At 57.9% G+C, this 42,046-nt stretch carries 33 protein-coding genes and 1 pseudogene; 23 read left to right on the forward strand and 11 right to left on the reverse strand.

The genetic code is table 11. From position 1 onward, the window contains the following. Positions 1-156 precede the first annotated feature (156 nt). Positions 157-2,097: an exoribonuclease II gene (locus M8006_RS14295; protein ID WP_250083389.1), complete on the reverse strand. Its 1,941-nt coding sequence runs from the start codon at positions 2,095-2,097 to the stop codon at positions 157-159. Positions 2,098-2,351: 254 nt separating this feature from the next. Between M8006_RS14295 and M8006_RS14300 the strand changes: the two genes are divergently transcribed. The 6 genes from M8006_RS14300 (at position 2,352) to M8006_RS14325 (ending at position 10,265) form a co-directional block, all read left to right on the forward strand. Then, positions 2,352-3,086 (forward strand): GntR family transcriptional regulator, encoded by a 735-nt coding sequence (locus M8006_RS14300; RefSeq protein WP_250083333.1) that lies wholly within the window; start codon positions 2,352-2,354, stop codon positions 3,084-3,086. 8 nt (positions 3,087-3,094) lie between these two features. Further along, positions 3,095-4,219, forward strand: a complete 1,125-nt coding sequence (gene nagA, locus M8006_RS14305; RefSeq protein WP_250083335.1) for an N-acetylglucosamine-6-phosphate deacetylase — start codon at positions 3,095-3,097, stop codon at positions 4,217-4,219. After that, positions 4,210-5,229, forward strand: coding sequence for an SIS domain-containing protein (locus tag M8006_RS14310; protein WP_250083338.1), 1,020 nt, complete (start codon positions 4,210-4,212; stop codon positions 5,227-5,229). The genes nagA and M8006_RS14310 overlap by 10 nt, the downstream gene beginning before the upstream one ends. A 29-nt stretch (positions 5,230-5,258) precedes the next feature. Next, positions 5,259-7,844: a phosphoenolpyruvate--protein phosphotransferase gene (ptsP, locus tag M8006_RS14315; RefSeq protein WP_250083340.1), complete on the forward strand. Its 2,586-nt coding sequence runs from the start codon at positions 5,259-5,261 to the stop codon at positions 7,842-7,844. A gap of 1 nt (position 7,845) precedes the next feature. Next, on the forward strand, positions 7,846-9,573 hold the full coding sequence (gene nagE / locus M8006_RS14320) for an N-acetylglucosamine-specific PTS transporter subunit IIBC (protein ID WP_250083342.1): 1,728 nt from the start codon (positions 7,846-7,848) through the stop codon (positions 9,571-9,573). A gap of 305 nt (positions 9,574-9,878) precedes the next feature. Beyond that, positions 9,879-10,265 carry a hypothetical protein gene (locus tag M8006_RS14325; RefSeq protein ID WP_250083345.1) on the forward strand — a complete coding sequence of 129 codons (387 nt, stop codon included), beginning with the start codon at positions 9,879-9,881 and terminating at the stop codon, positions 10,263-10,265. Here M8006_RS14325 and M8006_RS14330 read toward each other — a convergent pair. Continuing rightward, on the reverse strand, positions 10,205-10,504 hold the full coding sequence (locus tag M8006_RS14330; protein WP_250083346.1) for a PIN-like domain-containing protein: 300 nt from the start codon (positions 10,502-10,504) through the stop codon (positions 10,205-10,207). The two genes, M8006_RS14325 and M8006_RS14330, sit on opposite strands and share 61 nt — an antisense overlap. Positions 10,505-10,610: 106 nt before the next feature. Continuing rightward, entirely contained in the window at positions 10,611-11,291 is a 681-nt protein-coding gene (locus tag M8006_RS14335; protein ID WP_250083348.1) for a helix-turn-helix domain-containing protein, read from the reverse strand. A gap of 427 nt (positions 11,292-11,718) precedes the next feature. Between M8006_RS14335 and M8006_RS14340 the strand changes: the two genes are divergently transcribed. From M8006_RS14340 to M8006_RS14400, 13 genes are all read left to right on the forward strand, one after another. Further along, complete coding sequence (locus M8006_RS14340; protein ID WP_250083349.1) at positions 11,719-11,874, forward strand: chitobiase/beta-hexosaminidase C-terminal domain-containing protein; 156 nt, start codon at positions 11,719-11,721, stop codon at positions 11,872-11,874. A gap of 133 nt (positions 11,875-12,007) precedes the next feature. Continuing rightward, a complete protein-coding gene (locus tag M8006_RS14345; protein ID WP_250083351.1) occupies positions 12,008-12,805 on the forward strand; it encodes an HAD family hydrolase in 798 nt (265 codons plus the stop codon). A gap of 109 nt (positions 12,806-12,914) precedes the next feature. Beyond that, positions 12,915-13,640 carry a response regulator gene (locus M8006_RS14350; RefSeq protein WP_250083354.1) on the forward strand — a complete coding sequence of 242 codons (726 nt, stop codon included), beginning with the start codon at positions 12,915-12,917 and terminating at the stop codon, positions 13,638-13,640. A 95-nt stretch (positions 13,641-13,735) separates the two neighbouring features. Then, a complete protein-coding gene (locus M8006_RS14355) occupies positions 13,736-15,148 on the forward strand; it encodes an ATP-binding protein (protein WP_250083391.1) in 1,413 nt (470 codons plus the stop codon). A 111-nt stretch (positions 15,149-15,259) separates the two neighbouring features. Further along, on the forward strand, positions 15,260-16,519 hold the full coding sequence (locus M8006_RS14360; protein WP_250083357.1) for an ABC transporter substrate-binding protein: 1,260 nt from the start codon (positions 15,260-15,262) through the stop codon (positions 16,517-16,519). A gap of 80 nt (positions 16,520-16,599) precedes the next feature. Beyond that, positions 16,600-17,514 (forward strand): carbohydrate ABC transporter permease, encoded by a 915-nt coding sequence (locus M8006_RS14365; protein ID WP_250083360.1) that lies wholly within the window; start codon positions 16,600-16,602, stop codon positions 17,512-17,514. Next, entirely contained in the window at positions 17,507-18,385 is an 879-nt protein-coding gene (locus M8006_RS14370) for a carbohydrate ABC transporter permease (protein ID WP_250083362.1), read from the forward strand. Before M8006_RS14365 ends, M8006_RS14370 begins: the two co-directional genes overlap by 8 nt. Positions 18,386-18,411: 26 nt before the next feature. Next, a complete protein-coding gene (locus M8006_RS14375) occupies positions 18,412-19,533 on the forward strand; it encodes an ABC transporter ATP-binding protein (RefSeq protein ID WP_250083363.1) in 1,122 nt (373 codons plus the stop codon). A gap of 425 nt (positions 19,534-19,958) precedes the next feature. After that, positions 19,959-26,057: a type I polyketide synthase gene (locus M8006_RS14380; RefSeq protein WP_250083365.1), complete on the forward strand. Its 6,099-nt coding sequence runs from the start codon at positions 19,959-19,961 to the stop codon at positions 26,055-26,057. Positions 26,058-26,059: 2 nt separating this feature from the next. After that, entirely contained in the window at positions 26,060-27,373 is a 1,314-nt protein-coding gene (locus M8006_RS14385; protein WP_250083366.1) for an aminotransferase class I/II-fold pyridoxal phosphate-dependent enzyme, read from the forward strand. Then, complete coding sequence (locus M8006_RS14390; protein ID WP_250083368.1) at positions 27,370-29,730, forward strand: efflux RND transporter permease subunit; 2,361 nt, start codon at positions 27,370-27,372, stop codon at positions 29,728-29,730. The genes M8006_RS14385 and M8006_RS14390 overlap by 4 nt, the downstream gene beginning before the upstream one ends. Further along, positions 29,708-30,580 carry an outer membrane lipoprotein-sorting protein gene (locus tag M8006_RS14395; RefSeq protein WP_250083370.1) on the forward strand — a complete coding sequence of 291 codons (873 nt, stop codon included), beginning with the start codon at positions 29,708-29,710 and terminating at the stop codon, positions 30,578-30,580. The genes M8006_RS14390 and M8006_RS14395 overlap by 23 nt, the downstream gene beginning before the upstream one ends. A 9-nt stretch (positions 30,581-30,589) precedes the next feature. Continuing rightward, on the forward strand, positions 30,590-31,792 hold the full coding sequence (locus M8006_RS14400) for a hypothetical protein (protein ID WP_250083372.1): 1,203 nt from the start codon (positions 30,590-30,592) through the stop codon (positions 31,790-31,792). On the opposite strand, the gene M8006_RS14405 is transcribed toward M8006_RS14400, so the two are convergent. The 7 genes from M8006_RS14405 to M8006_RS14430 form a co-directional block, all read right to left on the reverse strand. Then, positions 31,776-32,702, reverse strand: a complete 927-nt coding sequence (locus M8006_RS14405; protein ID WP_250083375.1) for a LysR family transcriptional regulator — start codon at positions 32,700-32,702, stop codon at positions 31,776-31,778. The genes M8006_RS14400 and M8006_RS14405 overlap by 17 nt on opposite strands. 212 nt (positions 32,703-32,914) lie before the next feature. Beyond that, positions 32,915-33,643, reverse strand: a complete 729-nt coding sequence (locus tag M8006_RS14410) for an ISAs1 family transposase (protein ID WP_284047070.1) — start codon at positions 33,641-33,643, stop codon at positions 32,915-32,917. A 22-nt stretch (positions 33,644-33,665) separates the two neighbouring features. Then, positions 33,666-33,995, reverse strand: a complete 330-nt coding sequence (locus M8006_RS18170) for an ISAs1 family transposase (protein WP_284047071.1) — start codon at positions 33,993-33,995, stop codon at positions 33,666-33,668. Between the two features lie 337 nt (positions 33,996-34,332). Beyond that, positions 34,333-35,373, reverse strand: a complete 1,041-nt coding sequence (locus M8006_RS14415) for a YcjF family protein (protein WP_250083376.1) — start codon at positions 35,371-35,373, stop codon at positions 34,333-34,335. Further along, a complete protein-coding gene (locus M8006_RS14420; protein WP_250083378.1) occupies positions 35,370-36,773 on the reverse strand; it encodes a YcjX family GTP-binding protein in 1,404 nt (467 codons plus the stop codon). Before M8006_RS14420 ends, M8006_RS14415 begins: the two co-directional genes overlap by 4 nt. A gap of 27 nt (positions 36,774-36,800) precedes the next feature. Further along, on the reverse strand, positions 36,801-37,001 hold the full coding sequence (locus tag M8006_RS14425) for a hypothetical protein (protein ID WP_250083379.1): 201 nt from the start codon (positions 36,999-37,001) through the stop codon (positions 36,801-36,803). A 133-nt stretch (positions 37,002-37,134) separates the two neighbouring features. Further along, positions 37,135-38,004 carry a D-hexose-6-phosphate mutarotase gene (locus M8006_RS14430; RefSeq protein WP_250083381.1) on the reverse strand — a complete coding sequence of 290 codons (870 nt, stop codon included), beginning with the start codon at positions 38,002-38,004 and terminating at the stop codon, positions 37,135-37,137. A 131-nt stretch (positions 38,005-38,135) separates the two neighbouring features. Here M8006_RS14430 and M8006_RS14435 point away from each other — a divergent pair, with 131 nt between their 5' ends. From M8006_RS14435 to M8006_RS14450, 4 genes and pseudogenes are all read left to right on the forward strand, one after another. After that, a complete protein-coding gene (locus M8006_RS14435; protein ID WP_250083383.1) occupies positions 38,136-38,381 on the forward strand; it encodes a GlsB/YeaQ/YmgE family stress response membrane protein in 246 nt (81 codons plus the stop codon). 141 nt (positions 38,382-38,522) lie between these two features. Then, entirely contained in the window at positions 38,523-40,985 is a 2,463-nt protein-coding gene (locus M8006_RS14440) for a DUF1266 domain-containing protein (RefSeq protein ID WP_250083385.1), read from the forward strand. A gap of 159 nt (positions 40,986-41,144) precedes the next feature. Then, the gene (locus M8006_RS14445) at positions 41,145-41,708 is read left to right on the forward strand and encodes a C40 family peptidase (protein WP_430886835.1); all 564 of its coding nucleotides are present in this window, start codon (positions 41,145-41,147) and stop codon (positions 41,706-41,708) included. Positions 41,709-41,747: 39 nt separating this feature from the next. Further along, positions 41,748-41,924: pseudogene (locus tag M8006_RS14450) on the forward strand (MFS transporter); the annotation flags it as partial. Here the strand turns inward: M8006_RS14450 and M8006_RS14455 are convergent. Beyond that, the coding region (locus tag M8006_RS14455; protein WP_250083393.1) for a hypothetical protein at positions 41,867-42,046 on the reverse strand (180 nt) is incomplete at its 5' end. The pseudogene M8006_RS14450 and the gene M8006_RS14455 overlap by 58 nt on opposite strands.

The raw sequence follows: 42,046 nt of genomic DNA on the forward strand, positions 1-42,046 counted from the left end.
CAAGGCAAGGATCGTACATCGGAATGTCTTTCAGTGAAGCTGATGATTGAGGAGCCGGGTGCGTCAATCGCGCATGCCCGGATCTGTGGGGGGGCGGAACGAGCAATCGTCCGGTCTACCCGACCGTTTTTTGTTGCTATGGTGTAACCAACTGATTTACTCAGCGGGTTTTGCCACCAGCGAGCGAGTCTCTTCGCGGGCTTCGGTCAGCACTACACGTAGCGGATCGCCAAGCTTATAACGCTCTTCGCCTTCGATCTGAATACGCCCCTCTTTGTCATCGATGACCACTTTGCTGCGGTCGCTGTGCATCAAGGGGGCCGGGACAAAGGCCGTTGCACCATTGTCTAGCAGCCGAACGCGCATACCACCACGGTTGATAGCCATGATTTCGGCCTCAAAGGTGTCCTGATTCTGCGCGGCAGGTGTTAGATAACGCACGTAGAGCCAGTCTTTGACGTCGCGCTCGGCCATGCGATTGAGGCGGCGGCGCTCGGTGAGCTGCTCGGTGAGCTGCTGGCTAGCTTCGGCCGGTGCCTGTTCGCCTTTCAGTACGCGTTTGATCAAGCGGTGGTTAACCATATCGCCGTATTTACGAATCGGTGAGGTCCAAGTCGCATAGGCGGAAAGGCCTAAGCCAAAGTGCGGCCCTGGCTGCGCGGACATGTTGGTGAAGCCTTGGAAGCGGCGCAGGCGGGCATCGAGCCAGGCGTCGTCGCGGCTTTCCAGTTCGCGCTTGAGTTCTTTATAGCGCGGAAGCTCGGTGAGGGCTTCGCGTTCCACGTTAATTTCTTGCCCAGCGAGGAACTCTTGGGCCGCTTCCGCCTTTTCTGGCTCAAACGCACGGTGAACGTTGAAGATGCCGTGGCCGATATGCTGGGCTAAGAAGTCAGCGCAGCAGGCGTTGGCGGCAATCATCGATTCTTCGATCATGCGGTTGGCAATGCGCCGCTCTTCGGTGCGTACGTTGAGTACGTTGCCGGCCTCATCCAGATCGAATACATAGTCGGGGCGGTCTTTAAACACCAACGCATGCTCTTCGCGCCACTGAGTGCGGGCGAGGGTTAAATCACGCAGCGCTTTAAGCTGTTCACCAACCTCACTTTCAGGCGCCCAATCCCCCTGGCCGTCAAGCCAGTCCGAGACATGGTCGTAGGCCAGTTTGGCGTGGGACTTCACCGTGGCGGCAAAGAAGCGGTAGTCGCCCAGGCTGCCGTCGGCGTTGATATCGAGTGTGCACGCCAATGTCGGGCGATCTTGGTCTTCCCACAGCGAGCAAAGGTCATCGGCCAGCTGCTCAGGCAGCATCGTGACGTTTTGCCCGGGTAGGTACACGGTGAAAGCGCGCGTGCGTGCTTCCAGGTCCGCTGCGTGGCCTTCCTCAACGTAAGCCGTGGGGTCAGCAATGGCAACGCTCATACGCCAGCCACCTTCTTCGCGCGGCATAACGTGCAAGGCGTCATCCATGTCACGGGTTTTTTCATTGTCGATGGTGAAAAACGCCTCGGCGGTTAGGTCTTCACGCACTAGGCCTTCATCGTGCATCGGCCAGTCGCTGCCGGCGTCGGGGCACTCTTGCTCCAGCGCATGGCGAGCAAGCGTGACGCGCCACGGCACGGCCGGGTCGTCTGATTTCGCCACCAACTCATCTATCTGGCTAAAGAAGCCGCGATCATTCTCTTTGAGCGGGTGACGCACTAAGCGTGCGACGACCCAGTCGCCGTCAGCGATGGTAGCTTCGTCCAGGCTGTTTTTGATGCGCGCCTTGAGCACATTGCGAATCGAAGGGTGGTCGGGAACGACGGCCAAGCGGCCCTCGCGCTTTTGCACCCGCGCGATAAAACGCTCCAGCCCTTGCTCGATAAGTTTTTCAGGCTCGACGGATTTCTTATCGCCGTTTTCATGGATAACGGCTTCGACGCGGTCGCCGTGGAGCACCTGCTTCATGGCGGGGGGCGGCACGAAATAGGATTCACCGTCGTCGGTTTCAAGAAAGCCAAAGCCTTTTTCGGTAGCTTTGATCACCCCTTCGGCACGTGGGGTGGTGTCTCGAATCTGTTGCTTGAGTGAAGCAAGCACGGAATTGTTTTGCAGCATGAGGTCAATCAATTGGCGAAGGTAGATGGTCACTATACGGATTCCCAAAGGCTGAGCCAATCTTGGCAACCACGAAGTTGGTGCTAATCAACACTATCAATGACCTGCGTGCCGTTCTATCGGAGTAGGTGCGCCTGATCAAGCGAAAAGGGCGTCTCCATTCCACTATAGTTGTATTTAAATGGTGTTTGATTGGTATTTGATTGGGTCTATAGTGGTTATTAATTGGTATGATTGCTATTCGGGAGAAACCCATGGATTCACGCTTTACTCAGCTACACCTTGACCCTCAAGGCGCAACGCCGCTTTACCAGCAGCTGGCGCGCCAACTGGAACAGGCAATCGATACAGGTGGTTGGCAACCCGGCGACGCATTGCCATCCGAGCGTAACTTGGCTGAGAGCCTGGCGGTTTCGCGCATTACGGCGCGCAAAGCATTGGATCAGCTAGTTGAGCTGGGGCTTATTCGTCGTAGCCAAGGGTCTGGAACTTTTATTACCCCGCGCCTTAATCAATCCCTGTCGCGGCTATCCAGTTTTACCGAGCTGCTGACCCAACGTGGCTTTACGCCTAGCTCTCATTGGCTGGCGCGCAAGCTGGCCAATCCCAGCGCGGAAGAAAGTATGCGCCTGGGACTGGGTGCTGATGCTCAGGTCGCCCGCCTTAAACGTCTGCGTTTAGCCGATGAGGTGGTGATGGCGGTGGAAGAAAGTTGCCTGCCCATCTCGGTGCTGCCTGATCCACTGGCGGTCGAGACGTCTCTGTATGCAACGCTGGAAGCCAGTGGAAAAGGGATTGCGCGCGCCTTGCAGCACGTCACCGCCATCAATGCCAGCGCAGAGTTAGCCATGCTGGCTGAGGTGCCTGAAGGTCAGGCGCTGCTTAAAGTCACGCGACTCGGGTATCTCGCCGACGGCACGCAAGCTGAACTCACCATCACCTACTGCCGTACCGACTACTACGACTTTATGGTCGAGCTGACCCGCTAGGAGGTTATATGTTTTTTGGCAATATCCTTACCTCCGAGGGCTGGCGCCTGGGGGAAATTCATTGGGACAAAGGTCGTGTCACGCACCTTCCATGCGAGCCTGTCGACCCGGATAGCAACGGCCACCCGCGAATTATTCCAGGCTTTGTGGACTTGCACGTACATGGCGGGGGTGGCGCTGACATCATGGAAGGGGGTGAGGCGCCCGCCATTCTGGCGCGGACCCATGTACGTTTTGGCACCACCCGCCTGCTGGCGACCACCATGACGGCGCCGGATAACCAGATTCGTCAAGTGCTGAGTGATATCGCCGTTTATATGCAGGCGCAAGATCGGGATGCCGCCCAAGTGATGGGCGTTCATTTGGAAGGCCCCTATATTAACCCCGGCAAGCTGGGAGCTCAGCCCGCCCATGCGCGCAGTGGGATGATTGAGGAGGTGGACGGACTCTGCGCGTTAGCCCCCATCCGCTTGCTGACCCTGGCGCCTGAATTAGCGGGGCACTGTGCCTTGATTCGCCACCTCAGCGAGCGGGGCGTGCGGGTTCAGCTAGGGCATACGCTGGGCAGCTATGAAGAAGGTGTAGAAGCAATGGCCCATGGGGCCTGTGGGTTTACTCACCTGTTTAATGCCATGACCGGTCTGCATCACCGCAAGCCTGGCATGGTCGGCGCTGCGCTAGCTCACGCGCAGTACGCCGAACTGATTCCTGACCTGCTGCACGTACACCCTGGCGCCATCCGTACGGCCTTGCGCTGCATTCCTAATCTTTATGCCGTGACCGACTCAACGGCTGCCGCGGGCATGCCCGATGGCGATTACCGCTTGGGTGAGCAGACGGTGACCAAGTGCCTGGGCGGTGTGCGTTTGGCTGATGGCACCTTGGCAGGCAGCACCCTGACCATGGATCAGGCGCTGCGCAACTTCGTCAGCCTCGGCCTCACCCTGGAGGATGCGTCGAACCGCCTATCGCGCTTTCCTGCCGATTTTCTGGGTATCGACGATATTGGCCGCCTTCAGGAGGGCGCATTGGCTGATCTGGTCGTCCTTGACCCCCAACTTCAACTCCAAGCGGTCTATGTCGAGGGCCGTCATGTCTGTGGAAACGTCCAAGGAGTCTCTCTATGTCGTTGATGCTTGAAGAAACCCGCAACGCTCCCGAGCGTATTCGCGGTCAGTTGCAGCGCAATGCGCCGCTGCTCGCGGCTCTCGGTGAGCGTTTACGTCTTGCCGAACCGTCGGCAGCCGTCACCGTCGCCCGAGGCAGTTCGGATCATGCTGCCAGCTACTTTGCCTACCTGTGCATGAAGCGAAAAGGCATTCCGGTGGCGTCGCTGCCGCCCTCGCTGACCACGCTGGCCAAAGCTCCCTGGCGGTTAACGGGGCATCTGGCCCTGGCGGTTTCCCAGTCAGGACAAAGTCCGGATCTCGTCGCGACCCAGCAGGCACTGGCCGCTGCTGGCGCGCGCACAGTCGCTCTGGTGAATACGCCGCAGTCGCCTCTGGGTGCGGCCAGCGATAGTGAAATCCCTCTTTATGCTGGCGAAGAGAAGAGCGTCGCCGCGACTAAAAGCTACCTGGTGACGCTCTCTGCCATGGCGCAGTTAATCGGCCATTGGCAGGAAGACCGGCTGTTGCTTGATGCATTGGACAAGTTGCCAGAACGGCTTACCCAGGCGCTGAAGATGGACTGGTCGGCAGCGGTCGATGCCTTGGTTAACGTCGACAAACTGATGGTGATTGGTCGTGGTGCCGGGCTTGCGGTTGCCCAGGAAGCCGCGCTCAAGTTTAAAGAAACCTGTGCGATTCAGGCTGAACCCTTCAGCGGTGCTGAAGTGCGCCATGGCCCGATGGCGCTGATTGGCCCTGGTTATCCGGTGCTGGTGTTCGCGCCACCGGGGCCGGAGCAGGCGGGTTTGCTGGAACTGGCCGAATGGCTCAGAAGCGTCGGTGCCTGCGTGCTGCTGGCGGCTGACAATAGTGTCGTACAGCGCAACCTGACCCTGGTAGACGCAGGCCATGAAGCGCTGCAACCGCTTTCGGTGATCCAAAGCTTTTATCAAATGGTGGCTGGCCTGGCGGCGGCGCGTGGGAGTGATCCCGATCACCCACGGCACCTCAATAAAGTCACCTGCACCCTGTAACGCATAACAACAATCTTGGGAGTTTTCCCATGTCATATCCTGAACAATCACTAACGCTGCAGGCACCTGTGGCAGGCATCGTGGTACCTCTGACAGCGGTGCCTGATCCGGTTTTTGCAGGCCTCGCTCTGGGGGATGGTATTGCCCTCGATCCGTTGGGCGAGTGCTTGCATGCGCCCTGTGAGGGTGAAGTGGTGCAGTGCGCCCGCACCCATCATGCCATCACCTTGAGAACCGAGGCAGGTGTCGAATTACTGCTTCATTTAGGCCTGGATACGGTGGAATTAAAAGGCCAGGGCATTGAACTTCTGGTTGGCGTCGGTGATCGGGTGCAAGCGGGCGATCCGCTGTGCCGTTTCGATGCCGATGCGTTGGCAAAGGGCGCAAGTGCGCTGATTACGCCGCTGGTGATTACCGAGTCGGCCGGTTGGGAATTGCTGCCATCGTCCTATTGCGAAGGTGAGAAAGTCGCGCTTGGCGACCCTCTAATGGTGCTGAGCCATACCGCCGTTGAACAGACCGATACCTGTGCCAGTGGGCCGGTCGCGGAACGACGCATGGTGCTGGCCTTAGCCTCAGGGCTGCATGCCCGGCCTGCTGCAAGGCTTCGCGCGATTGCTCGTGAGCATAGTGTCAGCCTGACGGTGACGGATGAAGAAGCTACTGACGCTGCCGAAAGCTCCCAGGCGAGCGCGGATAGCCTGAGTGCCTTGATGAATCTGGGTCTGATAAAGGGAGCCAGGTTAAAACTGACCGCCCAGGGAGAGGCTGGGCAAGCAGCGCTGGATGCCGCAGAAAGACTCTTAACCACTCCCAAAGCAGAAGAACATAGCGCGCCTCCGCCATCTAGGTTAACAGCAGTGGCGCTTGAAAAAGGTGAACTGGCTGGTTTGGTGGCCAGCCCCGGTCTGGCCATTGGGCCACTCGTCTCCTATCAGGCGCCGCTCCCCAGCGTTGCTCAGCAGGGTGAAGGAAAAGCGGTAGAAACGGCCCGCCTGAAAGATGCATTGCACCGTGTCGGCGAGACATTGGCTCAAGCAGAAGCGCAAGCGACACGCCAGGGGCAGAGCGCTGAGGCGGAAATTTTTGCTGCTCACGGCGCCTGGCTGGACGACCCGGATTTGATCGCCGCAGCGCAAGGGTGTATCACCGATGGGCGCAGCGCAGGGCAAGCCTGGCGAGAAGCGTTAGACGCTGAAGCCGCGCGACTCTCGGCAAGTGATAATGCCCTGCTGGCCGCCAGGGTGGCGGATCTGCGTGACTTGCAGCGCCGTGTGATGGCCGAGCTAAGCGATGCCCCTGAGGCTGATCTGCCTACACTGCCAGACAACGCCATTCTCGTCGCGGAAGAACTCACTCCGTCGGAGCTGGTGGCCGTTGCCGCCCAGCATCCGGCAGGGCTTTGTCTCGCTGGCGGTGGCACAACCTCGCATGTGTCCATTCTGGCTCGGGCACGAGGCATTCCCTGCCTCGTGGCGATGGGTTCCAGCCTGATCGAGGCCACTAACGCGACGGCTCCCGAGCGCGTCATTCTGGATGCTGAGGAAGGTCGTTTAGCGTTAACGCCTGGCCAGCAACAGCTTACTGAGGTGACTCAGCGGATAGAGACGCGTCGCCAGGAAGCTGACGCGGCCCAGGCATTAGCCCATGAGCCCGCGATCACGCTGGACGGGCGATTGATTGAGGCCTGCGCCAATATCGGCGGTGCCGAGGAAGCGCGTCTCGCGGCAGCGTCAGGCGCTGACGGCGTTGGCCTGCTGCGCAGTGAGTTCCTTTTCCTGGCGCGCGACAGCGCCCCCGATGAAGCCCATCAGCGTGACGAATATCAGGCCGCGTTGTCGGCCCTAGGCGGGAAGCCTGTGATTATTCGCACCCTGGATATCGGTGCCGATAAACAACTCCCTTACCTACGTTTACCATCAGTGCCTAACCCGGCGCTGGGCGTGCGGGGTGCCCGTCTGTGGACGAGCCATCCTGAGCTGTTGGAGACTCAGCTGAAAGCGCTGCTTGGTGTTACGCCGCTGGAGACCTTGCAGATCATGTTGCCCATGGTCAGTGAGGTGAGTGAACTGCGTGATGTGCGCCAGCGCCTGGAGACACTGGCCAGCGAGATGGGGCTGACGGCGCGCCCGCTTCTGGGCGCCATGATTGAAGTCCCAAGTGCCGCGTTATGCGCAAGAAGCCTCGCGGCTGAGGCCGATTTTCTGTCCATCGGCACCAATGACCTGACCCAGTACACCCTGGCGATGGATCGAGAAGACCCGAGCCTCTCGGCGCGTGCCGATGTGCTGCATCCTGCGGTGCTGCGGCTGATTCAGGCCACCGTGGATGGCGCGAAAGGGCGGTGCCCTGTGGGTGTCTGCGGTGCCGCGGCTGGCGATGAGAAAGTGGCGGCGCTTCTGGTCGCATTGGGGGTCGATGAGCTTTCCGTGGAGCCCGCGCGAGTGCCTGCCGTGAAAGCGGCCTTGCGTTGCCTGCATGCAACCACCCTGGCGGATGAAATTCCCGAATGGCTGGCCCTGGAAGATGCCTCAGCGGTACGCCAGCACTTAAGCGCATGGCTGGCCAAGCCCCACCATGCCGACATAACAACAACGACCCTTGAGAGGTGCTGATATGTCTTCCACGACCTTTGGTTCCCGCCTGATGGGCGGTTTGCAGCGGCTTGGTCGCTCACTGATGTTACCTATCGCGGTGCTGCCTATTGCAGGCCTGCTGCTGCGTCTTGGCCAGCCTGATTTGCTGGATATCGCCTTTATTGCTGGCGCTGGTGAGACTATTTTCGCCAATCTGGCGCTTATTTTTGCTATCGGCCTGGCCGTAGGCTTTGCCGATGACAGCAACGGCGCTGCTGGCCTGGCCGGGGTGATCGGCTACCTGGTGCTGGATGCTGTATTGACGGCGCTTAACCCTGAGATCGATATGGGGGTGTTGGCGGGGATCATTTCCGGCAGTGTGGCCGGCCTGCTTTACAACCGTTACAAGTCGATCCAGTTGCCTGAGTATCTTGCCTTTTTTGGCGGGCGCCGTTTTGTGCCGATTGCGACCGGCCTTGCGGCAGTGGCAATGGGGGTTGTCTTTGGGGTGATCTGGCCACCCATTCAGCATGGGATTGATGCGCTAGGCCAGTGGTTGATCGGCGCGGGTGAACTGGGCCTTTTCGTGTATGGCACCATTAACCGCTTGCTGATCGTGACCGGTTTGCATCATGTATTGAACAGTCTGGTGTGGTTTGTCTTCGGCAGTTTTGAGACAGCCGCCGGCGTCGTGGCCAACGGCGACCTTAACCGCTTTTTTGCCGGTGACCCAGAAGCCGGACGGTTTATGACAGGGTTCTTCCCGGTGATGATGTTCGGCTTGCCAGCAGCGGCGCTGGCCATGTATCACGCCGCGCCTAAAGGGCGCCGCGCCCAGGTGGGAGGCTTGTTACTCTCGCTAGCACTGACGGCGTTTTTAACAGGCGTCACCGAACCGATTGAATTCACCTTTATGTTCCTGGCACCGCTGCTTTATGCCATGCACGCGGTATTAACGGGCGTTTCCATGGCGCTGCTGCATTGGCTGGACGTGAAGCTTGGCTTCACCTTCTCCGCAGGGGCCTTTGACTTCGCGCTCTCTTACGGGCTCTCCACCAATGGTTGGCTGATGCTACTTGTTGGCTTGGTCTATTTTGTCCTCTATTACACGGTATTCCGCTGGACTATTGTCCGCTTTAATTTACCCACCCCAGGGCGCGAGCCGGAAAGTACAAGCCCCGCAGCAGCCTCAACGCCACTAGGCGAGCGCGGCCCTGCGTTTGTCACTGCGTTAGGTGGTGCGAGCAATCTACACAGCGTGGGTGCCTGTACCACGCGGCTGCGCCTGGTGCTGGAAGATGTGGATGTGATCGATGAAGCGGCCCTGAAATCGCTTGGGTCACGCGGCATCATGCGACTTCAGGGTGGTGGACTCCAAGTGGTGATGGGGCCCATTGCGGATGGTATCGCAGATGAGATTCGAGAAGCGCTCAAGCAGAGTGGCGCTGGGCTTGATTCCGAGACGTCTACAACACATCTCACCAGCACTGCCGCCGCCTCAGGCGAACCGTCACAAGCGCTGCCTAACAGATTGCCAGCCGAGCGGGTCCAGCGCTGGATGACGGCGTTGGGCGGTGATGCCAACGTGCAACGGCTGGAGGCCCAGGCCCTCACGCGCCTGCGAGTAGAGCTAGCCGATGGTGCCCGCCTCGACAGTGCAGCGCTTGAAGCGCTCGGATGTCGAGGTGTCCAAGCGCTGAACGGCAATACATGGCATCTAATCGTGGGTGCCCAGGCCGCGACGATCGCGCATTCACTCAGAGGCTAACACTGGCAAGCGATAGCTGTTGCTCGGCGTCGGCTGAGCAACGGTTGTTTTTGGTGACTTTTCCAGAACGGCTAATCCAAAACATAAATGATATCTTATGTACTACAACGCAATTGCTATGCGCGTGTCATATTAGAAATGTCGCATTGAAGTGCGCGGGATGGAATCCGGTTCGCCAGAAGGAAGCGGCAACGCAAGAAAAACCCCCGGCTATGGATGGCTGGGGGTTTTGCGTTTGGGGTTCCTGAAAACGTAATTTGATGAGGTATACTGAATTCTTGAAGCTAGTAACAAAAGGAGAAGGGATGTCCAAGTTAAAAGGCTTGGTTCTGAAGAGTGGGGTGCTTGCAAGAGCGCCTTCGCTGTCTCCCGCTGAGCGAGTCGCGTTTCTTGTTGATAAGAGCGAAAGTTGTGAGCTCACCCCAGTCCCAACTGCTTATGTGGGCATGGACTTTCCGGCCGGCATCTTTAACCGCGCTTACGAAGAGCTTCATTATCTTGATATGATTTTGTGTGAAGCAGCCACGGAACATACGGCAAAAGAATTTTTGGAAAGGCCGCGGATTGAGGATCTAGCCAAGGGTTACAGTGTAATGGATGAGACACTGCGTCAGCAGCAACAACAATTTTACTACTTAACGGCTTTCTGTCGCCCTTTTAACTTGGGAGATTTTGCCCAGGTCATGTCGTAGTGCATGGGGCCTGATGTCTGCAATACTTCCTTTGATATGACGGGCCACCATTCAATCAAGCGCATTGCGGTTTCCCATACGTTCTTCTTATTCCAGTCCTTCCCTAGATTAATCGTGGTAATTCCACAATGCTCGAAAGCCAACCTTTCGGGATCACTTTTTTTGAAGCGATCCTTGGAAAGGATAATCCAAGTTTTATCAGATTGTTTGAGCTGTTCTAGCCATTCTTCATCCGGCATGCCAGGGCCGCCGTTGACCTAACGGGCATGTAGAACCGTGTGGCTTTCGCTGCAGAGTTTGGCTAGGTGATTAAGGGCGCTGGCAATGCGGGGGCTTATGTTTTCGTCAATGAAGAAGTGCACCCGATAAAATCCTTTTTTCGAATTCTACAGCGCGTTCTACTTCTTCCTGTGTTACATCAAACGCACGGGCTGCACCGGCTGCGCTGCCTTCTACCTCTGCCGCTTGTGCCAGTGTGGCGGTGGGCATGTGGCTGGGCATCACGATAGGCTTACCAAAGGCAAAACGAGGATCTATCACTATATTGGTATCTTTTGGATCAGGATACCAACGGATAGGATCGCCTTTTGCATCGAATTCTATGCCTGCCCTTAGTGAAGGGACTATTATTTCTTCGAAAGCGTTCTGGCGCTTAACCAGGTCAATCACTGCTATTTCACCGCTTTCTTCAAGTGCTTTCAGGAATACCTTTTGGCCATCGGTACACAGCTGGGGGTTTATCAGTGGATAATCCCGCTGTAGAAGCCCGCTTAATTCATGCAGTGCCTCACGGATAACCGGTAAGCTCACATTATGGCGGCGAAACTGTGCCACGGCACGAAGTTCTAGCAGGTCTTTAAAACTGAGCGTGTCTTCCGCGCCTAGTGCTTGGGGTTCGGGTTTCCACAGAGGCTCCTTTGACGACCGCGCAGGCATTAACCAGCGGCGAATCTTATCCGCTTCTACGCCAATCAGGCGCTCTGCTTGCTTTGGGCTGTAAAGCCCGATGTTAGTGAATGCGGTCATTGTTTACCCCCCCAGCGTATCGCTAGGTGCTGAAAATGCTCATCAATTGATGCTTTTTTGAAGTGTTTTACTCTACTGTACTGCCTTATAGTCCGACACTTTCCGTGTACATCGCAAGCGATATCGGACACAGAATGTGTAATAGCGCTTCTATTTAATAGGGCCGATCCAGGCTTCAGCTTGCTGATACGGGCTTTCTTCACAGCGTCTGCACCTTGATTTCACTGGTGTAGCTGCTGTTGCTGAACTGGTGGGTGACTTCGTCGATGATCCAGGGTGTGGCGTCGATCTCGGGCCTGTAGCCTGCGGCGCTGCAGCTTCAGTGGCATGGCCGTCCGTGGCGTAGGCGTTTGGCGTTGTCACCGCTGCTTACCAGTATTTCTTTGCGTTCGGCTTCGTCCAGATCGCTTTCGTCGGTCTGGCCAATGTGGCTCTACCGGGAGTCACCATTGAGTACTCCCTGGACGATGGGGCGAGCTGGCAGGTCTATCAGGACAACGCGCAACCCGAGGTAGAAAACACCTTGCTACTTCGTAGTGTGAGTGCCAATGGCCAGCGGCGCAGCCGGATTGTGACGCTGTAAGGGTCTGCGCAGAACAGGACGTTTTGCAACGTCACAATGAGCCCTCTTGAGAACCCCCACTTTGACGGCTGATGGCCTGGGAGCAGGGAACGTAATCGGATAAGCTGAGAAGTTCTATCATCAGGAGCGCACCATGACATCACGCCTTATCGTTTCCGACCTTGACGGTACGCTGTTAGGCAGCGACCACCGGCTGCACGAAAGCTCCGTGGAGGTGCTAAGAACATTGGTGAAGCAAGGCCATCATGTCGCGCTCGCCTCGGGTCGCCACTACCACGATATGAAAGTGTTTCGTGATCAGTTGGCCATTCCAGTGCACCTTATCAGCACCAACGGTGCCTATGTTCATGATCCTGAAGATGCCTTGCTGGCGGCTAATCATCTCGCGCCTGAGCATGCCAAGACGCTGATTGGTCTGCCGCGTCCGCCCCAGGTGCGGTTGAACCTCTATCGCGAGAGCGGCTGGCATATTGATGCAGAGGCTCCACACCTATTATCGCTACACGCCACTACTGGCTTTGGCTATCAAGTCGTGCCCCCTGATCAGATGGACACTAACGGCGTGGGCAAAGTGCTTTATCTAGGCGACCCGCAGGCATTAGCGCAACTGGAACATCTGGCGCGGGCGGCGCATGCTCATGGCCTGCATATTACTTACTCAACGGCTAACGCGTTAGAAATCATGGCCGGCGGCGTCAATAAAGGCGTGGCCTTAACAGCACTACTGGAAAAGTTACACCTGACACCGGCAGAGTGTCTGGCGTTTGGCGATAACCTAAACGACACTGAAATGCTTAATCTGGCAGGGGAGGCTCAGGTCATGGCCAACGCCCATCCTGAGTTATTTGAGCGCATAAGCGGGGCTGAACGTATCGGTCACCATAGCGAAACCGCCGTGGCGCAGTGGCTAATCCAGCGATTTGGGCTGTAAACCTGAATCCAGGAACTAAGGCCGCTTGTGATAGAGCCGCCACTCCACCATGATCTAGCCCCGACAACGATAATTACGAGCCATAACAACCCAAGGGCGCTTTGCTACCATGACCACCACGCCTGCTACCCTGATGGTCGTTGACGACGATCCGGAAATTTGTGAACTGCTCGCGGACTACCTGGGGCGGCATGGCTACCGGGTATTTACCGCGGAGGGTGCCGAAGCGCTGCATGTTTTGCGCGCTGAACATACGCCAGACCTGTTGATTGTCGATCTAATGCTGCCTGGTGACGACGGCTTTACCATCTGCCGTGACGTGAGAAAACACAGTGACATACCGATCATCATGTTGACCGCCAGTGCCGATGAGACCGACCGTATTCTTGGCCTTGAGTTAGGCGCTGATGACTATCTAGGTAAGCCGTTTAACCCTCGTGAATTGCTGGCGCGTATTAAAGCGGTGCTGCGGCGTACCCGCAGTGCGCCGCCTGAGCTGCCCGCCGGGCAGGCGCGCTGGGTAAGCTTTGGTAATTGGCAGCTCGACCGCATGACCCGCGAACTGATTGACCTGCAGGGCGAACGCGCCGCACTTTCGGGGGCTGACTTCCAGTTACTGCAGGTATTTTTAGCGCACCCCGCCAAGGTGCTCACCCGAGACGATCTCTATGCGCTTACCCGCGGGCGTGATGCGCCGCCGCTTGACCGCTCCATTGATGTTCACGTTTGCCGCCTGCGCCAACGGCTGGGTGAAGACGCCCAGCACTCGCAGCTGATTCGAACGGTGCGTGGGGCGGGCTACGTATTAACCGCTCAGGTAGACGCATTAACGTGAGTCGGGAGTGGTGGGTAAATAAGTGGTGGGCAAATACCAGGCGCCGCTTATCCCGCTGGCTACCGCCTTCGCTGCGCGGGCGTTTTGTGATTATCATGATCGCCGGTGTATTGGTCGCCCAGGGGGCCAGCTACGCGATCTGGACATCCCAGGTGCGCTCCAGCCATTTGGCCCAGCTGGATGAGCTGTCCACCAATATGGCGTTTAGCATCGCCTCCACCATGAAGTTTTTCCGCTCGCTGCCCGTCGACTACCGCCATATCGTGCTGGATCAACTGCGCAATATGGGTGGCACGCGGTTTTTTGTTAGCGTCAACGAACGCAGGCTGACCATCGACGATATCGGCTCGGGGCCGGAAAAACAGGTAGTGGTCAAGAATGTACGCTCGGTGCTTACTCAGCAGCTCAATATTGACGATGTGATTGTCGAGTTCTCCCGCCCGGAAAACCTGCGTGTTCTCAATAACGAAGTGCTGCTTTACGACTTGCCGCCGCGCTGGGGGCAGCACAGCCTGCTGATGGAGCCACTCTCGCCGCCGATTTTAGTGGTGCAGTTAGAGCTTGCCCCGGATACCTGGCTCTACGTGGCCACACTGCTGGGTGTCCCGGATATCTTCAGCGACTATCGCTGGCTCTCTGAAGAGCGCTTACTGGCCGGGCTGCTGGTGCTGCTCAGTGTGCTGGCGCTCTCGTTTTTGGGTATTACCAGCGTGACAAGGCCGCTGGCACGACTTTCACGGGCAGCGAATCAGTTGGGCGATGACTTGGATATGCCGCCGCTAAAAGAGAGCGGCCCCAAGGAAGTCGCCGCCACCGCGGCGGCGTTTAATCGAATGCAGTGGCGCATCCGCGATCAGATTGAAGAGCGTGAGCGGCTATTTTCGGCAATTTCCCATGACTTGAAAACGCCGTTAACCCGTATGCGGCTGCGCGCTGAAATGCTTGAGGACGACTACCAGCGGGAGCGCTTTTGCGCTTCTCTGGATGAGTTGGATAGCCTGGTAAAAGGTGCTTTGGCTTCAGTAAAAGGTTTGGATTTGCATGAGGAGCCAGCCCCCGTCTCCCTGGCGTCACTGCTTGAAGCGCTGGCGGAAGAACTTAGCCTGCAGGGTGGGCAAGTGACTATTGCGAAAAACAGCCATCCAGTAACACCGCTGATCGCCAAGCCAATGGCAATTAAGCGCTGCCTGGCCAACTTGCTTGAGAACGCGGTGTTCTATGGCAAGCAGGCCGATGTAGCGCTAATTGACCAGGGAGACGCGGTCACACTGCATATTCGCGATCATGGCCCCGGCCTTCCCGAAGAGCAGCTAGGGCGGGTGTTTTCGCCCTTTGTTCGTCTGGAACCCTCACGCAGCCGACACACTGGCGGTAGCGGTCTGGGATTGGGCATCGCCCGGCATATTGCCCGTGCCCACGGCGGCGATATTACGCTCGCTAACCATGCTGATGGTGGATTGGTGGTTACTCTCACGCTACCTCGCCAGGAACCTATTACAGGTTTGTAATAAACCCCCAACACTATGCAGTACTCGGTAACTCCCGTTGACGCTCGCCTTGGCGTAACCTCTTGGATGTCGCATGTCCGAGAGGACAATAACAATATAAGGAGTGACTCCATGTCGATGCTAAAGAAGACAACCCTCGCGTTAGCGTTAGCAGGCGCTACGTTCGCCACTACCGCTCAAGCCAACGAAGTGGAAGTGCTGCACTGGTGGACGTCCGGTGGCGAAGCGCGTGCCGCCAATGTCCTCAAGGACCTGATGGAAGAAGAAGGCTACGGCTGGCAGGATTTTGCCGTGGCGGGTGGCGGGGGTGAAACCGCCATGACGGTACTGAAATCCCGTGCCATGTCGGGTAACCCGCCTTCCGCCGCGCAAATCAAAGGCCCTGAAATTCAGGAGTGGGGCGAACTTGGTTTGTTAGGCAATCTGGATGAGGTGGCAACAGCAGAAGGCTGGAATGAGCTGCTGCCCGAGCGGGTCGCCAACATCATGCGCCATGATGGCCAGTACGTGGCGGTACCGGTCAACGTGCATCGGGTGAACTGGCTATGGGCCAACCCGGAGGTGCTTGACGCCGCTGGTGTTGAAATGCCGACCACTCTGGATGAACTGTTTGCGGCAGGTGAGGCCATTCGCGACGCCGGTTTCGTACCGCTTGCCCACGGCGGCCAGGCCTGGCAGGACGCCACCATCTTTGAAAGTGTCGTCCTGGGTAGCCAGGGCACTGAATTTTATCAGCAGGCGCTGGTAGAGCTGGACCCGGAAGCATTGGGCAGTGACCAGATGATCGCCGCACTGAAAGACTTCAAACGCCTTCGCGAGCTGATGGATGAAGGCATGTCAGGGCGTGACTGGAATATCGCCACCGCCATGGTCATTGAAGGCGAAGCCGGTTTTCAGCTAATGGGCGACTGGGCCAAGGGCGAATTTACCGCCGCAGGCCTGACGGCCGGAGAAGACTACCTGTGTGCTGCCGCCCCCGGCACTCAGGATGCCTTTACGTTTAACATCGATAGCCTGGCGATGTTCCGGGTCAGCGACGACGCCGAGCGAGAAGCCCAGAAAACCCTGGCGCGTCTGGTATTGGAACCCACCTTCCAGGAAGCTTTTAACCTTGCCAAAGGCTCGATTCCTGCCCGCCCCGATCTGGACATGAGTGAATTCGACAGCTGTGCTCAGCAGTCCCTCGCGGATTTCCAAAGGACTGCCGAGGAAGATGGCCTGGTGCCCAGCATGGCACATGGCATGGCGGTACGTGCCTCTGTGCAAGGAGCCATATTCGATGTCGTGACCAACTACTTCAACGATGCCGATATGCCTGCTGAAGACGCTGCCGAGCGCTTGGTCAACGCAGCAGAAACTGCCTTCTTTTAAGCCACTGTCTATTAGATAAGTAATGCACGTCGCGCCGCTGCAACGGCGGCGCAAGTGGCTGACTGGCGAGGAAATATCTCATGAGTAAACCTACGACGCGCACTGCCGCGCGGTCGACGGTACCCGGCTGGCTACAATCCTGGCTGCCACGCCTGGTGCTTGCCCCCTCGGTGGCAATATCCCTGTTTTTTGTTTACGGCTTTATGTTGTGGACTTTTGTGCTGTCGCTCACCAGCTCACGCATGCTGCCAAGCTACGATTTTGTTGGCTTTGGCCAGTACTCCCGGCTGATGGCCAACGAACGCTGGTGGGTCGCGTCCACCAACCTGATGCTGTTTGGCACGCTGTTTATTGTGATCTGTCTGGTGATTGGTACTTTGCTGGCGATGCTGCTGGATCAGAAAATCCGTCAGGAAGGCGCCTTGCGGACGATTTATCTTTACCCGATGGCGCTGTCGTTTATCGTCACCGGGGTGGTGTGGAAGTGGTTGCTGAATCCACAGCTGGGCATTCAGGCCATGGTGCAGGGGTGGGGATTTGAGTCATTTCGCTTTGACTGGATCGTTGACTCGGACATGGCGATTTATACCCTGGTCATTGCTGCCGTTTGGCAGGCCTCCGGCTTTGTCATGGCGCTGTTTCTCGCCGGGCTGAGAGGGATTGATGACAGCATCGTCAAAGCGGCCCAGTTAGACGGTGCCAGCCTGCCACGCATTTACTGGCGTGTGGTGATGCCTTGCCTGCGCCCGGTGGTCTTCAGCGCTGTCATGATTCTGGCTCACATCGCGATCAAAAGCTTCGATTTAGTCGTGGCGCTGACCGGCGGCGGGCCGGGCTACGCCACCGACCTGCCGGCGACCTTTATGTACACTCACGCCTTTAACCGTGCCCAGATCGGGCTTGGCTCGGCCAGCGCCATGTTAATGCTGGGCGGCGTACTGGCTATCTTGATTCCTTACCTGTATTCCGAACTAAGGAGCCGCAAAAATGGCTAACGTGATTCGTCAACAAACGCCGATGGCGCGGTTATGGCGTGGCGTGCTCTACAGCGTGCTCATTTTGGCCGGGCTGTTTTATATCCTGCCGTTAATCATCATGCTGATGACTTCCATCAAGCCGTTAAGTGAAATCAGCGCAGGAACGCTATTATCGCTGCCGCAAAACCCCACCCTTGACCCCTGGGCCAAAGCCTGGGGAGAGGCCTGCACCGGCATGCGCTGTGAAGGGGTGGGTGGCTATTTCTGGAATTCCTTTGCAATCGTGATTCCGGCGGTGCTGATCTCCACGACGATGGGAGCACTTAACGGTTATGCGCTGACCAAGTGGCGCTTTAAAGGCTCGGAATTGGTCTTTGCGCTGATGTTGTTTGGCTGCTTTATCCCGTTTCAGGTGGTGTTGCTGCCAATGGCACAAACCCTGGGCTGGTTGGGGCTGTCGAGCTCACGGGCCGGTTTGATTCTGGTTCATGTGGTGTTTGGCATCGCCTTTACCACGCTGTTTTTTCGTAATTTTTATGTGGGTATTCCCAACGAACTGGTGTCGGCAGCCAAGCTGGACGGTGCCGGGTTCTTCCGGATTTTCTGGCGCATTCTGCTGCCGGTTTCCGCGCCGATTATCGTGGTGTCAGTGATCTGGCAGTTTACCCAGATCTGGAACGACTTCTTGTTCGGCGTGGCGTTCTCCGCTCATGACACCCAACCCGTGACGGTGGCGCTGAATAACCTGGTCAATACATCAACCGGCGTGCGCGAATACAACGTCGATATGGCGGCCGCCATGATTGCGGCATTGCCGACGCTGTTGGTCTACGTGCTCGCGGGTAAATACTTTGTGCGCGGTTTAACCGCAGGCTCTGTCAAGGGCTAACAACAATAACGTTAAGGTGAGTTTTCATGTCAGCGCTAGACATTCAAAACGTACGTAAAGACTTTGGTGACGAGCGGGTACTGAAAGATGTCAGTATCTCGATTGATTCTGGTCAATTTCTGATTCTGGTGGGGCCATCCGGCTGTGGTAAATCTACCCTGATGAACGCCATCGCCGGACTTGAACCCGTCACCAGTGGCAATATCTCTATCGACGGCGAAGACGTCACCTGGCGCACCCCCGCTGAGCGGGATATCGCCATGGTGTTTCAGTCTTACGCTCTTTACCCCAGCATGACCGTGAGGCAAAACATCAGTTTTGGCCTGGAAATGCGCAAGGTGCCCAAAGCCGAGCGCGAGGCAGCGGTTGAGCGGGTGGCCGACCTGTTGCAGATATTCCCTCTGCTGGAACGCAAACCGGCCCAGCTTTCCGGTGGCCAGCGCCAGCGGGTAGCGATGGGCCGGGCGCTGGCCCGTGAGCCCAAGGTGTACCTGTTCGATGAGCCGCTGTCGAACCTGGATGCCAAGCTGCGCGTGGATATGCGCACCGAGATTAAAAAGCTCCACCAGCGCCTGGGTACCACGATTGTTTACGTCACCCATGACCAAGTGGAAGCGATGACCCTGGCAGACTGTATTGCGGTGATGCGCGATGGCCATATCCTGCAGCTGGGCAGCCCCGAGGAGGTGTATAACAACCCGGTCGACATGTTTGTGGCGGGCTTTATGGGGTCGCCCTCGATGAACTTTATCCACGCAACGCTGGAAGCGATGGGCGATGGTTACGCTCTACGGATTGCCACACCTGACGAAGCGGATCTGCTGTTGCCATGGCCCGTTGAACGCAACGCGGCAGGGCTGGTTGGTCAGCTGAATAAACCGATTATTCTGGGCCTGCGGCCTGAGCACTTCAGCGAAGAGGACGTGCGGCTAAGCGAACAGGCGGAAGGCACCTTACTGGAAGCCAGCGTCGGCGTCGTCGAGCCGACCGGCGCGGATATTCTGCTACGCCTTCCCCTGGGGGAACAGGAAGTGACGGCCAGAGTCGGGCCGAAGTGTGCGGTGGTGCCGGGCGAACGCTTGTCGCTGCGCGTGGATATGGCCCGGGCGGTGCTGTTTGATGCCGAGACGGAAAAGCGTTTGGCGTAAGCGCACTAACCTGCGTCCATAAAAAAGCCCTGCTAAATCAGCAGTAATGCCAGTCAGTTAACGCTGACTGGCATTACTCTTGGTAGGGTACTTCTGTGGTCGGCGCCTGACTGATCGGGGGTAAGACCGTGCACGCCGTTCCAGTAGAACGAAGGACGGTGCCATTTCCAGCGATGTTGAGGTGATAGACGATTCGTCCCATCGGTAATGGGGACACCCTAGCAGATTTTTCAGGTGCTGCACTCAGAATTCGCGGCCAAGACCTTAAGGGCACACAAAAATCATATATGCAATGAATGCAAGTTATTAGTGCATCTCTCGTCATTCCCTCTCTCGTCAGCTTTAGCGAAACTATTATTAGCCAGACACTAATCCCTGTCGGGCTAATAACTAAAAAATTCAAGAATTTAACTCAGGGAAAGGGAATGATTGCAATAATTGGGGCTTCATGCTGTTTACCGGGCGGCATCGAATCAGTTCAAGATTTTTGGGAAACGCTGTGCGCGGGCAAGAACATGGCTTCCGCGGTTCCCGCCGACCGCTGGAACAGCGAGCGTTTTTATCACCCGGATGCCACTGTGCCGGGCAAGACGTACATGCATCAGGGTCACTTCGTTGACCGCGATCTGACGCAATTCGACAACGAGGCGTTCCGTATCTCCAAGCGCGAGGCGGAAGGCCTGGACCCACAACAGCGCCTACTGCTGGAACTGACCTGGCATGCCATGGAGGAATCCGGCCTGGCCCTGGACAACCTGCCCAGCCGCAAAGTCGGCGTCTATGTGGGCGGCTTTACACTGGATTACTTCCTGGGGCAGTTTGCGGCGGAAAACCGCAATCACATCGGCGTGCACACCTCCGCCGGTTCCACGCTGACGATGTTGTCCAACCGTATCTCCCACACCTTTGATTTCTGCGGGCCGAGCCTGACGGTGGATACCGCCTGTTCGTCGTCGCTGGTGGCTTACCACTACGCTTGCGAGGATTTGAAAAAAGGGTTGTGCGATATCGCCGTGGTGGGCGGCGTTAACTTGATGATGCGCCCGGAATATCCCATTGGCATGGCCAAGGGCGGTTTCCTGGCCAAGGACGGACGCTCCAAAAGCTTCGATGCCAGCGGCGACGGTTACGGCCGCGGCGAAGGCGGTGTGGCCATGGTATTGCGCCGCACGGAAGACGCCGAGCGCGATTGCAACAAGATCTGGGCGGTACACGTGGCCTCGGGCATTAACCAGGACGGGCGCACGCCCGGCATCACCCTGCCCAGTGGCGATTCGCAAGTAACGTTGATGGAAGACGTATTGAAGCGTCACGCAATCAATCCGAACGCCGTTTCCTACGTGGAAGCCCACGGCACCGGAACTGCCGCCGGCGATCCCATCGAGGCGGCCTCCATCAACCAGATTTACGGCGAGCGCGACGCGGGCAATATTTGCTACATCGGCTCGGCGAAAAGCAACGTCGGTCACCTGGAAGCCGGCTCTGGTCTGGTGGGCGTGTTGAAAGCGGCACTGGTGGCGAAAACCAAAATGATTCCGCCTATTGCCGGCTTCAACGAGCCCAACCCCAAAATCGAGTTGGATGAGCAGCGCATGGCGCTGGCGGACAAGCTGCGGCCCATCGGCGAGCAACATAGCCATCCCATGGTGGCCGTTAACTCCTTCGGCTATGGCGGCACCAACGCCCATATCGTGCTGCAACACTACAGCTACGACAAGGCGCTGATGACCGAGGACGACGCCGAGCGCGAGGCCGACGACCTGTTGCTGACGCTCACCGCGGCCAGCCAGAACGCCTTGATCGAACGCGTGCGCCAGGCCAAGACGCTGATCGAAAACAACCTGGAGCGCATTTGCCAGGTGCTCAAGAGCTTCACCCGCCACAGCCACCTGAACAAGGAACGCATTTGCTTCGTGGCGCGGGACACCATCGACTTGCTCGGGCAGATCAATAATTTCCTGGACGCGCCGGAAGACGGCGGCGTGGAAACCTGCATCAAGCCGCGCAAGACCATCGGCTTTATCTACACCGGCATGGGCCCGCAGTGGTTCGGCATGGGCCAGCAGTTGTACAAGGACAATAGCGTCTATCGCGAGGCGGCCCTGGCGTTCGACGAGCGCTTCCAACACATCGCCGACTTTTCCATCCTGCAGGAAATGCAAAAGGACGAGGAAAAGTCGCGCATCGCGGAAACCGAGTTCGCCCAGCCGGCCAACCTGCTGATTCAAGTCGCGCTGACCCAAACGTTGCGCGCCTACGGCATCGAGCCCCACGCCGTTACCGGCCACAGTGTGGGCGACGTGGCTGCGGCCTACGTCAGCGGCGGCCTGTCGCTGGACGACGCCATTCGCGTCAGTGTGGCCCGCAGCCAATTGCAGGGCACGCTGCGCAATCGCGGCGGCATGCTGGCGGCGGCCATCGACGAAGCCACGGCGCTGGAACTGATGGAACAATACAGCGCCGGGGAGACCTCCATCGCCGCCATCAACAGCCCCGGCAGCATGACACTGGCCGGCCCGGAAAACGAGCTAGAGCGTATCGCCGCCGCCCTGCAGAAGCAGGAAATATTCCACCGCATGTTGAGCGTGGAAGTGCCCTACCACAGCAAGGTCATGGACGAGATCCACGATGCCCTAGATGCGCGCCTTGCCAATCTGGCGCCGCAACCGTTCACCACGCGCTGCTTTTCCACGGTGCTGGGCAGCGAATTCGATGGGCCGTTCGACAGCACTTACTGGAACCGCAACGTGCGCCAGTCGGTGCGTTTCCGCGAAGCCATTGAGGCCATGGTGGAAGCCGGTTGCGAATACTTCCTGGAAGTCGGCCCGCACCCGGTATTGGCCCGCTCGCTACAGGAAATCTTCAAGCAATACGAAGAGGCCGACTGCACCAGCAGCTTTATCCTGCGGCGCAACGAGGACGAGCGCGCGACGCTGGTTCGTGGCATCCAACACGTACACTGCCACAGCAACGGCTTTAAGCGCATACCTTTGGGCGCGCAACAGCGCGTCCAATTGCCAACCTACCCGTGGGACAAAAAGTACCTGTGGAACGAATCCGAGCAAACCATTCGCGACCGCCGCGCCGGCATGATCGCGCCCATGCTGGAGCGCCCCGGTGAAGAGCCCGGCGTTTACCTGACAGACCTGTCCATCTACCACCTCAATTACCTGAAATCCCACGTGGTAGACGGCAGCCCGGTGATTCCCGCCGCGGCGGTGGTGGAAGCGGCCCTGGAAGTGGCGCGGGAAAGCCACCCGCACGACGCCCAGATTCGCATCGCCCAGGCCAAGTTCATGCGCACCCTGGCGCTGGACGACGCCGGCGAGCAGTTGCTGCTGCGTTACGACCGTGACGGCCACCGCCTGAGCATATTAGGTGGTGTGGAGCGCGGCGCCTCGGCGTTCAATACCGAGATGGCGCAACTGCACATGCAATCCGCCGACCTGGAACTGGGCAACGCCGTGAGCAGCGAGTGTCCGGTCGAGCAGGATATCGATGCGCTCTACAACATGTTCAACGACGTGGGCCTGCACAGCGATGAGTTGTTCCAGGCCGTGACCAAGCTCGACCACAATGTCCAGCGCGACCGTTTTACCGCGCAAGTGGCGGTCAACGAGCAACTGCCCTGCGACGGCTATGTGTATCACCCGACGTTGATCGACGGCATTTTCCAATCCACGGCGGCGTTTATCGCCGACACCACCAGCGCGTTCATTCCCGTGTCGGTGGATGAAATCCTGTTGCAAAAGCCCACTGTCTCGCCGCGCAAAGTAGGCGTAAACGGCAGCTTGCGGCGCAAGACGGAGGACACGGTCAGCGCGGACCTGGAAGTATTCTGCCCGGAAACGCAACAGGTGCTGATGCACATCCGCAACCTGACGGTGAAACGCATCAAGGAGCTCAGCGACGCGCAGCTACTGCCTACCGGCAATTACCAACCCACTTGGACGCTGACCGACGAAGTGAAGCCGGCCAGCTCCGTCGGCGAAAAAATACTGCTCATCGCGCCGGAGGACCAAGCCCTGGGCACCACCGTGGGCTTGCTGGATGAGGACGGCGCGGTCGTTACCGTCAAACGCTTGGGCTTTGTGGACGACAGCGGCGTTTGGCAGGTGGACTGCACACCTTTGACCTTCGACGGCAAGCAGGCCATGGCCGATGAGCTGGCGCTGGGCGAGTTCGACTCCGTCACCCTCTGGTGCAACCTGCCGGAGCGGGATTCGGCCGCGGCGGCGGAAGCCGTATGTGCTTTGACCGAAGCGCTGCGTTTGGCCACGGCCAAAGCGGCGGGCAACAACCCGCAACTGACGCTGCTGGTGGAAAACGCCTCCAAGGTCACCGGCGAGGAGACCCTCTCACCCCAAGCCGGCGCCATAATGGGCGGACAACGTGTGGCATGGTCGGAAAACGAGGATGTGGATGTGCTTTTGATCGACGTGGACAACCTCGTAGACATCGACCCCAACCTGTTGCTGAACGAGCTGCTCAACAGCCAACGCTGTGACGAAATCGCTCTGCGCGGCGGGCAACGCTACCAATCCCTGCTGAAAAACCGTCCGGCCGAGGTCTTCGATGAGCAGGTCAACCTCACCGCCAACGCCCCCTACGCCTGGGTCAATGCTGGCCAGGGCTGGCGCAAGAGACTCGTCAACGTCGGCCGCACGCCGGGGATTGACGGTATTACCGTGGACCTGAGCGCCTACGGCGACCGCGACGAATTTGCCAAATCGCAACCGCGTACGCCGCAGTTGATCGTCGGTCGCCGCGAAGAGGCCAACAAATATGGGATGGTGGAAAAACGTGTGATCGCCATTGCGCCTGTAGGCAACAGCCGCATCGCAGCGAGGCCGCAACGCGAAACGCCGCTAGTGGAAGTGCCGGACGAGAATCTCACGGCCGACGAGCTCTTGGAACTGGCGCTGGTGGCCTGGGGCGAGGTAATCGTTCACCACCACCGCATCGACAGCGTCGACCACGTGCTGGTGGCGGAGAGCCCGCTGGGCAACGCCATCGCCAGCGCGGCCAAGACCTGCGGCGCTGACGTGACCATTCTTGACCAAAATGAGAACTGGGCCAACAAACTCGCCACCGCTGAAGGTGAGTTCGCGCTCATGGCTGTACCACTCAACGCCAGCCGGGCGTGGTTTTGCTTCGCCCGCCTAGCGCCCGGTGGCAAGATCGTCAACTTGGATCTTGCCCGCGGCGACGTCGGCCCGGCTGACGTGGGCCTGGCCATCGACGAGCTCTGTCGCCACAAGCGCGATTTCGAGGCAACGCTACGCGCGGTGTTCAAATCCGACGTGACGCCGTTGCGTTTTGAAGCCTACCACCTGGGCGACCGTCAGCACGTCACGCCCGCCGATGTGGCGGACCAGGCGGTGCTCGACTGGCGCCCCCCCGCCCAGGGCACCACTGCCTTTGCCAGCCAACAGTTCGACTGGGACAGCGCCAACTGGATGCTTGTCACTGGCGGTCTGGGCGGCATCGGCGAGAAGTTTATCGAGTGGCTGGTGGCACAGGGCCTCCACAAAATCTTGATCGTAGGTCGCAGCCCCTACAGCAAAATCTGTATGAACCCCATCTGGCAGAAGCTGGTGTACGAGGGCGTGGAATTGGCCTACCTGTCCGCGGACCTGACTAGCGACCAATTCGCCACGGACCTCAAGGCCTTCGAGGTAGACAATGGCAAGATTACCAGCGTGGCCCATCTCGCCGGCGTGATTGACGACAAACAACTGGCGGAGATGGACAGCGATACCTTCCGTAAGGTGGTACGTGTAAAAGCCGACGGACTCAACAATGTGCTCAAGGTCCTGCCCGTTTCGCAACTGAATACGGTGTTGGCGTTTTCCTCCATCGCCTTGGTGACTGGCAACTCGCGCCAGTCCAACTACTGCGCCGCGAACCATTACATCGAGAACGTGACCCGCAACCTGCGCAGCCAGGGAGTGAAAGGCCTGACGGTACACGTTGGGGCCATTCGAGATGTGGGCATGATCCAGCGGGACAAGCGTCTGCGCCAGCATATCGATAACACCGGCCTTAGTCTCATCGGTTCGGCCAACCTGTTTATAGGCATCAAACATGCCCTGTTGCGCGGCGACGGCGTGGTTACCGTCGCGGGCAAGCCCAACTGGGAGAAGTGGTCGCAACTGGAGGTATCCGCCGCGCGTTCCCCCCGCTTCAAGGAAGTGCTGGCAGATGTAGGCAACGCAAGCACCGATGTGTACGAGAGCCTGTGTCACGACCTTAGCCAAGCAGACGCCAACGTGCGCCCACATATCTTCGGAGAAATCATCCGCGGTCTGTTTGCGCCGATCCTGCGACTGGAAGCTGCAGAAATTTCCGTGACAGACGGCTTTTCTGACCTAGGAATAGACTCACTGATGGCTACGGAACTTCAGCTTGTTCTTCAGAAAAATCTGGGCATTGAAGTATCGTTATTAAGCTTGATAGGAGACAGTCAATCAGTTTCTAAGTTAGCCATTAACGAACTAAAAAAAATGAGACTTGGAGCCTAGCTATGGACAAGCTACTGATAGAAAAACTCAAGGAAAAATACGGTGCGGCCAATGCCGCACCGGTTACCGCTGTGCAAAAAAAGGTAACGCCGATTCGCGAGACCGACTTCGCCGACTGGCCGGAATACCAACAAGTGACCGCCATCGAAAACTTCTTCGGCGAGGACAACCCCTACTGCGCGCCGCGCGAGGGCACCATCGGCAAAACGGTCACCATCGACGGCGAGGCGTTCGACTCCTTCTGCAGTTACAACTACTTGGGATTGAACGGCTCCTCGCAAGTGAAAACCGCGGTCATAGAAACCCTGGAGCGCCACGGCAGCTCCGCCTCCGCTAGCCGCGTGGCCGGCGGTGAGTGTGCCATCCACCGACAACTGGAGGAAGCACTCGCCGACCACCTGGGTACCGAGGACGCCATTGTTACCGTGGGTGGTTACATCGCCAACATGGCGACCATCCGCTTTCTCATGGGCGAGTACGACCTAATTGTTTTCGACGAGTACTGCCACAACAGCCTGGTGGAAGGCTGCGCGACGTCCAAGGCGCGGCGCATGCAGTTTCGCCACAACGACCTGGACCACCTGGACAGATTGTTGAGCAAACAGCGCGAGCAACACCGGCGTGTGCTGGTGGTGGTGGAATCCGTTTACAGCATGGACGGTGACATCGTCGACCTGGAAAAGCTGGTGGCCATCAAAAATCGCCACAACGCCTACCTGATGGTAGACGAGGCGCATTCCATCGGCGTGCTGGGCGAGACCGGCCGCGGCCTGTGCGAGCACGCTGGCATGGAGGCCACGGACGTGGACATCATCATGGGCACTCTGAGCAAGAGCCTGGCCAGCTGCGGCGGTTTTATTGCTGGCAGTCGCGCGCTTACCGGCTTGCTGCGCTACATCGCGCCGGGGTTTTTGCTCTACAGCGCCGGTGTGCCGCCTACCTCCTGCGCCGCCTCCCTAGCGGTGCTGGAAACGCTGAAAACCGACAACAGCCGTGTGCAACGCCTGCAGGCCAATACCCAGGCGTTTCGCGATATCGCCCGGGATCTGGAGCTGGATACCGGCCTCGCCGACGCCACTCCCATCGTGCCCATCATGCTGGGCGGCGCCGGTGACTCCGTGGAAAAGATGGCCTGGGTCACGCGCGAGCTGTATCGCAACCGCGTTCACGTAGTGGGCATTACCTACCCGGTGGTGCCGCGCGGCGAAGCCCGGCTGCGTTTCTTTCTCACCTCGGAACACAACGAGAACCAATACCGCCGCGCGCTGGAGATCACCCGCCAGGTGATCCAGCGCAGCCAGGAGGTGCACGCATGAAACCCTTCCACATTTTCAACGCCGGCGCCATCGCCGACTTTATCAGTCGGCACCCCTGGTGGATGCTGGGACTGGGCCTGGGACTGACCGGTTTTCTCGCCGTCGGCATGGCGCAATTGCGCCTGGAGGCGGACTACGAGATTTTCTTCTCGCCGGGGGCGGAGGAAACCCAGGAATTCCGCCAGTTCCAGCAACACTTCGGCCGTGAGGACACCCTGTTTTTCGCCATGAGCGCCCCCGCCGGCGAGAGCATCGTGCGCGAGAAATCGCTCAAAGCCATCAGCGAGTTCACGCAGCAGGCCCGGGCCATTCCCCATGTTCGGCGTGTGTCGTCCATTGCTAATTACCCGGTGGTGGAGGCGCAAAACGATACCATTGATATCGCCCCTGCCTACTACATGGAAGATGGGGAGGTGGTCTCGGATCGGCCCATGGCGGCCATCGAATCGCGCTTGCTGGCGGAGTCCACGGTCAAGCACAAGCTGTTGTCGGACGACGGCAACACCGTCGGCATTCTGGCAACGCTGGTGCTGGACGAGGAAAGCCGCTCAGCCACCGCCCGCGAGGCCTGGAGCGCAACGCAAACCTTGCTGGCAGAGATGCGCAGCAACTACCCGGACTACCGTTTCCGGGTGACTGGCTCCACGGCCCTGGACGCGGCTTTCGCCCAGGCCAACGAGCACGACCTATCCGTGCTGTTTCCGGCGGCGCTGACGGTCATGGTGTTGTTGGCGGCCGTGTTGTTCCGCAGCCTGATGTTTTACATCGCCATGTCGCTGGTGGTGTGCTCGGCCACGGTCTCCTGCCTGGGCTTTGCTGGTTGGGCTGAAATTCCGCTTTCGTCGGTGAGTATCACCTCGCCGGTGATCGTGGTGATTCTGGCCATTGCCGAAGTCATGCACCTGTTCGTGGCCTCGCGCAAGCAGGAGGGCGACACTCGCCAGTCGCGCAACCGCGCTGCCGTGCAAAAGGTTCTGGTGCCCGCCGCGCTCACTACCGTGACGACCATGGCCGGCCTGCTGATGCTCAACCTGAGCGCCACGCCGCCGTTCAAGCACCTGGGCAACATCGCCGCCGTGGGTGTGTTCACCGCGTTTCTATACACTTTTTTGTTGGGCGCGCCCATTCTGCGCTTCGTGCGCCCGCAGGGCGACAAGGCCACGCTAATGGACGGTTTGATGAGTGCCATAGCCCGCTTTGTCACCGGGCCCAAGGGCCAGGTGACCGGCGGCGTGGTGGCCGTGGCCATGGTGGGGCTGTCCGCGGGTGTGCTCCTGAACAAGATCGACGACAACTACGTGGAGTACTTCGATAAGAGTTTCGAATTCCGGGGCGACTCGGATTTTATCGACCGCAAGTTGTCCGGTATTCACAGGCTGGAATACAGCCTGGAGGCTGAAAACAGCAACATCTTTTCCAAGGATTACCTGAACGCGGTCAATGCCTTTGCCGACTGGGCCCACCAGCAACCAGGCGTGCGCAGCGTGGATACCATCGAGGAGTCCATTGCACAGGTGAACCAGGCGTTCAACAACGACGACACCGCCTTTCGCCACGCGCCCGCCAGCAACGACAAAATCCAGCAGTACAGCATGCTCTATGAGATGTCCGTGCCGCAGGATTTCGACTACCGCAATCGCGTCTCCAGCCAGCGGGATACTAGCCGCGTCACGCTCTACCTGTCGAACTTGTCCATCAGCGAGATTGACGCACTGGACGACAAGGCCAGCGGTTGGCTGAGCAGCAATGCCTACTTCGGCGACGAGCCGCGCGACGCCTTCGGCGCCACGGGTACCAGCATCCTGTTTTCCCACATTGGCCTGAGCAACATTCGCGACATGTTGTGGGGCACGGGGCTGTTGTTCTTCATGGCCAGCGTGCTGATGGGGGTGATCTTCCGCAAGCCGGCCATCGCCGCCAGCGCCACCGCAGCCAATATCCTGCCAGCGCTGGCGACACTGGGCCTGTGGGGCCTGCTGGTGGGCCGACTGGGCATGGGCAGCGCCGCGGTTGTCGCGGTCACGCTGGGCATCATGATCGACGACACCATTCACCTGGGCCACCGCTACCTGGTGGGCAGGCGCCAGGGCATGGACGCGGTGGACGCCGTTCGCGAAGCCTTGATGCAAGTGGGTCCGGCTTTGGTGATGACCACGCTGATTCTGGTGGTGGGCTTTTTGATGATCAGCCTGTCCGCTTTCGAAATCAACGCCTCCATGGGAATGGTGGTCGCGAGCACCGTGGCCATCGCGCTCATTTTCGACCTGACCGTGTTGCCGGCGGCACTGATCCGCTTCGACACGAAAAAACAACCCGCTATCGAGGAGATTCCTCATGAAACTTCGGCAACTTACTAATTTCCTCGCGCCCCTGCTGCTGTTCATCGGCACGCCGGTTACCGCCGCCACGGTCCCCACGGGGGCCGTGCTGCCGGGCGATGGCATTGAGGCGGTGATGGTGACCGGCGCCGACGGCGAACAAATCGACAAGGGCCTGGCCCTGGCGCGTGAGACAGACGCCAAGGACGCCGGTTTCGGCGACATTGTCGCCACCGGCAAGATCATCAACAAAAGCGAGGGCGGCGGCCAGAACAGCCGCGTGTTCGAGATGGTGACAGTGGAGATGGAAGACGACGGCGACCGCCGCTTCGTCAACGTGACCGCGCCACGATCCATGAAGGGCACGATGTTTCTGTCGCACTCCCACGCGCTGGAAGCCGACGATGTCTGGGTATTGCTGCCCGGTAGCTCGCGCCTACGCCGCATTTCCGCCCAGGACAAGACGGGCCGCTTCCTTAACAGCGAATTGACGCTGGAGGACATCAGTCCCTGGCAGGTGAAGAAGTACTCCTACCGTTACCTGGGCAAGGAGCCCTGCGGCGAGGACGGCGAGCACACCTGCTTTTTAGTGGAGAACACGCCGGCTTACAAGCACTCCGGTTATGGTCGCCAGTTGGAATGGCTGGACACCGAGATCCACCAGCCGCGCAAGATCGCCTACTACGACAACAATGACCAGCTCATGAAGGTACTGACCTTTACCGACTATGCCCAGTACGCCGGGAAACACTGGCGGCCTTCTTATATGGAGATGAGCAACAAGGTCACGGGCGCGGTATCGGAAATTTACTGGGACAGCTACGACATCGATACCGGCTATGAACCGTCGCAGGTATCGCCGGCCAACATCACTCGACTGCGCAGATAGAGGCCCACCATGTTTTCCGTTATTCAGAACCGACGCATTTGGCTGGCCGCTCTCGTGGCCCTGTCGGCACCCGCGGGCGCCTGCGGCCTGCCCGCGGGCACGCTGGCACTGCAAACCAACCAGTTTCAGGACGAGCCACGCTGGCGCGGCCAAACGAGTGGCAAGACCACTAGTCGCGCGCGGCTGGAGGTGGAGTGTCTCGTACGGCTGGGTGATCGCTCCGGCATCGACATGGACCTCTACGGCGATTACGACACCGTCAGCGACGATGCCTGGGTCGACCCCTACGACCTGCACTTGTACAAGGAACTGGACAACGCCACTCTGGCGGTCGGCTACCAGCAAAAACCCATGGGGTATCTGGAAGCGGAAAACCCCAACGGCCTCTACAACCCCAAGAGTTACCGGGAAGGCCCCTTCGACGAGCGCCCCCAGGGGCGGTTGGCGCTGGGGGCCATTTACCGGCAACCGTCCCTGCGGCTGCATGTGGATGTCATGCCGCAAAAACAACATGAGGAGTGGGCCGAACCGGAGGGACGCTTTCGTCGCGGCGGTTTTGTGGTGACAGACGAACACTACGCCGACGACACCGACGTCTCCGCGCAAATACGGCTAGACTATTTCGCCAGCGACTGGGAGATTACCGCCATGGCTTGGCGGGGGCTGTCGCCCCAGGCGACCATCACCCCCAACACGCAACAACCGGGCACGGTGACCGAGAACTACGAATTGATTCACCAGGCCGGTATCAGTGCGCTCTATTTGGTTAACAACTGGTCTTTGAAAGCAGATGCATACTATCGTTCATCTTCTCAACGTGACGTGGTCAGTTTAGCACCAGGGCTAGCTTGGAATTTTTTCAGCGTGCTCGATACACGTATTGACGTTGAAATGTTTTTAGAAGGTTATTTCCTAGACAGCAAAAACGATACAGGCAAAGAAGCACCACCACCCACCAGCTTCGACGAAGATGTCTATTTCGGTACACAAATCAATTTTAACGGTAACCGAAACAGTCGGCTAAGGTTAGGCATGATTCACGATGTAGCGAAAGGTTCTACATCCACCCAACTAGAAATCAAACAAGCTTTATTGCCGCAACTGGAATACGAAGCGGGCTTAGAATGGTTCGCTCCGAACGAGCAGGATAGTGGCCAGCTCGGCTTTGAAAATGACAGTCACGCCTATCTCAATTTTATCTGGTATTACTGAGCGAGCCTTGTCCCTGAGTGATCGCCTGTTCGCGCAAATGCTCGATCAAGTAGTGGTAAAAAGCGCGGATGTGTGGCTGGATCCTACGCCCCTCGGGAATATACAGCCAGTAGTAACCCACCGGGTGAATGGTATCGGCAAACAATTCCACCAGCTCGCCCCGATCAAGCTGCTCGGCTACGGCCACCCGCTCGACAACGGCAATACCCAGCCCGCGCATGACCGCCTCAATGGCCGCCTCTTGGTTACTCACCGTCAGGGGAATATTGGTTACCAGATCCGTGTTGAGTTGATAGCCATTGCGCAATGGAGGCAACTTGCTCTTGCCGGGCGCATTGAGCTTGACCCAAGGAAAGCAATTCAGATCCTCGAATGTTTCCGGCCCGCCGTGGCGCTTGAGCACCTTGGGACTGGCGATAAAACTGAGCTTTAGCTCGGCCAACGCCACGGCCACAACCTTGTCGCTTGGAAGGTGGCCGCCGCGAATACCCACATCAATGCCACCGGCGATCATATCGCGTCGCTCATCGGACCAGTCCACGTGGATACGCACATGGGGTTCGGCGGCAAGATAGTCCTGGATGAGCGGCATAACGGCATAGTGGCCGTAACCGCCGGGCATGGTGATAAAAATATCGTTTTGCCGATGGGCGCCCTCACAGGCTTCCTCCACCTGCTGCAACTGTTCCAATACGGTTTTGTAGTGCTCGAAAATTTTGCGACCGACGCGCGTAATGTTGAGCTTTCGGGTAGAGCGGCGAATAAGCAATACGTCCAGCTCTGCTTCCAGAGTACTCAATTGCCGACTTACCGTGGATGGGTCCAAATCAAGCTTTTCCGAAGCGGCTTTGATCGAACCTAACTCCACCACGGCAACAAAAGCATTGATTTTTGTGAATGAATGCTTCATCCAGTTGCTTACCTACCTTCGACTTCCAACCTGAACATTCACTAAAACTACCATAACAAGATTTGGACTGAACCCTACTCTCTGGAACACTTGACAGATCAGGCAATCTTAGTTCGTATAATCAACGCTAGGCAGTGATTAAGCATGTATACCATCTTTGATTTACACTGAAGTGGCCCCCACTGTCAAATGACGGACGCAATCGCTCAGGGCTATCGCAGTTGGACAACCTGCTGAATGATGGCCAATAAATGGTCATCATTCCAGCCGGCTTGCTTGCGCTTGCCCTTTTTGGAGCCCTTTGTAGGCGCTTTTTCTATCAAATTCAGAGCAAGTTTCCGCACTAATGAGAGATTTTCAGCCCCATGGCCACAACGCGTACGGCTGTCATCTTCCTTGAACGTGACATCAAGCACCCAGTGCAGGCTATTTTCAATATCCCAATGCTGACGTGTCACATCAATCATACGTTCTGGCGATAGCGCTTCACTCAGCAGATAATAAGCGGTCTCTTCGGTTATCTTGTCGGCGAGTTCCCGGCGCCGCGTTATACGACCAACAGCACCTAAACCTGGCCACTGATGGCTTTGCTGTAACCAGTCCAAATCCGTGATGACGGTAGCTGAACGCGTTTCGATACGTCCGTGGCCGCTCTCCGTGACGGCAACAGTATCTATCTCATTTTCCATCATGAAGTGAATGTCGTCGTAAAGTGTTTTCTGGTTTCCTTTGACGGCCAGTACGTATTGGCCATTGCCTTGAGTGATTTGCTCTGACAAGTCGCGTTGACAGTGCATGGCGTCGGCCGTGATGGTCACGTCATACAATGACAGCAATTCCAGAAGTTCGGGAACGGCCTTAATCTCATTGGACTTTTGATCAACCGCCAGTTGCCCCAATACCAGGCGTTGCTCTGCCGCCCAGACATTGACAAGATGCAAAGGAGATTGCTCGTCAGCGTGGTCATAGGAGCGTCGAACGGATGGCGACTACCCCTTCCAACTGGGCGGCAACATCGGCCATGAACGCCAGAAAAGCCGAGTGAAAGGCCTGTGGATCCAGATGGCGAAAGACACGACTGAACGTATCATGGCTGGGTGTACCGTGAGGAAGCGAGAGAAACCGGTGTAGAAAATAGGCTTTCGACTTGGCAAAGACTGCCATGTCAGAGCAGTCTTCGGCACCACTGATGACAGCGCATAAGGCCATGAAAAGTATTTCGTTTAACGGAAATCGCGCATTGCTGCTTCTGGCATCTTCCAGATGTTCAAAGCAAGACGTATCGATTGGCATAACCACTCTCTGATAAAGCAAATGGTATGGCTATCAGGATGCCTATTCACGAGACGATATGTCGAAACTATCTGCGATAGCCCAGCGCAATCGCTGATACCGCAAAGACCCGGTTGTGAATATCGAAACCGAAAGGGCTGAGGTTTCCCGAGATATTGTCTTGGCCAACGACATAGTCAGTCTGCATGTCGTCGGTCATGTGTGGGGATTCAGAATCGCTTGACTCTTTTATACGGGATTTCTCCTCATTCGGAAATGGTGAGACAAGCGGCTATCATGGCGGCAATCAGCGTTGAAACCTGACGAGCAGTCAATGCAAGCTGTCTTGTCGGTTTTTTCATTGCCGAGATGATCGGTCTTGGGGCGTGGCTTCCTTGTCGAGCCGCTTGATCTGCCGCCAAAGGTCCTGACGCAGGTCGGCCATTTTGGGTTGCTCTTCTTCCGTAAAGGCGACAGGGCGACACAAGCGTTGAGCGCGTAGCCCTAACCGGGCACTCAGCAAACCGGTGGCCAGGCCCTGGCCCGCCCGAGCGGAAAGCCTGCCTGCCAGATCCAACGAGAGCATGTCCATACTCGCATCGGTGGCCAATTCACTGGCACCGGCAAACACCATGTTATGTAGCACATGGCGGAACAGCCGTAGCCGACTGGCGTAGCCAAGCTCCAACCCATACAGGCGACATAACCTGTCGACCATGGCCAGGCTGCGCCAGGCCACCAGGGCCATATCCACCAGAGTCAGCGGGCTGACGGCGATCATGAGGGCGGTTTCGCCCGACATGCGGGTAATCAGGCGTTGTGCTTCGCGGTCGCGTGGTGCCAGCAGGTGGTAGCGCAACAGCGTCTGTATCTCTTCACCGCTATGGTGGGGCTGGCAGGCACGCTGAAAGGCCAGCCAGTGTGGATCATCATCGCTGAGTTTCAGCTGGCGCTTCAGCTGCTCTGCCATGGCCTGAGCCTGTTTGCTTGAGCGTTGTGGCAATTCCGCCAGGTCATGACGCAGCTGATCATGGTGCTTCAAACGGCGCAGGCGGCCAAGCTCTTTCAACAGCGACATCCCGCCCAGGCCAATCAGGCTAATGCCGAACAGCTGCCAGACCATCGTCATCCACTGGGATTGGGAAAGTGCTTCTGGAATCCCGGTGACAAGCTCGACAGTACCCAGGGTGGCGCCACCCGCCAGGGCAAACATCAGCCCCCAGCGACGTTTGCGCGGTGTGCCGAGGCTTTTGTCGGGCAGGGCTTTTACGTCTGCCTGAGCCAGCGGCTGGTGTGACTGGGTAGCGGCGAAGTGTTCACTTTGGCGCAGGTGGGGTTCTGACGCAGGGGAAGGGGTTTCTTCTGACGTGAAATCCTGGCGCGGTTGAGGGTGGCTCATATCAGTTTATCTCCTATTAACCAGTCGATGGCTGCGTCCATGCGGATGTGCGAGAGTGCTTCGCTTTCCGCTGGCATCGGCCGGAAACTGGGGAAATCAAAGCCCTGCTGTTGCCAGAAATCGGGTTTCGGTAAGCGGTTGGGCACGTCGCCTGGATAGACCAGCACGTCTTCACCTTCCAGGGTGGTGCCTTTTAGCGCGGGCATGCGCTTACCTTCGTGGGCGACTTCTCTGGCCTCGGTGGCGCGGATGGCCGCCAGCGACAGCGCCTTGACCGGAATGTCAGCGAAACGCAGGTCTTTTAGCGGCTCGGAAAGTAACGCTTCGAGCAGTTGCACGAGGTTGGCGTGTTGGTCAGGCGTTACATGGTCAGCCTTGGTTGCGGCGATGGCGAGACGGTCAATCTTGGGCGCAAACAAGCGAGTGAGCAGGCTGCGTTTGCCATAATCGAAGCTTTGCATCAGCTGGCGCAGCGCCGTAGACAGGTCTTCAAAGCGTTCAGGCCCTGCGTTTAGCGCCCCCAGGACGTCAACCAGTACAATCTGGCGATCAAAACGACGGAAATGGTCACGATAAAAGGGCTGTACCACTTGCTGTTGGTAATAGCGAAAACGTGCCGCCAGGGTGGCGTAAATACTGGTGTCGGGCAGCGCGTCGAGAACCTCTTTTGGCGTGCTTAATTCAGGCAGCGGAAAAAACTGCAGTACCGGGGCGCCTTCTAACTCGCCTGGCAGAAGAAAGCGGCCCGGCTGTAAATCCGAAAAGCCGGCTTTTTTCGCTCGCCGAAGCCCCTGGGCATAGGCATCGGCAAGGGTTGCCAGTTTTGCTTCATCCGCCTCGGCGGCAGGGTCGAGCTGTTCAACTTCGGCCAGCCATTCGTGAAACAGGGCCTGCCGATGAGGCCCCTGGTGCTGTGCCTGGGCTTGGCTCCAGCTATAAAAATCGTGCTGGAGCAGGGGAAGATCCAGCAACCATTCGCCCGGATAGTCGAACAGGTCCAGAGTGAGATGGGCAATGTCAGGGCTGAACCAGCCTTGCTGCGCTGGGCGATAGCGCAGTTGTAAGCGTAGTTCACTAATGCCGCGTGTCGGTTCTGGCCAGCGTGGCGGCGTATCACGCAGTGCCGCCATGCCAGGGTCGTAGGGAAAACGCGGTACGCCAAGATCGGGTTGGCTCAACCGCTGTGCGCCAAGTAAACGGCCTTCACGGGCAACAGGAAGCAGATCCAGCTGCGCTTCCACGCCTGCGTGGCGAAGCTGGTTGACCAATGACGTCAGAAACGCCGTTTTGCCCGCCTGGGATAGCCCGGTAATGGCCAGTCGTAGCTGGCGGTCACGGGTGCGCTCCATCAGGTTAGTGAGCTCTCGGCCAAGGCGTTCACGGTTGAACGTTGATTGCATCTGGCTTGGCTCCTTTTATGGTCACTATCATGCGCCGCTGTGGCGCAGCGATTGCACCAGTTGGTATAGCATGGGCAGAGTGGCAATCAGAAAGCCAATAACAGCCACCGCGTAGCCTGGCCAGCGGCGTGCCATTTTCTGCGCCATTGTCAGCCCGATCAGGCAGACCACCATGCCAAACAGGTTGAAGACCAGCGTTGCGGCTTCAAGCCAGAGCTGAGGGTTCATTGATGCGTTGTCCTTGTTGCCAGGATTTGTCGAACATTGTTGAGCACATTAACACCTGCAAGATGAATCGGGGGTGAATGACACAAGCCCCGTGTTCATCGCTTTGTTCTCTGACGACGAATGGCCTTTGCCATCATGCGCGGCTGAGTGTTGTCCCGAGTACATGTTGAGCACCCGGCACGAGCCACACCGGGTCTAGCCGGGTGTTGGCGGCTTCCACGCAAATAAAGTGGCGGGCGTCTTCCGTCGACGTATCCGCGGGCGGTTCGCTGCCTGGGTGCCACACCACCGTGGAGTCGCTGTCGTGCTTGGCAATACGCAAAGTGCGCTCGCCATCGTTGAGCAAAACGGGCGTGTTACTGTGGTAGATACGGTCAATAGGGCCATGGATCGCCAGTATGCCTTGCTGCTCTGCTTCAGCGAAGCCGCGGTGCTTGTCGAGATACCGCGCGCCGACGAGCCCTTCTAAGCGGCATTGCCCAATCTCATCGACCGCAAGGTAGCTGTGCAGGGCTGCGCTAATTTTGACCGGTGTTTCGCCGCTGTTTTCACTTACGATTTCAACGTGAAGGCGTTTGGCATTGGCCTGAATGACGGCACGAACATTCAATTGGCTATGTAGCCGAGTTTCCGGTGAGAGGTGGGCTTCAATGCCTTCTTCGTGCTCGTCAACGGCATCTAAGCGCCAAGGCGCGAGGCGCGCCAAACCATGGAAAGGCCCGCTGCGATCATCGCTCTCATCAGCGTAGCGTTCGTCGCCAAACCAAGGCCAGCATAGCGGAATACCGCCGCGAATGGCACTCGGTAGTGTTTTCGGTGTGGACGTCATCCATAGCCAGCTGCGCTCGCCTTTAGGCGCAAAGTGCACAACTTGGGCACCTTGTCGGGCAATAATCAGCTGGCCCCAGGGTTGGTTAAAAAGCACCAGTTCACGCGCTTCCCAGGTAATGGTTTGTTGGCCTTGAGTGGCGTGAAGTTGTTGATGGAGCGAGTCTGGGATCATGAGCCTTCCTGTGGTTGGGATATCAACGAGTGCTCTGTGCAGTATGCTATGGTAGAGCAAGCACGTTAACGAGGTAAAACGTAACGTCAACGAGATAGCACGTAGGTCAACGAGAACACGAGGAGACCGTTATGGGCTTTATTGCATGGCTAATTATTGGCGGCCTGGCAGGTTGGATTGCCGGGAATATTATGCGCGGAGGCGGCTTTGGCATACTAGGTAACATTGGCGTTGGGGTCGTGGGTGCTGTCCTCGGCGGCTTTCTATTTGGCCTTTTAGGCTTGCAATCAGGGGGCTTTATTGGTTCGTTGGTTACGGCGATTGTCGGCGCTGTCGTGCTTTTATGGGTCATCAGTAAGGTGAAACAATCCGGCTGATCGTTTAGCTAAAAATGCCAGAAAACGCCACCGTTGGGTAAAACCGGGCGGTGGCGTTTTTGGCTGGCGGTGTGGTGGGTTACACTATGTCGCTTATGCTGGCCAGCCAGGTCAGTCGCCGGATCATAGTTGAGGTGTCTTTTGGTCGATGCGTTACGTGCTTGGTGGGCACAACAGCTGGTGCTATGCGATTGGGCGTTTACCCCACACCCGCTAGCGCTTGATGCCGGGGCGGCAGAGCAGCAGCTTTTGCAACAGGGAATTACCCACCGCGGTGAGCTTACCGAGCAACTGCTAGAAGCCGCCGGTGCGCCACCCGAACAGGCGGACCAACTGCTTGGCGCCCTTGAGTGGGCTGCTTTAGCCGGTGCAGCCGGGTGGCTTGACAAGCCCCAAGCCGAAGCGTGGGCGCAGTGCGTGATCGCGCGTATTGCGCATGAGTTCAGCGACTTTCGCGCTTGGCTGAGCGCGTGTCGCCAAGCGCTAAGTGCATCTGGCTGGCAATCGGGGGCGGATGATCGGTTCGTGGAGGCTTACCAAGCCCTAGCCACGCTAGAAGCTGAAGAAGAAGGCGTAACTTGGGAGCAGATGTGTATTGCCCTAGGTGATTCGCCTAGGGCGCCACTTTGGCCCGAGCAGCCTGAGGCGCAAAGCTATCGTTTGTGTGCGCTCTCGCGGCCCGTGATCAGCTACCCGGCAAGGGCTGCCGACTGGCCGGATGCAGGGTCTTGGCTCGCTAAGGTTTGGCAGGTCAATGACCGTGATGCGCTATTGACGGCCATGCTGTGGCTCAGTGCGCAAGGCGAGCGCCAGCGCTGGGATATCGATGCCCGCCAACTCGTAGAGATGGACCGTGCTCAGCGTGAGGAATGGCAGCGCAGCGTGCTACCCGAGGCGCCCCATGCGGTGGTGCTCGCCACCTTCGTCACTCAAGGCGAGCCGTTAGAGTGGGCCGCCTGGGATTGGCTGCGCTTAGCCGAACTTGCCTGGGCAGGTGCGTGCTGTGGCTATCTTTCCCAGCAGGAGGCGGATCATTTTGCGGCACACGCCGCGGAGCTGGTGAGTCGTCGCTACCACGACTGGCAGGCCGTCATGACGAGCTACGTACGCGGGCTAAGCCTGTTTGACGGCGTGGATCGTCGGGCGGCAACGCCGCTTAAACGCGAGCGTGTTCTTCTGCATAGCGCGCATAGCCCATGGCGAGTGGCGATTGCAGAGCTCCTTGACGACTCGACCCGTGATGCATCACACGCGGCGCTTCTTGAGTGGCGGGGATCTGCTTACCATTGGTTACTGGCGCTCGTCGGCGTGCGTGAGCCTGAAGCGATGCTGAGACAAGGTAAAACCGTTGTCGCGCTCCCTGAAGCGCGGCGTATGGAGGCTGCGCACTTTCTTCAGGAGACACTGGGGTTTCATGCCGATGAAGGGGCGGTGGCGATGGGGCGTTATTGGTTGCCCGCGCAGGCCCATCATCTTAATCAGCTGGCAGCGGATGCGGCCTATAATGTTTGGCCGCCGCAGCAAACGTCCTTTGGCCAGCCGTCACCCGAGCTTTTGCAGGAGCGCCAGCAACTAAAAAATGCGAGTCGTCACGCCGCGACCATTCATATGGCAGAGAAATTTGCCTTCTATTTACATATGGCCCTCGACAGCCAGCTGTTTGAATATGATGCGTTAATGGATTATGCCAGCGCGATGCAAAGTAGTCTCTGCCGCTTTTACCCCCATGCTAAGTCGCTACTAAACGCATGGCTTGCGTGGGAGCGCTGTCTGCCTGAACCTGAGCATGAGTCGCTTGCACACGAAATTGCGTGGCATTTAGAAGATCCTGGCAGCCTTTTTCATTGGCTTGATTGGCGTCCCGGCGAGTGGCGCGAACCGGGCTTGCGTCCTTCTTTGACGCATTTTACCGCCATGGCGCTGACAGGGCCGCTAAATAGCGCGGCGTGGAGCCAGCCTCAGCCCGAAAGCCCACGAGAAAAAAGCGAGATTGCCGAATGGGTCGAGAGCCACTACCAGCTCCACCGGGCTGATGAGCTTAAGGACTTCATCAACTACATGATGGATGCCGGGGATCGTCAGGAATATCAGATCAATTACGCGCCATATACCCTCAATCAACAGCGTCTGGAAGAAGAAATCGCGATTATCGAGACGGGCGAGTGCGGCGTGGAAGAGCGCCAGCACCTTGCGCGGTTAGAGCGCGTCCGTGACAACGAGGATGGCTGTAATACCTTGGATATGGCTGCATGGGATATGGCCCAGGTGGTTGATTTAGCCATTGCGGGGCGACAGCTAGAGTGGCTGACGCAAACGCAGTTTGCCCAGGTATTGGATCGCGTTTACGCGCTAGCAGCCAAGCACTACAGCGGTTGGCAAGCCTATGCGGAAGGCATGTATGCCGGCTTCTCGTTTTTTATGGGCGAAACACCTGAGCGCGAAAGTTTTCTTGCGGGTTTGCGTCAAGCCCTGGTGGCGTGGATGTGTGCCGCACCGCTACTGGCCGGACCGTGGGCGAGCTTGGATTTCCCCGGTAACAAACCGCGTCATTTTGCGCCGCTGCATATCGATACCCTGCCCGGTGATCGACGGACACTGCACTGAGTGATAAAGAACGGGCGTTAAGTCAAGCTCGCCAAATCCATCGTCTTTCGCTTATAGTGATGGTCCTGTCTTACGTTGACTCATAACGAGGTTAATCGCATGGGTGCGTTGACGCTCTCAGCCAAATTTTCTACCGCGGCGCTGTGTGTGGCCGTTTTAATGCTCTCGGGTTGTGCTGGCTCAGGTCAGCGCCACGCTGAACCGCCGGAAGACTATTTTGCTCGACAATTGCCGGGTATGCCGGGTAGCGGTAATGCCTTGATGTCGCCGGTCGATAATCCCGTGGCACAACTGCGTAGCCTGCAGACACCGCCACCGGCGCTGATTCGCCAAGCACTGCTGGAACAGCACAAAAGCTGGGCGGGAACGCCCTATCGTTTAGGCGGAGAGTCAGCGCGGGGTATCGACTGCTCGGCGCTCGTGCAGCAGGTGTACCAGGATACGTTTGACTTAGAGCTTCCGCGCTCCACCTATGGACAAGTCAAAGAGGGGCGCGAGATCGACCGCCAAGCGTTACAGGCAGGCGATCTGGTGTTCTTCCGTCCTCCTGGCCCATATCAGCACGTGGGTGTTTACATTGGAGATGGCCGCTTTTTACACGCCTCCACGTCTCAGGGCGTGACCATATCGCGCTTAGACAATCGCTACTGGCAACGGTACTACTGGCAATCCCGCCGCACACTGGAAACCACCCACGTCGCCCAGCTAAGCCGCACACTCTAGCCGCACGATAAGCTGGGGGTGTCCAATCACAGGATTAGCATGATTGAAGCCAAATCGCCCGCTTGGTGGCGCGCTACCGTAGCGCTTTGCTTGGGTTCTTTATTGGTTTTTATTAATCTTTATGCGCCACAACCTCTACTACCGGAGTTAAAGCAAGTTTACGGTGTCTCAACGCTTGGCGTGAGTTTGATCATGTCGGTCTCGACGCTCTCGCTAGGGCGTGTTGACGTTTGATCGAAGATGATTTGGCAGGATAGGGGCAAGCTCGCAGAATAGAGGTTCTCACGCCAACAAACTGCGAGCTTGCGATGCCCCGACAAATGCTCACGGATGAACAC

It is taken from the genome of Halomonas llamarensis (genome assembly GCF_023555005.1).
GTDB classification, from domain to species: domain Bacteria; phylum Pseudomonadota; class Gammaproteobacteria; order Pseudomonadales; family Halomonadaceae; genus Vreelandella; species Vreelandella llamarensis.

Bases quoted from the DNA above. Each gene is read 5' to 3' on its own strand.
- M8006_RS14295 (WP_250083389.1), bottom strand. From the start codon at position 2,097: ATGCTGCAAAACAATTCCGTGCTTGCTTCACTCAAGCAACAGATTCGA.
- M8006_RS14300 (WP_250083333.1), top strand. From the start codon at position 2,352: ATGGATTCACGCTTTACTCAGCTACACCTTGACCCTCAAGGCGCAACG.
- nagA (WP_250083335.1), top strand. From the start codon at position 3,095: ATGTTTTTTGGCAATATCCTTACCTCCGAGGGCTGGCGCCTGGGGGAA.
- M8006_RS14310 (WP_250083338.1), top strand. From the start codon at position 4,210: ATGTCGTTGATGCTTGAAGAAACCCGCAACGCTCCCGAGCGTATTCGC.
- ptsP (WP_250083340.1), top strand. From the start codon at position 5,259: ATGTCATATCCTGAACAATCACTAACGCTGCAGGCACCTGTGGCAGGC.
- nagE (WP_250083342.1), top strand. From the start codon at position 7,846: ATGTCTTCCACGACCTTTGGTTCCCGCCTGATGGGCGGTTTGCAGCGG.
- M8006_RS14325 (WP_250083345.1), top strand. From the start codon at position 9,879: ATGTCCAAGTTAAAAGGCTTGGTTCTGAAGAGTGGGGTGCTTGCAAGA.
- M8006_RS14330 (WP_250083346.1), bottom strand. From the start codon at position 10,504: ATGCCGGATGAAGAATGGCTAGAACAGCTCAAACAATCTGATAAAACT.
- M8006_RS14335 (WP_250083348.1), bottom strand. From the start codon at position 11,291: ATGACCGCATTCACTAACATCGGGCTTTACAGCCCAAAGCAAGCAGAG.
- M8006_RS14345 (WP_250083351.1), top strand. From the start codon at position 12,008: ATGACATCACGCCTTATCGTTTCCGACCTTGACGGTACGCTGTTAGGC.
- M8006_RS14350 (WP_250083354.1), top strand. From the start codon at position 12,915: ATGACCACCACGCCTGCTACCCTGATGGTCGTTGACGACGATCCGGAA.
- M8006_RS14355 (WP_250083391.1), top strand. From the start codon at position 13,736: ATGATCGCCGGTGTATTGGTCGCCCAGGGGGCCAGCTACGCGATCTGG.
- M8006_RS14360 (WP_250083357.1), top strand. From the start codon at position 15,260: ATGTCGATGCTAAAGAAGACAACCCTCGCGTTAGCGTTAGCAGGCGCT.
- M8006_RS14365 (WP_250083360.1), top strand. From the start codon at position 16,600: ATGAGTAAACCTACGACGCGCACTGCCGCGCGGTCGACGGTACCCGGC.
- M8006_RS14370 (WP_250083362.1), top strand. From the start codon at position 17,507: ATGGCTAACGTGATTCGTCAACAAACGCCGATGGCGCGGTTATGGCGT.
- M8006_RS14375 (WP_250083363.1), top strand. From the start codon at position 18,412: ATGTCAGCGCTAGACATTCAAAACGTACGTAAAGACTTTGGTGACGAG.
- M8006_RS14380 (WP_250083365.1), top strand. From the start codon at position 19,959: ATGATTGCAATAATTGGGGCTTCATGCTGTTTACCGGGCGGCATCGAA.
- M8006_RS14385 (WP_250083366.1), top strand. From the start codon at position 26,060: ATGGACAAGCTACTGATAGAAAAACTCAAGGAAAAATACGGTGCGGCC.
- M8006_RS14390 (WP_250083368.1), top strand. From the start codon at position 27,370: ATGAAACCCTTCCACATTTTCAACGCCGGCGCCATCGCCGACTTTATC.
- M8006_RS14395 (WP_250083370.1), top strand. From the start codon at position 29,708: ATGAAACTTCGGCAACTTACTAATTTCCTCGCGCCCCTGCTGCTGTTC.
- M8006_RS14400 (WP_250083372.1), top strand. From the start codon at position 30,590: ATGTTTTCCGTTATTCAGAACCGACGCATTTGGCTGGCCGCTCTCGTG.
- M8006_RS14405 (WP_250083375.1), bottom strand. From the start codon at position 32,702: ATGAAGCATTCATTCACAAAAATCAATGCTTTTGTTGCCGTGGTGGAG.
- M8006_RS18170 (WP_284047071.1), bottom strand. From the start codon at position 33,995: ATGCCAATCGATACGTCTTGCTTTGAACATCTGGAAGATGCCAGAAGC.
- M8006_RS14415 (WP_250083376.1), bottom strand. From the start codon at position 35,373: ATGAGCCACCCTCAACCGCGCCAGGATTTCACGTCAGAAGAAACCCCT.
- M8006_RS14420 (WP_250083378.1), bottom strand. From the start codon at position 36,773: ATGCAATCAACGTTCAACCGTGAACGCCTTGGCCGAGAGCTCACTAAC.
- M8006_RS14425 (WP_250083379.1), bottom strand. From the start codon at position 37,001: ATGAACCCTCAGCTCTGGCTTGAAGCCGCAACGCTGGTCTTCAACCTG.
- M8006_RS14430 (WP_250083381.1), bottom strand. From the start codon at position 38,004: ATGATCCCAGACTCGCTCCATCAACAACTTCACGCCACTCAAGGCCAA.
- M8006_RS14435 (WP_250083383.1), top strand. From the start codon at position 38,136: ATGGGCTTTATTGCATGGCTAATTATTGGCGGCCTGGCAGGTTGGATT.
- M8006_RS14445 (WP_430886835.1), top strand. From the start codon at position 41,145: ATGCTCTCGGGTTGTGCTGGCTCAGGTCAGCGCCACGCTGAACCGCCG.